Annotated in this window: 50 protein-coding genes (1 of these 50 only partly in view); 25 read left to right on the top strand and 25 right to left on the bottom strand. The window is 73.0% G+C overall.

Annotated elements, in window-relative coordinates; genetic code table 11:
- On the bottom strand, nt 1–1,310 hold the 5' portion of the coding sequence (locus tag ACIPW5_RS35760) for a protein kinase (protein ID WP_401254348.1). 355 nt of this gene lie to the left of the window's left edge; only the first 1,310 of its 1,665 coding nucleotides appear in the window; its start codon is at nt 1,308–1,310; its stop codon lies off the left edge, out of view.
- Between the two features lie 227 nt (nt 1,311–1,537).
- On the opposite strand from ACIPW5_RS35760, the gene ACIPW5_RS35755 reads away from it, so the two are divergent.
- Complete coding sequence (locus ACIPW5_RS35755; protein ID WP_401254345.1) at nt 1,538–3,127, top strand: protein kinase; 1,590 nt, start codon at nt 1,538–1,540, stop codon at nt 3,125–3,127.
- Nucleotides 3,128–3,217: 90 nt separating this feature from the next.
- Here the strand turns inward: ACIPW5_RS35755 and ACIPW5_RS35750 are convergent, their stop codons facing one another.
- Both ACIPW5_RS35750 and ACIPW5_RS35745 read right to left on the bottom strand, forming a co-directional pair.
- Nucleotides 3,218–3,661, bottom strand: coding sequence for a pyridoxamine 5'-phosphate oxidase family protein (locus tag ACIPW5_RS35750; protein ID WP_401254342.1), 444 nt, complete (start codon nt 3,659–3,661; stop codon nt 3,218–3,220).
- A gap of 196 nt (nt 3,662–3,857) precedes the next feature.
- On the bottom strand, nt 3,858–4,517 hold the full coding sequence (locus tag ACIPW5_RS35745; RefSeq protein WP_362460883.1) for a response regulator transcription factor: 660 nt from the start codon (nt 4,515–4,517) through the stop codon (nt 3,858–3,860).
- Nucleotides 4,518–4,842: 325 nt separating this feature from the next.
- On the opposite strand from ACIPW5_RS35745, the gene pdhA reads away from it, so the two are divergent.
- From pdhA to ACIPW5_RS35720, 5 genes are all read left to right on the top strand, one after another.
- Nucleotides 4,843–6,051: a pyruvate dehydrogenase (acetyl-transferring) E1 component subunit alpha gene (gene pdhA, locus ACIPW5_RS35740; RefSeq protein ID WP_401254338.1), complete on the top strand. Its 1,209-nt coding sequence runs from the start codon at nt 4,843–4,845 to the stop codon at nt 6,049–6,051.
- Nucleotides 6,051–7,031 (top strand): alpha-ketoacid dehydrogenase subunit beta, encoded by a 981-nt coding sequence (locus ACIPW5_RS35735; RefSeq protein ID WP_401254335.1) that lies wholly within the window; start codon nt 6,051–6,053, stop codon nt 7,029–7,031. Before pdhA ends, ACIPW5_RS35735 begins: the two co-directional genes overlap by 1 nt.
- Nucleotides 7,032–7,044: 13 nt before the next feature.
- Complete coding sequence (locus ACIPW5_RS35730) at nt 7,045–8,520, top strand: dihydrolipoamide acetyltransferase family protein (protein ID WP_401254332.1); 1,476 nt, start codon at nt 7,045–7,047, stop codon at nt 8,518–8,520.
- Nucleotides 8,521–8,652: 132 nt separating this feature from the next.
- Nucleotides 8,653–9,591, top strand: coding sequence for a GNAT family N-acetyltransferase (locus ACIPW5_RS35725; RefSeq protein WP_401254329.1), 939 nt, complete (start codon nt 8,653–8,655; stop codon nt 9,589–9,591).
- An 18-nt stretch (nt 9,592–9,609) separates the two neighbouring features.
- Nucleotides 9,610–10,374, top strand: a complete 765-nt coding sequence (locus ACIPW5_RS35720) for a hypothetical protein (protein ID WP_401254327.1) — start codon at nt 9,610–9,612, stop codon at nt 10,372–10,374.
- A 21-nt stretch (nt 10,375–10,395) separates the two neighbouring features.
- On the opposite strand, the gene ACIPW5_RS35715 is transcribed toward ACIPW5_RS35720, so the two are convergent.
- Nucleotides 10,396–11,097: a TetR/AcrR family transcriptional regulator gene (locus ACIPW5_RS35715; RefSeq protein ID WP_401254324.1), complete on the bottom strand. Its 702-nt coding sequence runs from the start codon at nt 11,095–11,097 to the stop codon at nt 10,396–10,398.
- Nucleotides 11,098–11,209: 112 nt separating this feature from the next.
- On the opposite strand from ACIPW5_RS35715, the gene ACIPW5_RS35710 reads away from it, so the two are divergent.
- Together ACIPW5_RS35710 and ACIPW5_RS35705 are read left to right on the top strand one after the other, a co-directional pair.
- Nucleotides 11,210–11,824, top strand: coding sequence for an NADPH-dependent FMN reductase (locus ACIPW5_RS35710; protein ID WP_401254322.1), 615 nt, complete (start codon nt 11,210–11,212; stop codon nt 11,822–11,824).
- A gap of 14 nt (nt 11,825–11,838) precedes the next feature.
- Complete coding sequence (locus ACIPW5_RS35705; RefSeq protein ID WP_401254319.1) at nt 11,839–13,254, top strand: DHA2 family efflux MFS transporter permease subunit; 1,416 nt, start codon at nt 11,839–11,841, stop codon at nt 13,252–13,254.
- Here ACIPW5_RS35705 and ACIPW5_RS35700 read toward each other — a convergent pair.
- The 3 genes from ACIPW5_RS35700 to ACIPW5_RS35690 all read right to left on the bottom strand — a co-directional run bounded on the left by ACIPW5_RS35700 (nt 13,251) and on the right by ACIPW5_RS35690 (nt 15,363).
- Nucleotides 13,251–13,658: a PPOX class F420-dependent oxidoreductase gene (locus ACIPW5_RS35700; RefSeq protein ID WP_401254316.1), complete on the bottom strand. Its 408-nt coding sequence runs from the start codon at nt 13,656–13,658 to the stop codon at nt 13,251–13,253. The two genes, ACIPW5_RS35705 and ACIPW5_RS35700, sit on opposite strands and share 4 nt — an antisense overlap.
- An 87-nt stretch (nt 13,659–13,745) precedes the next feature.
- Nucleotides 13,746–14,948 carry a DUF1266 domain-containing protein gene (locus ACIPW5_RS35695; RefSeq protein WP_401254313.1) on the bottom strand — a complete coding sequence of 401 codons (1,203 nt, stop codon included), beginning with the start codon at nt 14,946–14,948 and terminating at the stop codon, nt 13,746–13,748.
- A gap of 10 nt (nt 14,949–14,958) precedes the next feature.
- On the bottom strand, nt 14,959–15,363 hold the full coding sequence (locus tag ACIPW5_RS35690) for an ATP-binding protein (RefSeq protein WP_401254310.1): 405 nt from the start codon (nt 15,361–15,363) through the stop codon (nt 14,959–14,961).
- 216 nt (nt 15,364–15,579) lie between these two features.
- On the opposite strand from ACIPW5_RS35690, the gene ACIPW5_RS35685 reads away from it, so the two are divergent.
- From ACIPW5_RS35685 to ACIPW5_RS35675, 3 genes are read left to right on the top strand one after another with little or no spacing between them, the layout of a single operon-like run.
- The gene (locus ACIPW5_RS35685; protein ID WP_401254307.1) at nt 15,580–16,452 is read left to right on the top strand and encodes a helix-turn-helix domain-containing protein; all 873 of its coding nucleotides are present in this window, start codon (nt 15,580–15,582) and stop codon (nt 16,450–16,452) included.
- The gene (locus ACIPW5_RS35680) at nt 16,449–16,619 is read left to right on the top strand and encodes a DUF397 domain-containing protein (RefSeq protein WP_401254304.1); all 171 of its coding nucleotides are present in this window, start codon (nt 16,449–16,451) and stop codon (nt 16,617–16,619) included. The genes ACIPW5_RS35685 and ACIPW5_RS35680 overlap by 4 nt, the downstream gene beginning before the upstream one ends.
- Nucleotides 16,620–16,654: 35 nt before the next feature.
- Nucleotides 16,655–16,861 carry an NrdH-redoxin gene (locus ACIPW5_RS35675; protein ID WP_401254369.1) on the top strand — a complete coding sequence of 69 codons (207 nt, stop codon included), beginning with the start codon at nt 16,655–16,657 and terminating at the stop codon, nt 16,859–16,861.
- On the opposite strand, the gene ACIPW5_RS35670 is transcribed toward ACIPW5_RS35675, so the two are convergent.
- Together ACIPW5_RS35670 and ACIPW5_RS35665 are read right to left on the bottom strand one after the other, a co-directional pair.
- Nucleotides 16,858–17,169 (bottom strand): hypothetical protein, encoded by a 312-nt coding sequence (locus tag ACIPW5_RS35670; RefSeq protein ID WP_401254302.1) that lies wholly within the window; start codon nt 17,167–17,169, stop codon nt 16,858–16,860. The genes ACIPW5_RS35675 and ACIPW5_RS35670 overlap by 4 nt on opposite strands.
- Nucleotides 17,170–17,345: 176 nt before the next feature.
- On the bottom strand, nt 17,346–18,548 hold the full coding sequence (locus ACIPW5_RS35665; protein ID WP_401254299.1) for a serine hydrolase domain-containing protein: 1,203 nt from the start codon (nt 18,546–18,548) through the stop codon (nt 17,346–17,348).
- Nucleotides 18,549–18,840: 292 nt separating this feature from the next.
- On the opposite strand from ACIPW5_RS35665, the gene ACIPW5_RS35660 reads away from it, so the two are divergent.
- The 3 genes from ACIPW5_RS35660 (at nt 18,841) to ACIPW5_RS35650 (ending at nt 22,455) form a co-directional block, all read left to right on the top strand.
- Nucleotides 18,841–20,046, top strand: a complete 1,206-nt coding sequence (locus ACIPW5_RS35660; protein WP_401254296.1) for an FAD-dependent monooxygenase — start codon at nt 18,841–18,843, stop codon at nt 20,044–20,046.
- Between the two features lie 177 nt (nt 20,047–20,223).
- On the top strand, nt 20,224–22,107 hold the full coding sequence (locus ACIPW5_RS35655; RefSeq protein WP_401254293.1) for a C1 family peptidase: 1,884 nt from the start codon (nt 20,224–20,226) through the stop codon (nt 22,105–22,107).
- A gap of 18 nt (nt 22,108–22,125) precedes the next feature.
- Nucleotides 22,126–22,455, top strand: coding sequence for a protease inhibitor I42 family protein (locus ACIPW5_RS35650; RefSeq protein ID WP_401254290.1), 330 nt, complete (start codon nt 22,126–22,128; stop codon nt 22,453–22,455).
- On the opposite strand, the gene ACIPW5_RS35645 is transcribed toward ACIPW5_RS35650, so the two are convergent.
- On the bottom strand, nt 22,439–23,614 hold the full coding sequence (locus ACIPW5_RS35645) for a DUF418 domain-containing protein (protein WP_401254287.1): 1,176 nt from the start codon (nt 23,612–23,614) through the stop codon (nt 22,439–22,441). The genes ACIPW5_RS35650 and ACIPW5_RS35645 overlap by 17 nt on opposite strands.
- A 146-nt stretch (nt 23,615–23,760) precedes the next feature.
- On the opposite strand from ACIPW5_RS35645, the gene ACIPW5_RS35640 reads away from it, so the two are divergent.
- Nucleotides 23,761–24,417 carry a GntR family transcriptional regulator gene (locus ACIPW5_RS35640; protein ID WP_401254285.1) on the top strand — a complete coding sequence of 219 codons (657 nt, stop codon included), beginning with the start codon at nt 23,761–23,763 and terminating at the stop codon, nt 24,415–24,417.
- Nucleotides 24,414–25,715 carry a nitrate/nitrite transporter gene (locus ACIPW5_RS35635; RefSeq protein WP_401254282.1) on the top strand — a complete coding sequence of 434 codons (1,302 nt, stop codon included), beginning with the start codon at nt 24,414–24,416 and terminating at the stop codon, nt 25,713–25,715. The genes ACIPW5_RS35640 and ACIPW5_RS35635 overlap by 4 nt, the downstream gene beginning before the upstream one ends.
- On the opposite strand, the gene ACIPW5_RS35630 is transcribed toward ACIPW5_RS35635, so the two are convergent.
- Entirely contained in the window at nt 25,678–26,688 is a 1,011-nt protein-coding gene (locus ACIPW5_RS35630) for a helix-turn-helix domain-containing protein (RefSeq protein ID WP_401254280.1), read from the bottom strand. The two genes, ACIPW5_RS35635 and ACIPW5_RS35630, sit on opposite strands and share 38 nt — an antisense overlap.
- A gap of 105 nt (nt 26,689–26,793) precedes the next feature.
- Nucleotides 26,794–27,621: a maleylpyruvate isomerase family mycothiol-dependent enzyme gene (locus ACIPW5_RS35625; RefSeq protein ID WP_401254278.1), complete on the bottom strand. Its 828-nt coding sequence runs from the start codon at nt 27,619–27,621 to the stop codon at nt 26,794–26,796.
- Nucleotides 27,622–27,760: 139 nt separating this feature from the next.
- Here ACIPW5_RS35625 and ACIPW5_RS35620 point away from each other — a divergent pair, with 139 nt between their 5' ends.
- The gene (locus ACIPW5_RS35620) at nt 27,761–28,546 is read left to right on the top strand and encodes a carbon-nitrogen family hydrolase (RefSeq protein WP_401254275.1); all 786 of its coding nucleotides are present in this window, start codon (nt 27,761–27,763) and stop codon (nt 28,544–28,546) included.
- Nucleotides 28,547–28,590: 44 nt separating this feature from the next.
- Here the strand turns inward: ACIPW5_RS35620 and ACIPW5_RS35615 are convergent, their stop codons facing one another.
- Nucleotides 28,591–29,106, bottom strand: a complete 516-nt coding sequence (locus tag ACIPW5_RS35615) for an LURP-one-related/scramblase family protein (RefSeq protein WP_401254272.1) — start codon at nt 29,104–29,106, stop codon at nt 28,591–28,593.
- 32 nt (nt 29,107–29,138) lie between these two features.
- Between ACIPW5_RS35615 and ACIPW5_RS35610 the strand changes: the two genes are divergently transcribed.
- Together ACIPW5_RS35610 and ACIPW5_RS35605 are read left to right on the top strand one after the other, a co-directional pair.
- Complete coding sequence (locus ACIPW5_RS35610; protein WP_401254269.1) at nt 29,139–29,963, top strand: hypothetical protein; 825 nt, start codon at nt 29,139–29,141, stop codon at nt 29,961–29,963.
- A 48-nt stretch (nt 29,964–30,011) separates the two neighbouring features.
- Entirely contained in the window at nt 30,012–30,542 is a 531-nt protein-coding gene (locus tag ACIPW5_RS35605) for a DUF4240 domain-containing protein (protein ID WP_401254266.1), read from the top strand.
- An 82-nt stretch (nt 30,543–30,624) separates the two neighbouring features.
- On the opposite strand, the gene ACIPW5_RS35600 is transcribed toward ACIPW5_RS35605, so the two are convergent.
- Nucleotides 30,625–31,341 (bottom strand): hypothetical protein, encoded by a 717-nt coding sequence (locus ACIPW5_RS35600; protein WP_401254263.1) that lies wholly within the window; start codon nt 31,339–31,341, stop codon nt 30,625–30,627.
- Between the two features lie 74 nt (nt 31,342–31,415).
- On the opposite strand from ACIPW5_RS35600, the gene ACIPW5_RS35595 reads away from it, so the two are divergent.
- Nucleotides 31,416–33,269, top strand: coding sequence for an NHL domain-containing thioredoxin family protein (locus ACIPW5_RS35595; RefSeq protein WP_401254260.1), 1,854 nt, complete (start codon nt 31,416–31,418; stop codon nt 33,267–33,269).
- Here ACIPW5_RS35595 and ACIPW5_RS35590 read toward each other — a convergent pair.
- From ACIPW5_RS35590 to ACIPW5_RS35570, 5 genes are all read right to left on the bottom strand, one after another.
- Nucleotides 33,266–35,503, bottom strand: a complete 2,238-nt coding sequence (locus ACIPW5_RS35590) for a hypothetical protein (protein ID WP_401254258.1) — start codon at nt 35,501–35,503, stop codon at nt 33,266–33,268. The two genes, ACIPW5_RS35595 and ACIPW5_RS35590, sit on opposite strands and share 4 nt — an antisense overlap.
- A gap of 102 nt (nt 35,504–35,605) precedes the next feature.
- Nucleotides 35,606–35,947 (bottom strand): hypothetical protein, encoded by a 342-nt coding sequence (locus ACIPW5_RS35585; protein ID WP_401254255.1) that lies wholly within the window; start codon nt 35,945–35,947, stop codon nt 35,606–35,608.
- A gap of 99 nt (nt 35,948–36,046) precedes the next feature.
- Nucleotides 36,047–37,339 carry a M18 family aminopeptidase gene (locus tag ACIPW5_RS35580; RefSeq protein ID WP_401254253.1) on the bottom strand — a complete coding sequence of 431 codons (1,293 nt, stop codon included), beginning with the start codon at nt 37,337–37,339 and terminating at the stop codon, nt 36,047–36,049.
- A 100-nt stretch (nt 37,340–37,439) separates the two neighbouring features.
- A complete protein-coding gene (locus tag ACIPW5_RS35575) occupies nt 37,440–38,174 on the bottom strand; it encodes a hypothetical protein (RefSeq protein WP_401254250.1) in 735 nt (244 codons plus the stop codon).
- Nucleotides 38,175–38,309: 135 nt separating this feature from the next.
- Nucleotides 38,310–40,136 (bottom strand): acyl-CoA dehydrogenase, encoded by a 1,827-nt coding sequence (locus ACIPW5_RS35570; RefSeq protein ID WP_401254366.1) that lies wholly within the window; start codon nt 40,134–40,136, stop codon nt 38,310–38,312.
- Between the two features lie 176 nt (nt 40,137–40,312).
- Here ACIPW5_RS35570 and ACIPW5_RS35565 point away from each other — a divergent pair, with 176 nt between their 5' ends.
- Together ACIPW5_RS35565 and ACIPW5_RS35560 are read left to right on the top strand one after the other, a co-directional pair.
- Nucleotides 40,313–40,774: an SseB family protein gene (locus ACIPW5_RS35565; protein WP_401254247.1), complete on the top strand. Its 462-nt coding sequence runs from the start codon at nt 40,313–40,315 to the stop codon at nt 40,772–40,774.
- A 43-nt stretch (nt 40,775–40,817) separates the two neighbouring features.
- Nucleotides 40,818–41,792, top strand: coding sequence for an ArsR/SmtB family transcription factor (locus tag ACIPW5_RS35560; RefSeq protein ID WP_401254363.1), 975 nt, complete (start codon nt 40,818–40,820; stop codon nt 41,790–41,792).
- Between the two features lie 140 nt (nt 41,793–41,932).
- Here the strand turns inward: ACIPW5_RS35560 and ACIPW5_RS35555 are convergent, their stop codons facing one another.
- Nucleotides 41,933–42,403 carry a hypothetical protein gene (locus tag ACIPW5_RS35555; RefSeq protein ID WP_401254244.1) on the bottom strand — a complete coding sequence of 157 codons (471 nt, stop codon included), beginning with the start codon at nt 42,401–42,403 and terminating at the stop codon, nt 41,933–41,935.
- A gap of 198 nt (nt 42,404–42,601) precedes the next feature.
- Between ACIPW5_RS35555 and ACIPW5_RS35550 the strand changes: the two genes are divergently transcribed.
- Nucleotides 42,602–43,573: a pirin family protein gene (locus tag ACIPW5_RS35550; protein ID WP_401254241.1), complete on the top strand. Its 972-nt coding sequence runs from the start codon at nt 42,602–42,604 to the stop codon at nt 43,571–43,573.
- A 7-nt stretch (nt 43,574–43,580) separates the two neighbouring features.
- Here the strand turns inward: ACIPW5_RS35550 and ACIPW5_RS35545 are convergent, their stop codons facing one another.
- Together ACIPW5_RS35545 and ACIPW5_RS35540 are read right to left on the bottom strand one after the other, a co-directional pair.
- Nucleotides 43,581–44,633: an AI-2E family transporter gene (locus ACIPW5_RS35545; RefSeq protein WP_401254238.1), complete on the bottom strand. Its 1,053-nt coding sequence runs from the start codon at nt 44,631–44,633 to the stop codon at nt 43,581–43,583.
- 57 nt (nt 44,634–44,690) lie between these two features.
- Entirely contained in the window at nt 44,691–46,934 is a 2,244-nt protein-coding gene (locus ACIPW5_RS35540) for a SpoIIE family protein phosphatase (protein ID WP_401254235.1), read from the bottom strand.
- Nucleotides 46,935–47,070: 136 nt separating this feature from the next.
- On the opposite strand from ACIPW5_RS35540, the gene aspS reads away from it, so the two are divergent.
- Nucleotides 47,071–48,888 carry an aspartate--tRNA ligase gene (aspS, locus tag ACIPW5_RS35535; RefSeq protein WP_401254233.1) on the top strand — a complete coding sequence of 606 codons (1,818 nt, stop codon included), beginning with the start codon at nt 47,071–47,073 and terminating at the stop codon, nt 48,886–48,888.
- A 75-nt stretch (nt 48,889–48,963) separates the two neighbouring features.
- On the opposite strand, the gene ACIPW5_RS35530 is transcribed toward aspS, so the two are convergent.
- Entirely contained in the window at nt 48,964–50,844 is a 1,881-nt protein-coding gene (locus tag ACIPW5_RS35530) for a VWA domain-containing protein (RefSeq protein WP_401254230.1), read from the bottom strand.
- Nucleotides 50,845–51,140: 296 nt separating this feature from the next.
- Here ACIPW5_RS35530 and ACIPW5_RS35525 point away from each other — a divergent pair, with 296 nt between their 5' ends.
- Entirely contained in the window at nt 51,141–53,234 is a 2,094-nt protein-coding gene (locus ACIPW5_RS35525) for a PhoX family protein (protein WP_401254227.1), read from the top strand.
- Nucleotides 53,235–53,239: 5 nt separating this feature from the next.
- Here ACIPW5_RS35525 and ACIPW5_RS35520 read toward each other — a convergent pair whose 3' ends face one another.
- The gene (locus tag ACIPW5_RS35520; RefSeq protein WP_401254224.1) at nt 53,240–54,496 is read right to left on the bottom strand and encodes an ATP-binding protein; all 1,257 of its coding nucleotides are present in this window, start codon (nt 54,494–54,496) and stop codon (nt 53,240–53,242) included.
- Nucleotides 54,484–55,191 (bottom strand): hypothetical protein, encoded by a 708-nt coding sequence (locus ACIPW5_RS35515; RefSeq protein WP_401254222.1) that lies wholly within the window; start codon nt 55,189–55,191, stop codon nt 54,484–54,486. Before ACIPW5_RS35515 ends, ACIPW5_RS35520 begins: the two co-directional genes overlap by 13 nt.
- Nucleotides 55,192–55,464 lie beyond the last annotated feature (273 nt).

Here is a 55,464-nt window from a genome sequence, read left to right as displayed (position 1 = left end):
TCGCCGTCGTCCATGTTCAGCACCGCGATCAGACCGCCGATGGCCAGCAGGGCCACCACGACGGCGCCGACCACGACCGGGGTGTTCTTCTTCCCGCCGCCCGAGTGGCCCGCCGGGGCGGCCGTCGGGGCGGGCGAGATGGTGAACGGCGGCGGGGTCTGCGGGGCGTACTGCTGCTGCGCCGGCGGCGGGGTGTGCGGGTACGCGTAACCGCCCTGCTGGGCCTGCTGCGGCTGCTGGTGCGTCTGCGGCGCGTACGGGGACGGCGGCGTGTGGGCCTGGTACGGCTGCTGGACCGACTGCGGCGGCGCCTGGAACCCGGAGTCCACCGGCGGGAAGACGGCCGAGCCCACGCCCGCCCCGCTGCCGCCGACCGCCGCGCCCGGGACGATGACCGGGGCGCCGGTCTGGCCGGCCGACATCACGCGGATGATCTCGTCCCGCATGGCCGCGGCCGTGGGGAAGCGCTCGTTCGGGTTCTTCTTCAGCGCCCGCGCCACCAGCGCGTCCATCGCCGGGGTGATCGACCGGTTGACGGTCGACGGAGCCACCGGCTCCTCCTGGACGTGCGCGTACGCGATGGCCAGCGGGGAGTCCGCGTCGAAGGGGATCCGGCCCGTCAGCAGCTGGAACAGCATGATGCCGACCGAGTACAGGTCGGAGCGGGCGTCCACGCCGCGCCCCAGTGCCTGCTCGGGCGAGAGGTACTGGGGGGTGCCGACGACCATGCCGGTCTGCGTCATCGAGGTGACCCCCGACTGCATGGCGCGGGCGATGCCGAAGTCCATCACCTTGACCACGCCGCGCTTGGTCATCATCACGTTGCCGGGCTTGATGTCGCGGTGGACCAGGCCCATCTCGTGGCTGGTCTCCAGGGCGGCCAGCACGTCGGACGTCACCTTCAGCGCCTTGTCGGCCGGCATGGCGCCGTACTGGCGCACGTCCGCGTCGAGGACCGAGCCGAGCGGCTGACCCTCCACGTACTCCATGACGATGTACGGCATGACCGCTTCGTCCCCGCCGCCGGAACCGAAGGTGACGGTTCCCTCGCCGGTGTCGAAGACCGAGACGATGTTGGTGTGCGACAGTTTCGCAACAGCCTGCGCCTCGCGCCGGAAGCGCTCGCGGAAGGACGCCTCGCGCCCGAGTTCGCTGTGCAGGGTCTTGATCGCGACCTGGCGGTCGAGCGCGGAGTCGTACGCGAGGTAGACGGAGGCCATGCCCCCCTCGCCCAGCAAATCCCTTAGCTGGTAACGGCCACCGGCCAGGGAGCCGCCTGCGTACCGGCCCTGCGTGCCGTCCTGGCTCATGACTGTTGCTTCCCCTCGGGCTGTTTCCCTACGCGTCTGGCTGAGCGCATGTCGCGCCCAGTCTGCCGGAGGGCAAGCACACGTCAAGCCGGTGCCCGCTGCGTGACCGCAGGCCTACGGGGCGTCTGTAGCCGAACGGTGACGGGTTCAGAGGCTGTAGCGTTCAGTCGGAGCACCCGATGAGGACCCACCGCTAGAGCGGACGAGAGAGACGACGGCGAGGACTGATGGCACCCGAACCCGAGGGAAACGGCGCCGGGATGGCCGACGGTCCTGAGCACTGGGGCGCGGGCGGTCTCGTGGGGGACGGCCGCTACCGGCTGACCCACCGCCTGGGCCGCGGCGGCATGGCCGAGGTGTTCGCGGCCGAGGACGTGCGGCTGGGCCGCACCGTGGCCGTGAAGCTGCTCCGCGCCGACCTGGCCGAGGACCCGGTGTCCAAGGCCCGCTTCACCCGTGAGGCACAGTCGGTCGCCGGCCTCAACCACCACGCCGTCGTCGCCGTGTACGACTCCGGCGAGGACCGGGTCGGCCCGAACGTGGTCCCGTACATCGTGATGGAGCTGGTCGAGGGCCGCACCATCCGCGAGCTCCTCATCAGCGCCGAGGCCCCCGGGCCCGAGCAGGCCCTCATCATCGTGTCGGGCGTGCTCGAAGCGCTCGCCTACTCGCACCAGCACGGCATCGTGCACCGCGACATCAAGCCCGCCAACGTCATCATCACCAACACCGGCGCGGTCAAGGTGATGGACTTCGGCATCGCGCGCGCCCTGCACGGCGCGCAGTCGACGATGACCCAGACCGGCATGGTCATGGGCACCCCCCAGTACCTGTCGCCCGAGCAGGCCCTCGGCAAGGCCGTGGACCACCGCTCCGACCTGTACGCCACCGGCTGCCTGCTCTACGAACTCCTCGCGCTGCGGCCTCCCTTCACCGGCGAGACCCCGCTGTCGGTGGTCTACCAGCACGTCCAGGACGCGCCGGTGCCGCCCTCGCAGCTGCCCGAGGGCGCCTCGATCCCGCAGGAGCTCGACGGCCTGGTCATGCGCTCCCTCGCCAAGGACCCGGACGACCGGTTCCAGAGCGCCGAGGAGATGCGCGGGCTCGTCGGGTACGCGCTCCAGATGCTCCAGGACCAGGGTCCGAACACCGGCACCTGGAACACCGGCCCCGTCACCATGGCGCTCCCGCACGGCCAGCCCGGCGGCGCGCCCACCACGGCGATGGCCCCCGCCCACAACGGCGGCCCGCGCCCGCAGTACCCCTCGCACGCCACGACCTCGCAGTTCCAGCAGCCGATGGTGCCCCCGCTGAACCCGGACGACGGCACGGCCTTCCCGGGCGGCGGCAACCACGGCGGCGGCCAGGGCGGGCACGGCGGCTACGACCCCTACGACAACGGCCGGCGCGGCGGCGCCTGGAAGGCCTGGCTCTTCGCGGTGCTCGCGGTCCTCGCGATCGCCGGCGGTGTCGCGTACGCGGTCAAGAGCGGCGGCCTCGGCGTGGGCGGCGGCGGCAACAAGCCGAAGACCAGCACCAGCTCGCCCGCCCCCTCGCAGAGCAGCGGCAGCACGCCGGACACCCCGTCGACCTCGCCGAGCGAGGACGGCGGCTCGCACACCGGCGAGACCTGGAAGCCGACCCCGAGCCGGCCCAAGAACACGCCGAGCAACACCCCGTCGACCCCGTCCACGGTCCCCTCGACGCCGAAGACCAGCCCGTCGGCGGACCCGACGACGAAGCCGACGCTCCCGACGGACCAGCCGACCAAGCCGACCACGCCCACGGGCGGCGGAAGCCCGGCGACCGTCGAATAAGAGACCGAGGAAAGGCCCGGAGGAAGTAATTCCGCCGGGCCTTTTCCCTGTCCGGCGCCAACTGTCCGGCGCCGACTGTCCGGCGCCCGCTCAGAGGGCGTGCAGGTAAGGGCGGTCCGGGGCGCCTTCGCGGGTCTCGCCGGTCGGGTACCCGGGCAGCGTGTGCACGGTGACGAGCTGCGGTTCGATGCGCATGTAGACGGGGTCGAACACTTCTCCGTCCACGAAATGCGGCCCCGGACCGAATAGTTCCAGTTCTGCCGTGGTCGGTTCGACCAGTTCCGCCGTACCGGTGAACTGCACCGTCCACAACGCGGCCTCACCGGAATTGAAGTTGTCCGCCCCGTAGGCGACGACACTGCCGGCGCACGCCTGGTGGTACCCGAAACCGCTGTGCATTCTCAGCAGGACCCTGCCGTCCACCACGATGTGGCGGGCGACGGCGAGGAAGGGGAGCGCGCGCATGCTGGTGGCGACCCGGCCGTAGGGCACGCGGCGCAGCAGTTCGATGGCGTGGGAATCCTCTGGGGACATGCAGCCACTCTCGGGCACCGGCGGAGCGCCGGACAGAGGATCCCGCCCTGATGATCGGGGACGTTGGTCCCGAATTGAACAGTGCGCCCGGGGGAACCGGACGACCACGGGGCGTCACGGTCGAGAACCGCTCAAGAGTCGGTCGAACACCGGTCGAGGCGGCCCTTCGCACCGCCTCGACCTGCGCCGGAACGTGCTAGCGCTTCTCCGCCTGGAGCCGGGCCACGTAGGCGGCGGCCTGGGAGCGGCGCTCCATGCCCAGCTTGGACAGCAGGCTGGAGACGTAGTTCTTGATGGTCTTCTCGGCCAGGTGCAGCCGCTCGCCGATGACCCGGTTCGTCAGGCCCTCGCCGATCAGGTCGAGGATCTTGCGCTCCTGGTCGGTGAGGTTGGCGAGCCGGTCGTCACCCTTGCCGTTCTTGCCGTCGCGCAGCCGTTCGAGCACGCGCGCGGTGGCCACGGGGTCCAGCAGGGACTTGCCGGCCGCCACGTCGCGCACGGCGCTGAGCAGCTCGTTCCCGCGGATCGCCTTGAGGACGTAGCCGGACGCGCCCGCCATGATCGCGTCGAACAGCGCCTCGTCGTCGGCGAACGAGGTGAGCATCAGGCACTTGATGTCCTCGTCCTGCGAACGCACCTCGCGGCAGACCTCGACACCGCTGCCGTCCGGCAGGCGTACGTCGAGGACCGCGACGTCGGGGCGGGTGGCGGGAATGCGGACCAGGGCGTCGGCGGCGGTACCGGCCTCGCCGACGATCTCGATGTCCTCTTCGACCGACAAAAGCTCATGAACGCCCCGACGTACCACTTCGTGGTCGTCCAGGAGAAATACCTTGATTTTTCCGTCTTCGCGCACAAACTCATCTTCACACACTCACCTCTTCCCTGCCGCGGTTACCCGGGATAACGTGCCGTTGTTCCGGCCCCCTGCAAGGCTGTGACCAGTGGATGTTCCCCAGGCGGCCGATTTACTTGGATATCCAAGCAAAAACGCAGGTCAAACGGGGTTTCGCAGTTATGCGTCGCACTGGGTAACGTGCTGTGCGCAGGGCACTCGCCGGGGCACCTGTCACGCCTGAATCCGTTACGCGCCGTGCACCCACCCCGTGCACGGGTACGGACGCAGGTGAGCCGCACTGGTCCCCGGAGAACCCGGGTGCCGGACCGACGGAGGAGCACACGTGACCGTGGAGAGCACTGCCGCGCGCAAGCCGCGACGCAGCAGCGGCACCAAGCGGGCGGCCGGCGCGGCGAGCGCCCGCAAGACCGCCGCTGCCACCGCACAGCCGCACGACGCCGAGCCTCAGCTCGTACAACTGCTGACGCCCGAGGGTGAAAGGGTCGAGGTCGAGGGCAACCCCGACATCGCGGAATTCGCGCCCTTCGTCGCGGACATCACCACCGAGGACCTGCGGGCGCTGTACCGCGACATGGTCCTCACCCGCCGCTTCGACGGTGAGGCGACCGCGCTCCAGCGCCAGGGCGAGCTGGGCCTGTGGGCCTCGCTGCTGGGCCAGGAGGCCGCGCAGATCGGCTCCGGCCGGGCGCTCCGCGACGACGACTACGTCTTCCCGACCTACCGGGAGCACGGCGTGGCCTGGTGCCGCGGCGTCGACCCGACGAACCTGCTCGGCATGTTCCGCGGTGTGAACCACGGCGGATGGGACCCGAACACCAACAACTTCCACCTGTACACGATCGTCATCGGCTCGCAGACGCTGCACGCCACCGGCTACGCCATGGGCGTGGCCAAGGACGGCGCCGACTCGGCCGTGATCGCGTACTTCGGCGACGGCGCGTCCAGCCAGGGCGACGTCATGGAGGCCTTCAACTTCTCCGCCGTCTACAACTCCCCCGTGGTGTTCTTCTGCCAGAACAACCAGTGGGCGATCTCCGAGCCGACCGAGCGCCAGATGCGCGTGCCGCTCTACCAGCGCGCCCAGGGCTTCGGCTTCCCGGGCATCCGCGTCGACGGCAACGACGTCCTGGCCTGCCTCGCGGTCACCCGCTGGGCGCTGGACCGCGCCCGCCGCGGCGAGGGCCCGGCCCTGATCGAGGCGTTCACGTACCGCATGGGCGCCCACACCACCTCCGACGACCCGACCAAGTACCGGCTCGACGAGGAGACGGCGGCCTGGGAGGCGAAGGACCCGATCCTGCGCCTGAAGGCCCACCTGCTGGCCACCGGGGGCGCCGACGAGGCGTTCTTCGAGGAGCTGGAGGCCGAGAGCGAGACGATGGGCAAGCGGGTGCGCGAGGTCGTGCGCGCCATGCCCGACCCCGACACGATGGCGATCTTCGAGAACGTCTACGCGGACGGGCACGCGCTCGTCGACGAGGAGCGCGCCCAGTTCGCCGCCTACCTCGCGTCCTTCGAGGAGGGTCACTGATGGCTGTCGAGAAGATGTCGATCGCGAAGGCGCTCAACGAGTCGCTGCGCAAGGCCATGGAGAACGACCCCAAGGTCCTGATCATGGGAGAGGACGTCGGCAAGCTCGGCGGCGTCTTCCGCATCACCGACGGGCTCCAGAAGGACTTCGGCGAGGAGCGGGTCATCGACACCCCGCTCGCCGAGTCGGGCATCGTCGGCACCGCCATCGGCCTGGCCCTGCGCGGCTACCGGCCGGTCGTGGAGATCCAGTTCGACGGCTTCGTCTTCCCCGCGTACGACCAGATCGTCACGCAGCTCGCGAAGATGCACGCCCGCGCCCTCGGCAAGATCAAGCTGCCGGTCGTCGTGCGCATCCCGTACGGCGGCGCGATCGGCGCCGTCGAGCACCACAGCGAGTCCCCCGAGGCGCTCTTCGCGCACGTGCCGGGCCTGAAGGTGGTCTCCCCGTCGAACGCCGCCGACGCCTACTGGATGCTCCAGCAGGCGATCCTCAGCGACGACCCGGTGATCTTCTTCGAGCCGAAGCGCCGCTACTGGGACAAGGGCGAGGTCGACACCGAGGCCATCCCGGGCGAGCTGCACACGTCGCGCGTCGTCCGCTCCGGCACGGACCTGACCCTGGCCGCGTACGGCCCGATGGTGAAGGTCTGCCTGGAGGCCGCCGCCGCGGCCGCCGAGGAGGGCAAGTCGGTGGAGGTCCTGGACCTGCGCTCGATGTCGCCGATCGACTTCGACGGGATCCAGGCGTCGGTGGAGCGGACCCGCCGGCTGGTCGTGGTCCACGAGGCCCCGGTCTTCCTCGGTACCGGTTCGGAGATCGCCGCCCGCATCACGGAGCGGTGCTTCTACCACCTGGAGGCGCCGGTGCTGCGCGTCGGCGGCTTCCACGCCCCGTACCCGCCGGCCCGCCTGGAGGACGAGTACCTGCCCGGCCTGGACCGCGTGCTCGACGCCGTCGACCGCTCGCTGGCGTACTGAGGAGATCAGCGCGATGACGATCCGCGAATTCAAGATGCCCGACGTGGGCGAGGGCCTGACCGAGGCCGAGATCCTCAAGTGGTACGTCCAGCCGGGTGACACGGTCACCGACGGGCAGGTCGTCTGCGAGGTGGAGACCGCGAAGGCGGCCGTGGAGCTGCCGATCCCCTTCGACGGAGTGGTGCACGCGCTGCTCTTCGAGGAGGGCGTGACGGTCGACGTCGGCCAGGTCATCATCTCGGTGGAGACCGGTGCCGGTGCCTCCGGCGGTGACGCGGCCGAGGCCCCGGCCGTCGCGGCCGCCGCCCCGGCGGGCCCGGAGGCCGCCGAGGAGCCGGCGCCCGAGGGCCGCCAGCCCGTGCTGGTCGGCTACGGGGTCTCCCAGGCCTCCAGCAAGCGCCGGCCCCGCAAGGCCCCCGCGGCCGCCGTGGCCGCCCCGGTGGCGGCCGTCCCGGCCCCGGCCGCGCCGGTCGTACCGGCGGCTCCCGTCGTGCCCGCTCCGGCGGCGCAGAACGGCACCGCGTACGCCAACGGCAGCGCCAACGGCGTGGCCACCGGTGAGCGCCCGCTGGCGAAGCCGCCGGTGCGCAAGCTCGCCAAGGACCTCGGCATCGACCTGGCCTCGGTGGTCCCCACCGGTGACGGCGGGGTCGTGACCCGGGAGGACGTGCACGCCGCCGCGGCGGCCGCGCTCGCCCCGCAGGCCCCCGTCCAGGCCCCGGCGGAGGCCCCGGCCGTGGCGGCCTCCGTCCCGGCTCCGGCCGCGGCGCCGGTGTCCGAGACGGGCGCGCGGGAGACCCGCATCCCGGTCAAGGGCGTCCGCAAGGTCACCGCGCAGGCCATGGTGGGCTCGGCCTTCACCGCGCCGCACGTCACGGAGTTCATCACCCTCGACGTGACCCGCACGATGAAGCTGGTCCAGGAGCTCAAGGAGGACCCGGACCTCGCCGGTCTGCGGATCAACCCGCTGCTCCTGATCTCCAAGGCCGTCCTCATCGCCGTCCGCCGCAACCCGGAGGTCAACGCCTCCTGGGACGAGGCGGCCCAGGAGATCGTGCTCAAGCACTACGTCAACCTGGGGATCGCGGCGGCCACCCCGCGCGGCCTGATCGTCCCGAACATCAAGGACGCGCACGCCAAGAGCCTGGCGGAGCTGTCGACGGGCCTGTCCGAGCTGGTCGCCACGGCCCGCGAGGGCAAGACCTCCCCGGCCGACATGCAGAACGGCACCCTCACCATCACCAACGTCGGCGTCTTCGGCGTCGACACCGGTACGCCCATCCTGAACCCCGGCGAGTCCGCGATCCTCGCGGTCGGCGCGATCAAGCTCCAGCCGTGGGTCCACAAGGGCAAGGTGAAGCCGCGCCAGGTCACCACCCTGGCCCTGTCGTTCGACCACCGCCTCATCGACGGTGAGCTCGGCTCCAAGTTCCTCGCGGACATCGCGGCGGTACTGGAGCACCCGCGCCGGCTGATCACCTGGTCGTAGCGGAACCCGGGGCAAGAACCCCCGACGGCCGGTCCCTCCTCCGCGGGACCGGCCGTCGGGCGTTTCCCGGGCCCCTGTTCCCCGGGGGAAACCCCCTGGTCACGGGCGGGGGCCGGTGTGATCATGGGCGTGATGAGATTTCGCGCTGCCACCGCAGACCCCGCAGACCTCGACCGCGCCCAGGCCCACCCGGCCGACGGCCCCGTCGCCGCCCTGACCCCCGACCGGATCCGCGAGGAGTTCGCGGGGAACCGGATGCGTCCCGAGTGGACCTGGTTCGCCGAGGACGGCGACGGCCGGGTGCTGGCCCGTGCCCTGTGGTGGGGGCGCGCCGACAGCGAGCGGCCGGTCGCCCTCGACTGCCTCCAGGTCCGCGCGTCGGTCGCCGACCCGGCCGCGCTGGCCGCCGGCCTGCTGGAGGCCGGCCACGCCGCCTTCGGCAGTCGTCCGGGCTACAACATCTCCCTGCCCCGCGACTGGCGGACCCGCCCCGGCCTCGCCGAGGCGGTGGCGTGGCGGCGGGAGGCCGCGTACCGGGCCGGCCTCACGAGGGAGATCGAGCGGCTGCGCTACGAGTGGACCCCGGATGCGGGGACGGCGGAGCCGACCGGGAGGCTGGTCTTCCGCGAGGGCACCGACGAGGAGTTCCTCGATGCCTTCGCCCGGCTCTCGCGCGGCAGCCTGGACCTGGCGACGCAGCACGAACTCGCGGACCTGAGCGAGGAGGAACTCGCCCGCGAGGACTTCGCGTTCTACCGCGACTGCCCCGGCGAGCGCTCCTGGTGGCGCCTCGCCCACCTCCCCGACGGCACCCTCGCCGGGCTGGCCGTCCCCTCCGCGACGCCCTACCACCGCAACGTCGGCTACCTGGGCGTGGTCCCCGAGCAGCGCGGCAAGGGCCTGATCGACGAGGTGCTCGCCGAGATCACCCGATTCCACGCCGCCGCGGGCGCCGAGCGGATCACCGCGACCACCGACACCGTGAACCTCCCGATGGCCGCCGCCTTCGACCGGGCCGGCTACGGGGTCACCGAGATCCGCCTCGTCCTGGAGGCCCCGCCCGGCGGCTGAGGCGGTAGCCTCCCGGCCATGCCGTTCGCCGAGTTGCAGGTGTATTGCGTGGAGCAGGCCGACGTCACCGGCGGGGTGTGCCTCGTGCGGTGCGTCGGCGGGGTGGCACGGGCCGGACAGGTGTACGCGGCGGGGGAGTCGAGGCTCTGGCTGCGCGGGATAGAGCGCCACGGCCGCCGGGCCGAGTCCTTCGGCGCGGGCCACACGGCGCGGGTCCGCCTCGCGGGCGCGGTCGTCGCACTGCTGAGCCGGGGCCAGGTGCTGACCTGCGTACCCCCGGACGGACACGGCCTGGCGGAACTGGAGGCCTGGCTTGCCGACGGGCCGCCGCTGACGGACGAGCCGCACCCGCGCACCCTGCGCAGCCTCGCGGTGGGCGGGATGCAGGACGACCTGCTGCCGGACGCGACGCGGCTGCGCTGGGGCCGGCTGGCGGTGGCCGCGGCCCACCGCTGCGCGGCGGCCGAGGGGGCGTCCGACCTGGTCCGGGGGATCGAGCTGGCCTTCGTACGCGGCTACCTGCTGCGGGAGTTCGGGCCCGGTCCCGGCGGCGACCCGGCCGCCGTGGCCCGGGAGGCGCTCGCGCTGGTGGACCTCACCCCGGCGGAGGCGGCCGCGCGGGCGCGCGTCTGGCGCGAGCTGCCGCGCGCGGAGATCGTGCACCTGCGCCACCTCAAGAACCTGCTGCGCCGGGCGGGCGCCGCCCGGCCGCACCTGGTGGACGGGGACCCGCAGGCCGTGGCGCTGGACGCCTGGTCGCGGGTGCGTCCAGGGCTGCCCTAGGCGCGGTCCGGGCCGGGGGCGTCATCCGGCCCGGTAGGCGCGCACGAACGCGGCCACCCCGCCGGTGAGGAGGCGTTCGGTCTCCTCCTCGGGCAGGGGCAGCAGGCCGTAGTGGGACTGCTGCACGATCTGGTGCGCGGTCATGGCCGTGAAGTGCAGGCCGGCCAGGTCCGCGTCGCCGTGCACGTCGAGCAGCCCGGCGGCGGCGAGTCCCTCCATCGCCTCGGCGAGGGCGCGGGCGACGGGGCGCGGCCCGGCCTCCTTCCACGCCTCCAGCACGTCGGCCGGTACGTGGTTGACCTCGGCGTGGATGTGCCGGACCAGCGCGAAGTGGTCGGAGTGCTCGAACATCGCGCGGACCAGCGCGCGGGCGAGGGCCGTCAGATCGCGTTCCAGATTGTCAGGGTGGGGCGGGCGCGCGGGGTCGAACAGGGTCCGCACCTGGGCGATGTGGGTGTCGCGGACCTCCCCCGAGGTCCAGGTGACGACGGTCGCGAAGAGCTCCGCCTTGCCGCCCGGGAAGTGGTTGTAGAGCGTCCTGGTCGAGACGCCGGCGGCCTCCGCGAGCGCGTCGACGGAGGCGCGCGCGTACCCCTCGCGGCCGAATACCGCGCAGGCCGCTTTTGCGAGGGCGATCCGCTTCGCGAGCTTCCGCGGGGAGACCTCGGGCTGTACCTCTGCTGCCCGGGCGTCCGCCGCCCGGCCGTCGTTGCTGCCGTCCACTCCAGCCTCCTCAATTTTTTACAACGGGCGTTGCACTTTCTACAACGACCGTTGTAGTTTACCGGAGCGGAGGCCGCACCGGGCGGCCCGTCCGCTTCCAAGGGGGATCATCATGTCCGTACGCGAAACAGTCCCGGACGAGCCGCTGCGCGTGGCCGTCGTCATCGGCAGCGTCCGCGAGGGCCGCCGGGGCCCCGCCGTCACCGACTGGTTCCTGAGCTCCGCCGCCGCCCACCACACCGGCCTCGACTTCGACGTCATCGACCTCGCCGACGTCCCGCTCCCGCTGGCCATGCCCGACTGGGGCGGCTCCCCGGACCCGGCGACGGCCGCCGCGCTCGACGGGGTCAGCCCGCGCCTCGCCGCCGCCGACGCGTTCGTCCTCGTCACCCCCGAGTACAACCACAGCTTCCCGGCCGTACTGAAGAACCTCATCGACTGGCACCGGGCCCAGTGGCACGCCAAGCCCGTCGGCTTCGTCTCCTACGGCGGGGCGGGCGGCGGCCTGCGCGCCGTGGAGCAGCTCCGGCTGGTCTTCGCCGAGATGCACGCCGTGACCGTCCGGGACTCCGTGAGCCTGCACGGCCCGTGGTCCGGCCTCGGCCCGGACGGCGTCCCGCGCGACGCGGTCGTCACCGAGAGCGCCGCCAAGAACATGCTCGGCCAGCTGGACTGGTGGGGACGGGCACTGCGGACCGCGCGCGCGACCACGCCCTACGAGGGCTGAGGGAGCCGGACGCCGTGAACACCGCACCCTCCTCCACCTCCGCGGCCCCCCGCGAAGGGGCCGCCCCCGGCTCCGGTGCCTTAGGCAGGACGATCGCCGTCGTCATCACCGGCTCGGTGATGGCCGTCCTCGACATGACCATCGTCAACGTCGCCCTCGGCCGGCTCTCCGAGGCCTTCCGCGCACCGCTGGAGACCATCCAGTGGACCGCCACCGCCTACACCCTCGCGCTCGCCGCCGTCATCCCGACCGCGGCGTGGGCCATGGGCCGGCTCGGAGCCAAGCGCACCTACCTGACCGCCCTCGTCCTCTTCACCCTGGGCTCCCTGCTCGCCGCCTGCGCCTGGAACGCGGGCAGCCTGATCGCCTTCCGCGCCCTCCAGGGCCTGGGCGGCGGCCTGCTGATGCCGGTGGGCATGACCATGGTCATGCGGACCGCCGACCGGGCCCGGATGGGCCGGGCGATGGCCCTGCTCGGGCTGCCGATCCTGGTCGGCCCGGTGGCCGGCCCGATGCTCGGCGGATGGCTCGTCGACTCCGCCTCCTGGCAGTGGATCTTCCTGGTCAACCTGCCCGTCGGCGCGGCCGCCCTGGCGCTCGCCGCGAAACTCCTCGCACCCGACGCCCCCGCCGACCCCGCGTCGGCGCCCCGGCTGGACGTCCCCGGACTGCTGATGCTCTCCCCGGGCCTGGCCCTGCTGCTGTTCGGGCTCTCCCGGGGCGGCGAGGGCGGCGACTTCACCGCCCCCGGCGCGCTCCTGCCCACCCTGGCCGGCGCGGTCCTCGCCGCCGCCTTCGTACGGCGCGCCCTCAAGGTGCGCGCACCGCTGCTGGACCTGAGGCTGCTGGGCGACCGCACCTTCGCCGCCGGCATCACCACCCTCGCCTTCTTCACCTGCGGCTACTTCGGGTCGATGCTGCTGGGCCCGATGTACTTCCAGCAGGGGCGGGGGCTGAGCGCGAGCGCGGCCGGCCTCCTCGTCGCCCCCGTCGGGCTCGCCGTCGGCGTGACCATGCAGATCGCCTCGCGGCTCGTCGACACGGTCCCGCCGCGCCGGCTGATCCCGGCCGGGGCGCTGGTGGGCGCCCTCGGCATGGCGGCGACCGCCCTGCTGGCCGGCACCGAAGGGGTGCCGGTCTGGCAGGTGGTCGGCGCGGGGCTGGTCATGGGCGTCGGCGCCGGCATCGTCCTGATGCCGACGATGACCACCGCCAGCCGCGACCTGCCCGCCGAGCGGATGGCCGCGGCGAGCACCGCACTGAGCATCAATTCCCAGCTGTGGGCCTCGGTCGGGACGGCGCTGCTGTCCGTCCTCCTCGGCGGGACGGGCGTGGGCCCCGACGGCTTCCGCCTCGCCTACGGAGCCGCGGCCGTCCTGCTGGCCCTGGCCGTGGTCCCGGCCCTGCGGCTGCCGGGGCGGCGCCCCTAGGAGGCGTTGCCGAGCACCTTGGACGGGGTGATGCGCACGACCACGCGCACGGCCCCGTCGGAGGTGTCCCCGTACTCCTTGCCGGCGCCCGGCCCCAGGTACTCCTCGGCGATCCGGAGCGCCACGGCCCGGCCGGTGTCCTCGGTCAGGGTGGCGGTGCCGCGGATCTCCGCGTAGGAGTAGGGGTTGGCCAGGTCGAAGACGGTGAGGCCGACCCGCGCGTCGCGGGCGATGTTCCGCTCCTTGCGGCGGCCCCGCTCGGTGGAGACGAGCAGGTCGTCGCCGTCCCGGGACACCCAGACCACCGAACTCTGCGGACTGCCATCGGGGTTGAGGGTGGAGAGCACCGCCGGGTGCGGGGAGTCGAGCAGCTGTCGTACGGCATCGTTCAGCGCAATCGTCATACCCGTGACGGTAGTTCGCACGGGCGCGGACGCCACGCCTTTTCGCCGCGGACCGCGCCTACTACCCGAAGTCGGCCCCGGGCGCGGTCACTCCCAGGGGATGTTCCGGTACGGGCTGGCCGGATCGGTGGTGAGGGTCAGATGGGTGGCGAGCGAGGACCCGTACCAGCGCCCGAACTCCTCCTCGTCGAAGTGCAGGCAGCGCCCCAGCGCGTACCCGGCGGAGAACTCCTCCCACGAGCGGTACGCCTCCCGGGCCGCCGTACCCGCGCGGAGCACGGCCCGCTCGGCATCCTCCAGGCTCCCGTAGCGGGCGGCGACCCCCCAGCGGGCCATCTGGGAGGCCCGGCCCAGGTCCCAGGCGCGCACCGAGCGCACCCAGCCGTCCCCGGGCAGCAGCCCGTCGGCGCGGAAGCGCTGCTCGTAGCGGGCGATGCGGCCGATGAGCCGCCGCACCCCGGCGATCTCCCCCTCGACCTCCGCGACGGGACGGGGCGCGGCCACGGTCACCCCGTCGGGGGTGAGCTGCGGCTCGGCGGCCTTCTCGGCACCGTGGCGCAGGCTGGCCTCGGCGGCGTCGCGCCAGTGCTCGACGGCGACGGGCCCGGCGGAGTCGGCGGCCATGACGCGGCGCACGCGCAGTGCGTACTCCCAGACGGGACTGACGATCTCGGCGTTCAGCATCCGCTGGAGCACGCCGAACCAGCCGCCGGGGTCCGTGACGCCCCAGGACCTGCGCAGCCGGTCGCGTTCGTGGGTGTAACCGTTGCCGTGGTGGGCCAGGGCGTTCCAGAACTCCCCGCCGGACACCGAGAGGTGCGCCCCGAGGGCCAGTCCGTGCGCGACCGGCCCGTGCAGCGGCCCGCCGGTGTGCAGGGCGTGCAGCGCGCCGGGGGTCAGGCCCCAGGAGGGGGCGGCGTCCCAGTGCGCGCGCCAGCGGGCCCGGTCGGCGGGGCCGGTGGTCAGGTACGCCTCGGCGGGCGTGCCGGGGTTCACGGCGAGGTGCGCGGGGTCCCGGTGGTCCCAGGCGTCCGCGAACCAGGCGAGGCTCTGGCGCAGGAACACGGTGTCCGGGCCGGGGGCCGGGAGCATACCCCGGGTGTAGACGGCGAGCCCGGCGGGGCCGGGGTGGAAGCGGGCCGAGCGGGGATCGGCGTCGACGTCGGCGCGGGGCTGCGGCAGGAACAGCTCGGCGCGCGCGAGGCCATCCAGGTAGCCCGCCCAGTCGCCGCGCCGCTTGGCCTCGTACAACTCCCTCTCGATCGCACTCGGCGCCGTCCAGCCATCCATACGGGGGACCTTATACGGGCCCCGGGAGCGCGCACTCGGCCCACACGGTCTTCCCGACCACGCGCTGTGACGCCCCCCACCGGTGCGCGACGGCCTCCACGATCCGCAGCCCGCGCCCGTACTGCTCCTCGTCGGACGCCGCTCGCGGCTCGGGCCACCGCTCGCCCTTCGGGTCGGTGACCGCGATGCGGAGCACTGCTCCGTCGAGCTGCACCTCGACCCGGATGTACCGGTCCCGCACCGCCCCGTGCAGCAGCGCGTTGGTGACGAGCTCGCTGGTCAGCAGCGCCACGTCCGAAGCCACCCGTGGCTCCCCCCACGCCACGGCCAGCCACGCGGCCCACCGCCGGGCGGCGGGTACGGAGTCCTGGCGGGGCGGGTAGTTGCGGACGCCGTAGCGGGTGAGGGTGGTCATGGCACCTCCTGGTCGGGCGGTGGCCTGCCGGTGCCCGTGCGGGGGCGTGCCGGTGCGCTTCCGCCAACTCTGCCTGTGCGGTGAGCAGTTCGTCACCGACGGTAGGGGTACCGTTGGTGCGGCGGCAAGCTCTTCCGGAGATATCTATCCCCAGGGAGTAGTTGTGTCCCTCCTGCCAGGAGGTGAAGACTGCCCACTTGCAAGGAGGTGGACCAAGTGCCCACGGACAACCGGGTGTCGACGGTGCTGGCCCGTCGGCTGGGCGGCGAGCTGCTGCGCCTGCGTGATGCGGCCGGCCTGACGCAGCCGCAAGCGGCACAGGTGCTCAGCGCGACCGCCGCGAAGATCGCCAAGATGGAGCGCGGCTGGGTGCCGTTCCGGGACCCCGACATCGTCGCCCTGTGCAAGCTGTACGGAGTGACGGACGAGGCCGTGGTCGACAGTCTGCTGTCCCTGGCCAAGCTGGACCGTGAGCGGCGCAAGGCCAAGGGGTGGTGGCAGCACTCACCCAACGCGGGGTTCATGGCCGAGTACATCGCCATGGAGGATGTGGCGACGCACGTACGAACCTGGCAGCTCTCCCTGATCCCCGGCTTGCTGCAGACAGCCGACTATGCACGGGCTCTCGCGGTCAGCGACGAGTTCTGGCAGGACCCGGACGACATCGAGCGGGTCGTGACCGTCCGGGTGAAGCGCCAGCAGCGCCTCTGGAGCGAGAAGCCGCTCCACGTGCACGCTGTGATCTGGGAGGGCGCGCTGCGCCAGGAGGTCGGTGGCTCGACGGTCATCCGCGCCCAGCTGGCCCACCTGCTGGAGCTGGCCGAGCTCCCCAACGTGCACATTCAGGTGCTGCCGTTCCGTGCCGGTGGGCACCCGTGCATCGTCGGGCCGTTCAACGTCGTCTCCTTCGCCGAGGCGGGGGCTGTCGACGTGGTCCACGTGGATGTCATCGGCTCTACAGTGTGGGTGGAGAGCCGCGACGAAAGTACGGTCTACAGCAGGTACTTCGACCGCACGTCCAGGATGAGCCTGGCGCCGAGGGACTCCGCCGAACTGATCGAAGGCATTCGCAGAGGGCTCAAGGCATGAAACCGTACGAGTTCGTGAAGTCGACCTACAGCGCTTCCAGCGGCGAGTGCGTCGAAGTGGCCACGAACGTGCCCGGCACGGTCGCGGTCCGGGACAGCAAGTTCGCGGACGGCCCCGTCATCGAGGTCACCCCCACCGCCTGGGCGGCCTTTGCGGGGTCGCGTTGATCACCGTCTACTGGCGGCCCGGCTGCGTGTTCTGCATGAAGCTGTGGAGCCAACTCCGACTGACCGGCACCCCGTACCGCCCCGTCAACATCTGGCGGGACGCAGAGGCGGCGGCCTTCGTGCGCAGCGTCAACGACGGCAACGAGACCGTCCCCACGGTCAGGGTGGTCTCCCCGAGCGGGGCCGAGTCGGTCATGACCAACCCGAGCCTGGCCCAGGTCCGCGCGGCCATGGCCGACTAGCACGTGTAGCCGTGGGGGACGCCCAGGAAGGCGACGAAGGCCCACACCATCGCGGCGGAGCCCGCCGCGCCGCTCAGCAGGGCGGCGGGCAGGTTGCGCGGGGCTACGTAGCCGAGGACCGTTCCCCACCAGGCGAGGGCGAACGCGGTCAGGAGGGCGCCGTGGAAGAGCAGGGCGAGGCCGTTGGCCGAGGCGTTGACGCCCACGTCGCACGCCCGCCAGGCGGCTGCCAGGAGTCTGATGCCGGCCAGGCCGGTGGCCAGACCGGCCACCGGTATGAGTACGCAGCCCCACTGCCCCCGCGTCATCGCGATCCCCCGTTGTCAGTGGCCCCTGCTAGCTTGCGCGTTGGGATGGAGGCCGGTCAGAGAACCCTAGAGGTCCGCGGTCAAGGGGGGTGGGCATAAAAGTCCCCGGCTGCGGCTCGGGACTCTGGTTGCGGTCCGCGAACTCACCCCCCTCCCCCCATCCCGGAAGGGACGGCCTAGCCGTGCCTCGGCGGGACCGGCTTGTGGCCCGGGTAGACGTGGTCCGGGGTGACGATCTCGGTGACGGCCTCGCCGAAGAGGGTGCTGGGTTCCTGGCCGTCGTGCAGGACGTCGGTGTTCAGGAGGACCACCAGGGTCGCCTTCTCCTCGGGGAGGTAGATGCCGAGGCTCTCGTAGCCCGGGAGCGAGCCGTTGTGGCCGATCCAGCCCTGGACGTCGAAGAGGCCCAGGCCGTAGCCGGCGCCCGGGATGCCGACCGACGTGGTCTTGAGGCGCTGCGCCTGGGTGGCGGGCTTCAGGAGGGTGCCGGTGGCGAGGGTCTTGGCCCAGCTGCGCAGGTCCTCCAGGTCGGAGATCATCGCGCCCGCCGCCCACGCCCAGGAGGGGTTCCAGTCCGTGGCGTTCACGATGTCGCCCGACGCCGACTGGTCGGTGTAGCCCTGCGCGTGCGGGGAGGGGAAGGCCGCGTCGGTGGGGAACAGGGTGTGGTGCAGTCCGGCCGGGTCGACGACCTGCTGCTTGATGACCTGCTGGAGAGGTTGTCCGGTGACCTTTTCGATGACCAGGCCCAGCAGGATCAGGTTGGTGTTGGAGTACTCGTACTGGGTGCCCGGCGCGAAGTTCACCGGGTGCTTGAACGAGTAGGAGAGGAGCTCCTGCGGGGGGAAGGGGCGCCTCGGGTCGGCGTCGAGCGCCTTGTCGAAGGCGTCGTCCTCGCTGTAGTTGAACAGGCCGCTGCGCATGCCCGCCAGCTCGCGCAGGGTGATGCGGTCGCCGTTCGGGACGCCGGAGACGTACCGGCCGATGGGGTCGTCCAGGCCCACCCCGCCCTGGTCGACGAGGCGGAGCAGGGCGGTCACGGTGAAGGTCTTGGTCTGGCTGCCGATGCGGCTGTAGAAGTCCGTGCGCATCGGTGCGCCGGTCTCCTTGTCGGCCACGCCGAACGTCCGCACGTAGCTGCCCTTGCCCGGCGCCCACAGCCCCACGATCACGCCCGGCACCTTCGCCTCGCGCAGGGTCTCCCGGACGGCCTTGTCGAGCTTCGCGGCGACGGCCGGGGTGAGGACCGGGAACCCGGTGTCGGTGTCCGGCGAGGGCGCCCCGTACGCGGGACCGGCGGCGGCCGGGGCGATGAGCGCGCCGGCGGCGGCCAGGGCCACGCAGGCCCGGCGCAGCCGGATACGGGCGGTCGGCGTCATGGCGCGGCCTCCTGCCGTCCAGGGAACCCCAGGACCCCGAGGATCCCCAGGGTAGGCCCGGGGGCCCCGCTCCGCCCGGCGGGGAAGGGGGAGGGGAGGAGGGAAAGGAGGGAGAGCACCGGCGCGCGGGACGCGACAGGGGGATGCCGCGTCCCGCGCCGTTTGGGGTGTTACGGGATCCATGCTGGTCGGAGCCGCTGACGTTCGACTCACGCGCCGCTAACGCCGCCGGTCGCCGCTCCGGCAGTACGGTGTGCGTCCCAGGGCAACTCGGCTTCGGCAGGAGGCGGTTATGCGGGGCGGAACGGTGGCGGTGGTCGGCGGGAGCATCGCGGGGTGCGCGTTCGCCGCCGCCGCGGTACGGGCCGGGGCCGACGGGGTCGTCGTACTGGAGCGCACGCGCGGCCGGCTCGCGGACCGCGGGGTCGGGCTGTGCGTGCACGACGAGCGCGCCGCCGAACTGGCCGCCGCCGGGGCGCTGCCCCGCGGGATCCCCGCGCACCGGCTGCTGCACCGGCGGTGGGTGGTGCGGGACGCGGAGGCCGGGCCCGGCGGGCGGCTCATCTGGCAGCAGCCCTTCCCGTTCCACTCGTACCACTGGGGCCTGCTGTGGCGCGGGCTGCGCGGGGCGACGCCGGAGGAGGTCGTGTACCGGCAGGGCGTGGCCGTCGCCGCGGTCGCCGGGGACGGGGACGCCGCCGAGGTGCGGCTCGCGGACGGCTCCGTCGAGCGGTACGACCTGGCCGTCGGCGCGGACGGGTACCGGTCGGTGGTGCGGGAGGCGGTGGCCCCGGGGGCGCGGCCGCACTACGCCGGGTACGTGTGCTGGCGCGGGAACGTCGACGCGGGGCGGCTGGGGGGCGCCGGGGCGCACCCCGAGTCGGTGACCACCGTGTGCTTCCCCGGCGGGAGCTGCGTGATCTACCGGATCCCCGGCCCGGACGGGCCGCGCGTGAACTGGGTGCTGTACGCGCCGCCCCCGCCGGGCGGGCGGCTGCGCTTCGACGACCCGACCAGCTTCCCGCCGGGCGCGCTGACCCCGGAACTGCTGGACCACCTGCGGGCGTTGCTGGAGCGGGAGTTCCCGCCGTACTGGGGCCGGGCGCTGGGCCTCACCGACCCGGCGGACACCTTCGTGCAGCCCATCTACGACCTGGAGACCGCGAGCACCACCGCGGGCCGGCTGCTCCTCGCCGGGGACGCCGCCACCGTGGTGCGCCCCCACAACACCAGCGGCGCCGCGAAGGCGCTCCAGGACGCCACCGCCTTCGGGGCCGCGTGGGCCGCGGCGGGCTCCTGGGAGGAGCTGCTGCGGGACTACCAGGCGGCCAGGGGCGCGGCCGGGCGGGACCTCGTCGCGCTGGCCCGGCGGCTGGGGCGGGCGCAGGTGGAGCGCACGCCGGAGTGGGGGCGGATGAGCGGGGCCGAGGTCGAGGCGTGGTGGCAGGGCCAGCTGGGCGGCGCCGCGGGCATCGGCGGGCAGGCGATGACCCGCTAGAGCCGGGACCTGGCGGTCCCGTCCGTCACTCCGCCCCCGTGCGCCCGTCGCGGATGCCGGGCCGGATCCGTACGACCCCCGTGCCACCGCGCGACCGCGCGGCGCCCCTTGACGGGGCCATGCGGTGGGGAGACGCTCCCCGGGCTCAGACCGAGGGTTGCAGCTGGGGGGCCGGGGATGCCGGAGGAGTCTGTCCAGACGGTGGGGGAGCTGCGGGCGCAGCTCGTGGAGCAGGGGGCGAGCTGGACCGTCAGCGAGCACCTGGCGGACGGGGACCCCGTACCGAGGCCCGCCCTCGGCCTGGAGCCGGGGGTGAACCTGACGCCCGCCGCCGAGGCGGGCTCCGTGGACCTGCGGGCGCTCGTGGGCAGGGCGAGCGGCAACCCGCACCTGACCCGGCGGCGCGCCGCCAACGGGCTGCTGGCCGACACCGGGACCGGGCCCGGACGGCCCGCGGCCGTCGACTGGCGCAACCGCTGGGGCTGGCCCTGGCTGACGAAGGTCAAGGACCAGAACCCCTGCGGCTCCTGCTGGGCCTTCGGCGCGGCCGGGCTCGTCGAGTCGATGGCCCGCATCGAGCACGACGTCTGGGCGGAACGCTCCGAGGGCGACGTCCACGACGGGCTGAAGTTCACGTGCGGGCAGGGCAGCAACCCGGAGACCGCCCTCGACTGGATCAAGGACAACGGCGGTCTCGCCGACCCGGACTGCTGGCCGTACAGCACCCCGCCCGCAGGCCTGCCGGCCGAGCGGCGCGACGCCTGGCGCGCCGAGTACACGCCCAGCTGGGACCGCTCCGGCCGGACCGTCCGGATCGGGGACTACGTACGCCTCGGCGACGTCGAGCAGCAGAAGGTGTGGCTGGACACGGTCGGGCCGCTGACCGCCTGCTTCGACGTCTACGACGACTTCTTCGGCCTCGGTTCCGGCATCTACCGGCGCACCAGCGACCGGCTGGCCGGCGGGCACTGCGTGCTGGTCGTCGGCTACGACGACGCGGCCGGCTGCTGGCTGTTCAAGAACTCCTGGGGGCCCGGCTACCACGTGGGCGGCTACGGCCGGATCGCGTACGGCGAGGTCAACATCGACTACTGGGCCAAGTGCGGCCTGCGCGGCACCAACATCGACCCGTGGAGCAAGCGCCGCCTGCACGCGGGCAGCACCTACGAGAGCGGCAACGGCCGCGCCCACCGCAACTTCGAGATGGCGGCGACCGCGGGCGGCGGCCGGCTCCAGCACTGGTGGCGCGAGGGGGACGCCCCCTTCGCCTGGGCCCGGGGACGGACCTTCGCCTCCGACGCCTCGGGCCAGCCCGCCTTCACCGGCACCACCTACAACCGGAACATGGAGTCCCTGCACGTCACCACCGGCGGCCGGCTGCGCCACTGGTACTACGAGCAGGCCGTCGGCGTCTGGCGCGACGGCGGCGCCTTCGGCCCGGGCGACGCGGCCGTCGGCTCGACCCCGGCCTTCATCCAGAGCGACTACGGCAAACCCGGCAACTTCGAGGTGGTCGTCCGCACCGCCGACGGCCGCCTCAACCACTGGTGGCGGATCAACGGCGCCCCCTGGACCTGGAACGACGGCGGCCGCTTCGCCTCCGGCATCGCCCACTACGGCCCCGCCCTCGTCCAGACCCGCTCCCGCACCCTGGACCTGGTCGCCGCCCGCACCGACGGCCGGATGCAGCTGTGGTGGCGGGACGACCCCAACGGCTTCGTCTGGCGGGCCGGGGAGGTCTTCGGCGCCCGCGCCGCCTCCGCGCCCTGCCTGATCGAGGGCCAGTACGGGGCCGCCGACGAGGACACCGCCGGGAACTACGAGCTGTGCGTGGCGGTCGCCGACGGCCGGATCGAGCACTGGTGGCGGGGGAACGCGGCCGGTGCGCCCTGGGCCCGCAGCGCGGTCTTCGGGCACGACGCGCTCGCCGTCACCGGGATGCTCCAGGGCAGTTTCGGGTTCAACCTGGAAGTCCTCGTCCTGCGCACCGACCGCCTGCTCCAGCACTACTGGCGCGACGGCGCGGGCTGGCACGAGGGGGCGGTGATCGGCCCCGCCTAGGCCCGTGAGGAGGCGCCGGTGGAGGTACGCGGGATCACGCTGCGCGCCGGGGAGGCGTACGAGCTGCGGCTCACCGGGCGAGGGGCGCGCGGCTACGTGTGGACCTGGCAGGTCAGCGGGAACGCCGACGCCGTCTCGGTGGCGGAGGTGGCGCAGGTGGCGGAAGCGCCGGGCTCCGCTCCCCCGCGGGCGGAGCCCGGCGCCCCGCTGGCCCGGACGTACGTGGTGCGCGGCCGCCGCCCGGGCGGGCGGGCCCGGATCCGGTTCGCGCAGGTCCGGCCGCCCTACCCGGAGGAGGCCCCCTACGACGAGTTCGTCCTGGACGTCGAGGTCACCGGCGGGACCTGAGCGCCCAGTGCTGCACGGCCTCCAGCGGGCCCCGCGCGAAGTACCGCAGCCACAGCCGGGACGCGGCGACCAGGACCAGGCTCACCGCCGCCCACAGGCCCATCACCCACCAGGGCCCGCTGCCGCCGAACCGCTGCGCCAGCCCGAGGCCGAAGCCGTAGCAGAGCAGCATGCACAGCAGGTTCTGGCCGACGTAGCAGGACAGGGCGGTGCGCCCGACGGAGCCCAGGGCCGCCGCGCCGGGGACGGCGAACCGGTCGAGGGCCCACCCGATCAGGCCGATGTACCCGACGGCGACCAGCGGGGCGATGCCGTAGCGGCCCAGGACGAAGAAGTCGGGTCCGGCCAGCTCGGCGGCGATGCCCAGCGGCAGCCCGAGGCCGAGCCCCCAGGCGGCCATCCGGCCGCGGATCCGGCGCCCGGCATCGGTCGGGCCGAAGGCGCCGGCGCGGTGCAGGCGGACGCCGAGGAGGAAGAGGAACACCAGCAGCCCGAAGGTGAAGACGGGCTCGATGCGCAGGGCGAGGGCGTGGTCGAGCCGGAAGCCGATCTGCTCGGCCCAGCTGCCCTGCGCGTACAGCCGCACGGCCGCCGGGTCCAGGGTCTTGGGGGAGTCGGGGGTGACCGCGTCCCCGAGGGTCACCAGGGCGACCAGCGTCAGGTGCACGCCGGCCGCGACCCACATCGCGACCCGCCGCACCTTCTCGGAGCGGGCCAGCAGCCAGGCCACCAGCAGCGCGGTGACGGCGTAGCCCATCAGCACGTCCCAGGCGAAGACCAGGACGAAGTGGACGGTGCCCTCCAGGAAGAGGAACGCGGCCCGCCGCGGGTAGCGCCCGGGCCACGGCTCGCCCCGGCGGGCGGCGGAGTCGAACTGGATGGCCAGGCCCACGCCGAACAGGATCGTCAGCAGCGAGAGGAACTTGCCGTCGGCCAGGAAGCGGAAGGCGGTCTCGGCGACGGTCGCGGCGGAGGGGTCGGCGAGCGGGTCGGGCAGGCTCAGGCCGCCCTGGAGGACGGCCCACTCGGAGCCGGGCGAGGCGAAGATCCACACGTTGGTCATGAGCGTGCCGAGGATCGCGGCGCCGCGCAGGACGTCGAGCAGGGGCAGCCGGGCCGCGGTCGTGTCCGCCCGGGGTGTGACGAGGGTGTCGGCCATGAGTCCAGAGTCCCGGCGCGGACGGCCCGCTTCGTCCTGCGGGTGGAGGACCGCGGACTACATCCTTCGATGGAGCCGGGGGCGGCCGGTGTCCACATCACGGACGGAGGAGATCCGTGCACACCTCATGTATCTATCCTGTGCGCATGCCATCAGCCACCCGCGCCACCACCGCAGCCGACCGCGTCTACCGGCACGTCAAGCAGGGCGTACTGGACCGCCGCTACGAGGGCGGCACCCTGCTGACCGAGGGCGAGCTCGCCGACGCCGTCGGGGTCTCCCGCACCCCGGTCCGCGAGGCCCTGCTGCGGCTGGAGACCGAGGGACTGCTGCGGCTCTACCCGAAGAAGGGCGCGCTGGTGCTGCCGGTCTCCGCGCAGGAGATCGCCGACGTGGTCGAAACCCGGCTGCTGGTCGAGGAGTTCACCGTACGCAGGGCCGTGCCGGCCCCGCCCGCACTGCTGGACCGGCTCACGGAACTGCTGGCGGAACTGCGCCGCTGCGCCGACCGCGGCGACCTCGCCGCGATGACCACCGCCGACCGCTGCTTCCACGCCGAGATCGTCCGCCACGCCGGGAACGAGATCCTCAGCCGCCTCTACGACCAGCTCCGCGACCGGCAGCTGCGGATGGGCGTCGCCCTGCTGCACGCCCACCCCGAACGGGTGGAGCGCACCCTCGACGAGCACGCGGAGATCCTGGACGCCCTGCGCGCCGGGGACGCGGAGGCGGCCGCCGCGGCCGTACGCGGCCACGTCGGCCGGGTCGGCGCCCTGGTGCGGGGCGGCGGTGGCGTGCGATGAACACCGAACCGCCCGGCGGGCGCAAGGCCGTCGCCGTCTGGTGCATCGGCGTCTCCGTCTACTTCGTCGCCGTCATCTTCCGCACCAGCCTCGGCGTCGCCGGCCTGGAGGCGGCGGACCGCTTCCACGTCAACGCCTCCGCCCTGTCCGCCTTCTCCCTCCTCCAGCTGCTGGTCTACGCCGGCATGCAGGTCCCCGTCGGCCTGATGGTGGACCGGCTCGGCACCAAGAAGGTGCTGACGCTCGGCGCCGTCCTCTTCACCGCCGGACAGATCGGCTTCGCGCTCTCCCCCTCGTACGGCATGGCCCTGGCCGCCCGCGCCCTGCTCGGCTGCGGTGACGCGATGACCTTCATATCCGTGCTCCGGCTCGGCACCCGCTGGTTCCCCGCCCGGCGCGGACCGCTGATGGCGCAGCTGGCCGGGCTCGTCGGCATGGCGGGCAACCTCGTCTCCACCCTGCTGCTGGCGCCCGTCCTGCACGGCCTCGGCTGGGTGCCCGCCTTCGCGGGCAGCGCCGTGGCGGGGCTGGTCGTCCTCGTCCCGCTCGTGCTGTTCCTGCGCGACCACCCCGAGGGCCACGGGCCGGCGCCCGTCACCCCGGGCGCGGGGGGCTTCGTACGCCGTCAGATCCGGGACTCCTGGCGCGAGCCCGGCACCCGGCTCGGCCTGTGGGTGCACTTCACCACGCAGTTCCCCGCGATGGTCTTCCTGCTGCTGTGGGGCATGCCCTTCCTCGTCGAGGCGCAGGGGCTGCCGCGGACCACCGCGGGCGGGCTGCTGACCCTGGTGGTCGCCGCGAACATGGCCTTCGGCCTGGTCTACGGACAGCTCATCGGCCGCCGGCCCGGCGCCCGGCTCCCGCTCGCGCTCGGCACCGTCGGCGTCACGGCCCTGCTGTGGGCCTCCGTGCTGGCCTACCCCGGCGACCGGGCCCCGATGTGGCTGCTGGTCACCCTGTGCGTGGTGCTCGGCACCTGCGGGCCCGCCTCGATGATCGGCTTCGACTTCGCCCGGCCCGCGAACCCGGCCGAACGGCAGGGCACCGCGTCCGGCATCACCAACATGGGCGGCTTCCTCGCCTCCATGACCACCCTGCTGGCCGTCGGCGTCCTGCTCGACGCCACCGGGGACGACTACCGGATCGCCTTCTCCTCGGTGTTCGTGGTGGAGCTGCTGGGCCTCAGCCAGGTCCTGCGGCTCGGCCGCCGCGCCCTGGCCCGGGAACGCGAGGCCTGTGCCGCCCCCGCGGCCGCCGGGGCTACTCCCCGGGAGGCCGTCCGCCCCGCGCCCCGCTGATCCGGCGCACCGCCGCCTCCCGCACCGCCTCCCGCCGGTACTCCGTGGGGCTCGTCCCGTACGCGTCGCGGAACGCCCGGCTGAACACCGACGGGTCGGTGAACCCCCACCGCCCCGCCACCGCCCGCACCGGCCGGCCGAGCAGCCCCGGGTCGGCCAGGTCGGCCCGGCACCGCTCCAGCCGGAGCTGCCGGATCCGCGCCGCCGGGCTCTCGCCCCGGTCGCGCAGCAGCAGCTGGAGCCGGCGCAGCGAGATCCCGTGCCGGGCGGCCACGGCGGCCGGGGTCAGCCGCGGATCGCCGAGGTTGTGGTCGACGAACGCGTCGATCCGGGCCAGCAGCGCCGTCTCCCGGGCCGGGGCGGCCGCCGCCCCCTCGTCGCCGAGCCGCCCCGCCAGGCAGGTGCCGACCAGGTCCAGGGCGACCGCCCCGATCCGCTCCAGCTCGGCCGGCCCGCAGTCCGGGGCGTGCGCGGTCAGCGAGCGCAGGTACTGGGCCAGGATCGCGCCCATGCCGTACCCGCCCGGGATGCGCTGCGCGAGCAGCCGCTCGACCCGGGCGCCGCGCAGCGGCATCGCGTCCTTCGGGAACGACAGCGTCACCCCCCGGATCAGGCCGTCGGCACCCGGAACGGTGTCCGAGTCCATCGGCCGCGAGGTGTCCCAGAGCACCATGTCACCGCTGAACGGGCCGCTGTCGGAGCGGTTCTGGACCAGCGACATGGAGCCGTGGGTGACCAGCCCCAGCTGGTACTGCTCCGGATCGCCGCGCCGGACGTGGGCGGCCGTGCGCGTGGAACGCAGCGGGGAGAAGTCGAACGTCGACACCTGGACGCGCCCGAGGTCCAGTGCGGTGGCCTCCGCCCAGAAGCTGTCCCGGCTCTCGCTGCTGATCGCCGTCGGCACCAGCTGGTCGGCGATGAGATCGGCGAACCAATCCATCCGCTCGGCCGCCGGTACCGCTGCGGCCGACAATCTGGACCACACCTGCGGAACCTCCCCTCGGACACGGCGCGTTCACGCCGTGAACAGGGGACGCCGAAGGGCACGCCCCGGTTCTGCGCGGCTCGCGCCGGTGCGTCAGGGGGTGACGGCGAACGCCCCGAGGATGGCGGCGGCCAGCTCGGTGTCGCCCTCCACCTTCACCCGGTCGGCGACCGTGCGCGCCCGGACCCGGCCCGCGGCCAGGCGTACGTACGTCTCCCAGTCCATGGACAGCGACACGTCCGGCCCCAGCGAGGGGGTCTTGTCCACGGTGGCCCGGCCCGCCGAGTCCACCCGTACCGTCCGCAGGAACTCCACCGGCCCGTGCACGTCCACGACCACCACCGAGTGCGGCGGCGCGCCCGCGCCCTTCGCGACCGCCTTGGGCAGCCCGGCCAGGAAGACGTCCCGCGCGACGGACGCGCCCGGCGAGTCCCAGTTCCCCGGGACGCCCAGCGCCGCCCTCAGGTCCTGCTCGTGGACCCAGGTGTCGAAGGCCCGCAGCCGCAGCGCGAACTCCAGCGTGATCTGGCCGCCCTGCGGCCCGCGCACCATCGTGGTGGCCGGATCCCGCTTCTCGTTGCGCAGCTGGCGCTGGCGGCGGATGACCGTGTACTCCAGCTCCGAGGTCATCTCCGGGGCGGTGTGGTGGCGGCGCACGTCAACCGGCACCTCCATGTACCGGGTGAACTCGTCCACCACGTGCCGCAGGTCGCGCGGGAGGGTGTGGATCGGCCGCGGGTCGCCCAGCTGTTCCAGCTCCATGCCGATGATGTGGGAGACGACGTCGCGCACGGACCAGCCGGGGCAGGGCGTGGGCAGGTTCCACTGGCCCTCCGGAAGGGGGAGGACCAGCTCGGATATCGCCTCTATGGAGTGGGTCCACGCGTCGGCGTAGGGCTCAAGGCTGGGATGGACGGTCAACGGGACCCCTCGCTGGCTGTTCAGTGGCGCGTTGTGGACTATTCCCAAAACTACGCTGCCGATGAGCACCCCGACAGCGCTTTCGTGTGACGATCGTAGGCCTTGAGTTGACCGGCTGACATGCCAGGACGGTGGTAGTGTGCGCGCCTCTCTGATCCAAATCGCGGTGAACGAAGGGGAGTCGGTGGCTTCCCGGCGGCAGCGGGCCGCCGAACTCGTCAGGGAGCAGAGCGGCTCCGATCTCGTCGTGCTGCCCGAACTGTGGACGGTGGGCGCCTTCGCCTACGAGCAGTTCGAGACGGAGGCCGAACCGCTGGACGGCCCGACCTTCGAGGCCATGTCCAAGGCGGCGTCCGACGCCGGGGTCTGGCTGCACGCGGGCTCGGTCGTGGAGCGCGCCGGCGACGGCTCGCTCTACAACACCGCCCTCGTGCTGTCCCCGTCCGGCGAGCTCGCCGCGACCTACCGCAAGATCCACCGCTTCGGCTTCGACCAGGGCGAGGCGGTGCTCATGTCCGCCGGCGACTCCCTGACCACGGTGGTCCTGCCGGAGCAGACCCTCGGCCTCGCCACCTGCTACGACCTGCGCTTCCCCGAGCTGTTCCGCGGTCTCGTCGACGCCGGCGCCACCACGCTGGTCGTCTCCGCGGGCTGGCCGGCCCGGCGCCGCGAGCACTGGACGCTGCTGAACCGGGCGCGGGCGGTGGAGGACCAGGCGTACGTGCTGGCCTGCGCGACCGCCGGCACCCACGCGGGCGTCGAACAGGCCGGGCACAGCCTGGTGGTGGACCCCTGGGGCGAGGTCCTCGCGGAGGCGGGACCGGGCGAGGCCGTCCTGACGGTGGACCTGGACCCGGCGAAGGTAGCCGAGACCCGGGAGCAGTTCCCGGCCCTCAAGGACCGCACCCTGGGCCGCCACCCGTAGCCGGCAGGGGACTCCGGCACCACGCCGGAGTCCCCTTCCTCCCCCTACTCCCCTTCGTCCCTTTCGCCCCCTTCCTCCCGCTCCTTTTCGGCCATTCTGATCACGCAGACGGCGAGCGCCACCAGCAGCGCCGCGTCCGCGTCCTCCCGGACCACGTCGACGGCGTACGTCTCGCGGATCCGGTACCACTGCCGGGAGACGAGCGCGAGCAGCTCGCCCTCGTACTCGACCTTGAACTCGCGGTCCAGGATCCGCCCGCTGACGTCGAGTTCCGTGCCCTCGGACATGGTCACGCGGAAGTGGTTGCGCAGCAGCGACAGCCGCTTGCGCCGCACCACCGCGAGCCGCTGCCCGTCCCGCTCCAGGGTCATCGCGTCCCGCAGCGTGAACAGCTTCTCCCGCAGCGTCAGCAGCACCCGCTCCTGCGGGTCCTCCAGCTCCAGGGTGTCGCGGAAGCGCAGCGCCTTCCCGTCGACGAGGAAGGCGTGCCGGCCGTCCTCGTCCTCGATCCAGTAGTCGTCCCCGATGGCCAGCAATTTGTCCCGAACGAGGTATTTCATGCGCTGATCGTTGCCCGGGATAGCGTGGCCCCATGCCCACGAAGCCCGGCCCCCGCCTCCTCTACGTGACCGACCTCGCCTACCCCGCGCGCGGCCGCCGCTACTGCGACGAGGACATATTCCTCACCGCCCGGCTGCGCGAACACTTCGACCTGGCCCTGTGCCACCCGCTGGACGCACAGGCGCTCATGCCCGCCTTCGACGCCGTCGTCGTCCGCAACAGCGGCCCGGTCCTGGGCTACCAGCAGGCCTACGACGCCTTCCGCGCCGCCGCCCTCGCCGCCGGGACCCCCGTCTACAACCCGCTCACCGGCCGCGCCGACATGGCCGGCAAGCAGTACCTCCTCGACCTCACGGCCGCAGGCCACCCGGTGATCCCGACCGTGGACGACCCGGCCGACCTGCACCTGCTGCCGCCCTGCGCCACGTACGCGGTCAAGCCCAAGCAGGGCGCCGACTCCATCGGCCTCACCTTCACCGCCGAACCGTCCGGCCCGGCCGGGGAGATCCTCATCCAGCCGCGCATCGACTTCGCGTACGAGGTCTCCTTCTACTTCGTCGACGACGCCTTCCAGTACGCCCTGCACGCCCCGGACCCCGCCCGCCGCTGGGAGCTCACCCCGTACGAGCCGACCGCCGCGGACCTGGACTTCGCCCGCCGCTTCATCGACTGGAACACCCTCGACCACGGGATCCAGCGCGTGGACGCCTGCCGGGCCCCGTCCGGGGAACTGCTGCTGGTCGAGCTGGAGGACCTGAACCCGTACCTGTCCCTGGACCTCCTCCCGGAACGGACCCGGGAGGCCTTCGTCGACGCCCTGACCGCCTCCCTCCGCGCCTTCACCACCGCGCACTGAGCCCCTGGCACCGGGGGCGTTGTCAGACCCCGCTGTCAGGCTCGTGCCATGGACAAGCAGACGTTCTGGAAGCTGATCGAAACGGCCCGCGCGGAAGCCGGCGAGGACCCGGACGCGGTGGCGGAGCACGCCTCGGCCCTGCTGGCCGCACTCCCGGCGGCGGAGATACGCGCGGCCCAGCAGGTGCTGTGGGACCTGCTGGCGGAGTCCTACCGCAGCCCGCTGTGGGCCGCGGCGTACGTCATCAACGGCGGCTGCTCCGACGACGGCTTCGACTACTTCCGCGGCTGGCTCCTCATGCGCGGCGAGGCCGCCTACGCGGCGGCCCTGGCGGACCCGGACTCCCTGGCCGCGCACCCGGCGGTCCGGGAGGCGGCGGAGGAGGGCCTGGAGCTGTGGGACGAGGAGGCCCTCTCGATCGCCTGGACCGCCCACGAAACCGCCACCGGCCACCCGCTCCCGGCGGACTCCTTCACCCTCTCCTACCCGCCGCTCGACCCCGCCTGGGACTTCGACTTCGACGACACCGCCGAAACCACCGCCCGCCTCCCCCGCCTGAGCGCTCTCTTCGCGGAGTAGCGACGGCCTGGAGCCCGCCCGTGTCGAGCCCGATCCCGAACGGCTCCGACGTGGAGCTTCGGAACCACCCGCACCCTGGGTGTCAGTCGCCGACCTGGTGTTCCACGCGGTGGCGGATGTACTCGTCCGGATGGGACCGGGCTATCGCCACGGCCGCGTCCACCAGGTCGTGCAGCTCCGGCGGATAGGCCGACTTCCCGAGCGGCAGGCCCGGCAGGATGCAGCGCCGGACGTCCAGGTGCTCGTTGACCACGAACTCGCGTAGCGCGGTTTCGTACCACTCGGCCACCACGGTCGGGGCGTCGTCGGGCTCCGCCGGACCGGTGCCCGTGGGGTGCTCCGCCCGTACGGTGGGCATGCGCAGGGGTAGAGCCGACCAGTACCAGGCATTCGCCGCGCCCGCCCGCTCGACGTCCGTGCCCGCCCGCAGGTATCCGAGCAACGAGGCTTGGACCCGCCCGCGCCCGAACGCGTTCAGCGCCGGTTCGAGGAAATGGCGGTTGAAGCTCGGGTCGGGGTCGTAGACGGCTGCCTTGATCAGCGTCTCGAAGGACTCCTCGGAAAGGATCAGGTCCCGGCGGCAGGCCTTGTACAGCGCCGTCCGAGCTTGGCTCACCCAAGTTCGTGGATCGCCGGGCTGCGGCTTGTGAACGACATCGAGCCCGAGGACCCGTACGACCTCCGCCACGCACCCGGCGAACGCCTCCCTGCGGCCCTCCACCGGCCCCGGCAGCGCCATGAACCCCTGCACCGTCCGCGCCGTCTCGCCGGCAGTCGTCTCGCCCTCGTCCGTAGCCAACCTTCGCTCCCCTGTCGTAGGTCCTGCCGTACGCGTGTGATCCGACGTTCATACCAGGATGGCAAGCTTGACGGATGAACGATGCTGCCCCGGCGCCCACCCCCGCGCCCGAGCCCCGCCGCCGTGCCCGTGTCCGTGCCCCCGAGCTGATCGGCAAGGGGGGCTGGCTGAACACCGGAGGCAAGGAGCTGACCCTCGCCGACCTGCGAGGACGCATTGCGATTCTCGATTTTTGGACCTTCTGCTGCATCAACTGCCTGCACGTCCTGGACGAGCTGCGGGAGCTGGAGGAGAAGCACCGGGACACCGTGGTGATCATCGGGGTGCACTCGCCGAAGTTCGTCCACGAGGCCGAGCACGCCGCCGTCGTCGACGCCGTCGAGCGGTACGAGGTGCACCACCCCGTGCTCGACGACCCCGAGCTCGCGACGTGGAAGCAGTACGCCGTGCGGGCCTGGCCCACGCTCGTGGTGATCGACCCCGAGGGGTACGTCGTCGCGCAGCACGCCGGAGAGGGGCACGCGCACGCCATCGCGCGGCTCGTCGAGGAGCTGGAGGCCGAGCACGAGGCCAAGGGGACGCTGCGGCGCGGGGACGGGCCCTACGTGGCGCCCGAGCCCGTCGCCACCGACCTGCGGTTCCCCGGCAAGGCGCTCGTGCTGCCCTCCGGGAACCTCCTCGTCTCCGACTCGACGCGGCACCAGCTCGTGGAGCTCGACGCCGACGGGGAGACCGTCGTGCGGCGGATCGGCAGCGGGGAGCGCGGTTTCGGGCCGGACGCCTTCAGCGAGCCGCAGGGGCTCGCGCAGCTCCCCGACGGGCGGGTCGTGGTCGCCGACACCGTCAACCACGCGCTGCGCGTGTTCGACCCGGAGACGGGCGCCGTGGAGACCGTCGCCGGGACCGGGCGCCAGTGGTGGCAGGGGTCCCCGACCTCCGGGCCGGCGCTGGAGGTGGACCTGTCCTCGCCGTGGGACGTCGCCTGGTGGCAGGGCCGGGTGTGGATCGCCATGGCCGGCGTGCACCAGCTGTGGACCTGGGACCCGGAGGCGGGCACCGTCGGGGTCGCCGCCGGGACGACCAACGAGGGGCTCGTCGACGGGCCCGCCGCCGAGGCCTGGTTCGCGCAGCCGTCCGGGCTCGCCGCCGCCGGGGACCGGCTGTGGATCGCCGACTCCGAGACCAGCGCCCTGCGGTACGTGGAGCGCGACGGCGAGGAGGGCGGGTACGTCGTGCGGTCCGCCGTCGGGACCGGGCTGTTCGACTTCGGACACCGGGACGGCGACGCCGCCCAGGCGCTGCTCCAGCACCCGCTCGGGGTGACCGCGCTGCCGGACGGCTCGGTCGCGGTGTGCGACACGTACAACCACGCCCTGCGCCGCTACGACCCCGCCACCGGGCAGGTCTCCACCCTCGCCACCGACCTGCGCGAGCCCAGCGCCGCCGTGCTCGTCGGCGAGGACATCGTCGTGGTGGAGTCGGCCCGGCACCGGCTGACCCGGCTGCGCCTGCCGGAGGAGGCCGTACGCGTGGACTCGGTCGCCCACCGCACCCGGCGGGCGGCCACCGAGGTGGCCCCCGGCACGCTCCGCCTGGACGTGGTCTTCCAGGCCCCGGCCGGGCAGAAGCTCGACACCCGCTACGGGCCGTCCACCCGGCTGCTGGTCTCCTCGACCCCGCCGGAGCTGCTGGCCGCGGGCGAGGGGGCCGGCACGGACCTGTTCCGGGACCTGGTGCTGGACCCCGCCGTCACCGAAGGGGTCCTGCACGTCTCGGCGATGGCCGCGTCCTGCGACGACGACCCGGCCAACGAGTACCCGGCCTGCCACGTCCACCAGCAGGACTGGGGCGTCCCGGTGAAGGTGACCGCCGCCGGGACCGCCCGCCTGCCGCTGGTCCTCGCGGGGATGGACCCCGCGCAGGACTAGACCGTCTCCTCCTCCGTCTCCGCGTCCTCCGCCGGCGTGATCCGCCGGCGGAGGTTCTCGATGTCCGTCTGCAGGCCGATCAGCTGCACGTGGAGCTCGTCGAGGACGCTCCGGGAGACGATCGGGGTGTGCCCGGCGACCTCCGGTTCGAGCTGGTGCAGCCGGTCCATGGCGTCCCGGGCCGCGGTGACGCTGTCGCGCAGCACCGCGCGGTGGTCGGCGGCGCGCCGGCTCGCCGGGCGGGTGTCCACGGCAGGGAAGGCCGGGGCCGCAGCGGCCGCCCCGGGCAGGTCCTCGGGCTGCCCCGTGCGCGGCTCCGGCAGCGGGAGGGCGGGTGCGGGGCCGGCCGGCGGCGCGGTGTTCTTCCGGGCCCGCTCGGGGTCGGCGGCGTAGACGACGTCCCACTGGTACAGGAGCTCGGGCACGCCGTCGGCGTCCCGGGCGATCCGGTGCTCGCCGTCCAGGTCCACGTTGAAGTGGATGTACGGGCTGCCGCCCTCGCCCTCGGGCTTCTCCTTGCGGGTCAGGGTGCGCATGGTGACCGCGTTCTCCGGCAGGGCGTCGCCGCGGAAGCCGTTCGCCACCAGGGCGAGGATCCACAGGCCCAGCTCGTTGTCCTGCCGGGAGAGCCCTTCGACGATCAGGCTGACGTCGGCCCGGAAGGGCACACCGCCCTTCTCCTTGGCGGCGTTGAGCGCGGAGCCGACGTTGCGGGTCAGCAGCTTGTCGGCGATGAGCGCGACACCGCCGGCCACGGCCAGGGTGCAGCGCGCGTTGGTGTCGCCGGCCAGCGCGGGCGCCACGAGGGTGGTGAAGTCGCCGGTGGGCACGGGGTCCCATTCGCCGATGACGTCCGAGGTGAGGACACCGCCGTTGTTCCAGGCGTTCCGGGCCTGCTTGGTCACGAGCTTCTTGTGGCTGCGCCACGGCAGGTCGACGATCGGGCCGAGGAGCTCGCCGAAGCCCTTGAGCCCCATGCGCTTGCCGCCCTTGATGGCCTTGGCCTGGTCCTTGAGGCGTTCGAGCAGCTCGGGCCGGGTGAGGGCGTGGACGACGTACACGGCGCGCCACAGCGCGGTGCCGGGCGGGGGCGTCGGGCCGGGGAAGAGCCGGGGCAGGTCCGCGGAGGGGGTGCGGCCGACGGCGAGGCCGTAGACGGCCTGGAGGTCGTCGTGCGGGATCAGCGAGTCGCCGAGCTGGATGACCCGCTTGAGGGCCCGGGTGATGACCTCCACGTTCTGGGCGGCGTCGTCCCACGCCTTGAACTCGACGTGGACGCTGGCCAGGACGCTCCGGATGGCGTCGTCGAAGATGTCCTGGGGGGCGAGCAGGTGCCCCGGGTGGCCCTCGATGCCGACGGCGATCTGCGTGGGCGCGACGAAGGTCTGCCCGATCTGGGCGGCGCGGAGGCCCGGTTCGAGGACGGCGACGGCCTCCGCGTACTCCTCGCGCAGGGTGCCGCGCCACTTCTCCCGGACCGACGCCAGGTGGCGGCCGGTGGGGACGCCGGGCGGGACGGGGGTCTCCGCCTTGCCGAACAGCGCGTCCACCACGAGGTCGGCGACCTCGGTGCTCTCGGCGCCGTGCCCGGCGAGGACGGCCCAGGCGCTGGCGAGCCGGGTGATGCCGTCGCGTACGGCCAGGGCGTGGAAGGACTCCGTGCCGTCCTCGAAGGAGATCTCGACGGGGTGGGCGATCAGGTTGCGGGTGATCGTCCGGGTGAGGACCGAGCTGGCGTAGTCGTTCAGCGACAGGGTGCCGTTGATCGTCTGCCACACGTGTTCGCGCAGGTGGGAGAGGTTCTTGTAGTGGTACCGGACGGTCGCGCAGGGGCGTCCGTCCTCGGTGATCCCCTGGACCTGGGGGTCCGGGACCTCGCTGGCCTCCATCCCGGTGCGCGGCTGGATGCCGGGCAGCAGCTCGCTCAGGTAGACCCGGGTGACGAGCGAACGCAGGGTCGCGCCCTCGACGTTCTCCACCATCAGGAGCCCGCCGGGATCCTGCCGCGTGGGGCGCAGCTGTACGGCGACCCCTTCCGCGTCGATCGCGGCGCGTCCCACGGCCGACCAGGCGTCCTCGGTCAGGAGGGTCGAGGGGTTGGCGCGGCCCGCTTCGACGACCTTCCGCTCGACGTCGTCGGCGGGCGGTATCGGCAGGTCCTGCCCGGTGTTGGACACCAGGATCTGTTCCGACCCCCAGGTGACCGTGAGTGACCGGGGAGTGTGCTGGGACATCAGTGGTTGCCTCCGTGACGCGTGGGCGTGGGGGTGTGGCACGGGCAGCCTAGGGGTCAAGTCACCCTATTGTCACGGAAGTTATTAGATTACGGGTGCGGGCTATAGACCCAATTGGGCCTTGGCCTGCGGATAGTTCTCGAAAATCTGGGGCAACGGGTTGGCCCCGACGTGGTCGAGGGCGGCGATGGAGGCGGCGACGGCGACGACGTGGCCGAGCGGGCCGTCCTTCTCGATGACGAGGACGAACTCGTTCTCGGACGTGGGGAGCCGCTTCGGGAGGGTGATGAGTCCGAGTTTGTCCAGCTCTTTGCCGATGTCCCCGCAGAGTTCGGGGCTCAGCCGGGTGCGCGTGGGCGCGGCGTGCTTCTTGACGAAGGCCATCGACAGCCGCTTGATGCCGCCGTCCGCTTCCACCGCGTGCTTGATAATCATCAAGTCCATAACTCAGCACATTACTGAGTTGGTTGTGGAGTTGTGAAGGCCCCGCCCGCTGTGTGCGGACGGGGCCTCCGGGCTCAACTCGCCCTGCTACTGCGGGGATCAGCCTTCGAGGAACGCCAGCAGGGCGTTCGCGAGGAGGAACGGGTCGTCGGAGCCGCAGAGTTCGCGGGCCGAGTGCATCGACAGGATCGCCACGCCGATGTCCACCGTCTGGATCCCGTGGCGGGCGGCCGTGATCGGGCCGATCGTCGTGCCGCACGCCATGGAGTTGTTGGAGACGAACGTCTGCCACGGCACCCCGGCCCGCTCGCAGGCCGCGGCGAACACCGCGCGGCCGCTGCCGTCGGTGGCGTAGCGCTGGTTGACGTTGACCTTGAGGATGGGGCCGCCGTTGGCGCGCGGGTGGTGCGAGGGGTCGTGCCGCTCGGCGTAGTTGGGGTGGACCGCGTGGCCGGTGTCCGAGGAGAGGCAGATGGTGCCGGCGAAGGCACGGGCCTTGTCCTCGTACGTGCCGCCGCGCGAGAAGACTGAACGTTCCAGCACGTTGCCCAGCAGGGGGCCGTCGGCGCCGGTGTCCGACTGGGAGCCGTTCTCCTCGTGGTCGAAGGCCGCCAGCACGGGGATGTGGTCCAGGCCCTCGGAGGCGGAGACCGCGGCGAGGGCCGCGACCCCGGCGTGCACCGACAGCAGGTTGTCCATGCGCGGACCGGCGAGCAGTTCGAGGTCGCGGCCCAGGTAGGCGGGCGGCTCGATGGAGTGGACCATCAGGTCCCAGCCGGCCACCGAGCCCTGCGGCAGGCCCTCTTCCTCCTCCAGGAAGGCGATCAGGTCGCCCTCGCGGGCCTCGCCGAGGCCCCAGATCGGCTGCATGTGCCGCTGCTTGTCGAGCTTGAGGCCCTCCGTGTTGACCGACCGGTCGAGGTGCACGGCGAGCTGGGGCACGCGCAGCAGGGCGCGGTCCACGTTCACCAGGCGCTCGGTGCCGTCGCGCAGGGTGAGCCGCCCCGCGAGGCCCAGGTCGCGGTCCAGCCAGGTGTTGAGCAGGGTCCCGCCGTAGATTTCCACCGCGACCTGGCGCCAGCCCTGCGAGCCCGTGTCCGGTACGGGCTTGACCCGCAGGTTGGGGGAGTCGGTGTGGGCGCCGATGATCCGGAAGGGGGTGTGCGCGGCCGCGCCCTCGGGCACGTACCAGGCGATGAGCGCGCCCCCGCGCAGGACGAACCTGCCACCCGTCCCCGAGTCCCAGGCGTCCGATTCCGACAACTGCCTGAAGCCCGCCTTCTCCAGCCGCTCCGCCGCGTTCGCCACGGCGTGGTACGGCGACGGACTGGCCGTCAGGTAGGTCATCAGATCGTCGGTGTGGCCGCGGTCGAAGCGGGCGGGAGAGCTCATGTGGTTCACCTTAACGACGGTCGTGTTCGTCTTGGCCGGACAGCGGCGGATGGCCGGAGGGTCGGGGACGCGGGAGGTCTGCCCCGCGGTCCCTTCGTGCTCAGCCCGGCGGACGCTCGAATCTGCGCTGCAGTTGTCTGCGCTCGCCCCGGCGGATGCGGGGGAGCATCTCGGGGGTCTGCGGCGGGCGCTGCGCGCGTCTCTTGCGTCCGGCGCAGAAGATACAGGCCTCGCCCGGCGGGGCATCGGGGTCGATCGGCGCGCCGGGGTGCTCGGAGCATCCCGACGCGTTGCGCGGACGCGACAGCTCCCGGGCCACGATGAAGGCCCGGTGGAGGTCGTCCGCGATGCGCACGAAGTCCTGGTCGGCGGAGCCGAGCGTGAGGTGGAAGCGCTGCTCGTCGATCACGCGCAGGTAGTGGCGCAGGACGTCGAGGGTGTACGGGGGCTCGGGGACGGGGTACCCGAGGCGTCGCTGCTCGCCCGCGGGGGCGGGTCCGGCGGCCCGGCCGCCCTGGAGGCGCCGGCCGAGGCGGCGGCGGTCGTTGCAGATGAGGCAGCGGCCCCAGCCCTCCGGTGCCTCGGGGTCGAGGGCGCCGTTGGGGTGCTCGGGGCAGCCGGTGTAGCTCTTGGCGGGGGCCAGGCCCGCCGCCGTCTGGAAGGCGACGTACAGGGCGTCGGCCACGGGCTCGTACTCGGCGGGGTGGGCGCCGTCGTAGAGGTCCTTGATCCGGTCGCCGAGCGCGCCCACGTTGGCCTGGAGCTCCTTCAGGGCGTACGGGCGCCCCGTGGGGACCGAGTACCCCCTGCTGCCGTGCTGCTCCTGTGGACTCATGTCTACGAGCGTGCCACGAACCACCGACAACGGCCGAAACGGCCCGACGGCAGTGGCCGGACCCCCGACAGGGAGGGTCCGGCCACTGTGCGTACGTACGCCGCTGGGGACGTCCGGCGAGGCGGGCGCGCTTCCTTAGAAGGCGGCCTCGTCGAGGTCCATCAGGGAGTTGTCGACGGCCTCGGCCAGCGCGCGCTGGACGGAGACGCCGGGCAGGACCTGGCCGGCGAAGAACTTCGCGGCGGCGATCTTGCCGGTGTAGAAGGCGGCGTCCTTGGCGGAGGCGCCCTCCAGCTTCCCGGCGGCCACGGCCGCGCCCTTGAGCAGCAGGTAGCCGACGACGACGTCGCCGGAGGCCATCAGCAGGCGGGTGGTGTTCTGGCCGACCTTGTAGATGTTCTTGACGTCCTCGCCGGTGGCGGTGAGGTCGACGATCATCTGGCCGACGATGGCCTCCAGGTCCACGGCGGCCTTGGCGAGGGCGTCGCGGGCGGGGGCGAGGTCCTCGCCGCCGGGGCCCTCGGCGAGGAACTTCTTGATCGTCTCGGAGAGGATGTTCAGCGAGGCGCCCTGGTCGCGGACGATCTTCCGGAAGAAGAAGTCCTGGCCCTGGATGGCCGTGGTGCCCTCGTAGAGGGTGTCGATCTTGGCGTCGCGGATGTACTGCTCGATCGGGTACTCCTGCAGGTAGCCGGAGCCGCCGAAGGTCTGCAGGGACTGGGCGAGCTGCTCGTAGGACTTCTCCGAGCCGTAGCCCTTGACGATCGGCAGGAGCAGGTCGTTGAGGCCGATCTCGGCGGAGGCGTCCTCACCGGCGGCCTGCTTGAGGGCGATCTCGTCCTGGACGGAGGCCGTGTAGAGCACGAGGGCGCGCATGCCCTCGGCGTAGGCCTTCTGCGTCATGAGCGAGCGGCGCACGTCGGGGTGGTGCGTGATGGTGACCTTGGGCGCGGACTTGTCCATGAAGTTCGCGAGGTCCGGGCCCTGCACGCGCTCCTTGGCGTACTCCAGGGCGTTCAGGTAGCCCGTCGAGAGCGTCGCGATGGCCTTCGTGCCGACCATCATGCGGGCGAACTCGATGATCATGAACATCTGGCGGATGCCGTCGTGCTTGTCGCCGATCAGCCAGCCCTTGGCGGGGTGCTGGTCGCCGAAGGTCATCTCGCACGTGTTGGAGGCCTTGAGGCCCATCTTGTGCTCGACGTTGGTGGCGTAGACGCCGTTGCGCTCGCCCAGCTCGCCGGTCTCCCAGTCGAAGTGGAACTTCGGGACGAGGAACAGCGACAGGCCCTTGGTGCCCGGGCCGTGGCCCTCGGGGCGGGCGAGGACGTAGTGGAGGATGTTCTCCTCCATGTCGTGCTCACCGGAGGTGATGAAGCGCTTCACGCCCTCGATGTGCCAGGAGCCGTCCTCCTGCTGGACCGCCTTGGTGCGGCCGGCGCCCACGTCCGAGCCGGCGTCCGGCTCGGTGAGGACCATGGTGGAGCCCCAGCGCTTCTCGACGGCGATCTGCGCGATGCGCTTCTGGGCCTCGTTGCCCTCCTCGTGGAGGACGCCGGCGAAGGCCGGGCCGGAGGAGTACATCCAGATGGCCGGGTTCGAGCCGAGGAGGAGCTCCGCGTACGCCCAGATCAGGGAGCGGGGCGAGGTGGTGCCGCCGATCTCCTCGGGCAGGCCCAGGCGCCAGTACTCCGAGTCCATGAAGGCCTCGTAGGACTTCTTGAAGGAGGCCGGGACCGGAGCGGTGTTGGTGGCCGGGTCGAAGACCGGCGGGTTGCGGTCGGCGTCCGCGAAGGACTCCGCGAGCTCGTTCTCCGCGAGGCGGGCGATCTCGGACAGGATGCTCTTGGCGGTCTCGGTGTCCATCTCGCCGAACGGGCCGGTGCCGTACAGCTTGTCGCGGCCGAGCACCTCGAAGAGGTTGAACTCGATGTCGCGGAGATTCGACTTGTAGTGCCCCATGGCGACGGCTCCGTTAAGGCTCGGGGAGACAGGTTCCTCGTACATACCAATCGGTAACGTCATGATGCTACCCACCAGTAATAAGACGCAACCCTTCACCGACCACTGTGACCAGCGTCAAGTGGGAATCCCTGGAGGGTGCCTGGGGGCGGGGCCCGCTCGGTAGGCTTCGGTCCATGTACGGCTACGACCAGAACGTGAGCGCGGGGCAGCAGCAGTACGCCGCCCCGCAGCAGATGGCAGGCGGGTACGGCGAGCAGCCGCTCTACCCCGAACCCTCGCCGCCGTCGCTCGCCGACGCGGTGCGGGCCTTCACCACCGGGTCGCTCTCCGCCGAGGACTTCCAGCAGATCTTCGCGACGTCGAAGGTCTACTGCCCGCGCGGCGACACCCCGGGGTTCCTGGCCCTGCACAACACGCAGCAGCCGGTCATCCCGATGTTCAGCACGCTCAAGGAGCTCCGCCGGTACGCCGGCAAGGAGTCCAAGTACTTCGTGATCACCGGCGCCGAGGTGATCGACCTGCTGCCGACCGGGTACGGCTTCGTCCTCGACATGGAGGGCGACCACCGGATGGTGTTCGACGCGAAGGCCGTCGAGCAGATGGTCGACTTCGCGATGCGCCGCATGTATGGCTGACCTGTCGTAGTGGTGCCGGCGCCGGGGGTGGGTGTTGCTGAGGGTGCACTTCACGGCCGAGGACCTGTTCAACGTCACCTTCGCCGCCGAACCGCTGCCGCTGCTGGAGCTCGCCATGGCCATGGTGGCCTGGCAGCGCACCGACGAGCCGGCCGTCTTCGGGCCGTGGCGCCGCCGCGTCTGCCGTGAGCTGCCCGGCCGGGCCCGCCCGCTGGTCGACCTGCTGCGCCCGGACGGGCAGAACCCGCAGTTCGTCGAGCCGTACGCGGCCACCCTGGAGGAGGGGCTGGCCGCCGTCCGCGAGGCCGGCGCGCGGCTCACCGGTGACCAGCTGGCCGGCGCCGCCGCCCGCGCCCCCGCCGGTGGGACCTCCTGGCTGCGCGCGCTGTGGGAGCAGGACCGCGAGGCCTGGGATCGGCTGGGCGGGGCGATCGGCTCCGCGTACGAGGTGGTCGTGGCCCCGTACTGGCCGCACATCCGGCAGTCCTTCCGGGCCGACGTGGCCTGGCGCACCCGGCTCCTGGCCGCCCACGGCATCAAGGCCTGCCTGGCCGGGATCCACCCGGCGGCCCGCTGGTCGGGCACGGTCCTGGAGATCGACGGCCCGCCCGGCTACGAGGTGCACCTCGGGGGCCGCGGACTGCTGCTGATGCCGTCGCCGTTCTGGACGGGCCGCCCGCTGCTCGCGGACGGCCCCGACGGGCCCGCCGGCCGGCCCCTGCTCATGTACCCGGCGATGACGCCGCTGCCGCTGGTGGAGGCGGGCCCGCCGGGAGGTCCGTCGGGGGCGGCGCTGGAAGCGCTGCTGGGGCGGACCCGGGCGGCGGTGCTCCGGCTGCTGGTCCAGCAGCGGACCACGAGCGAGCTGGCCCGGGACCTGGACGTCAGTCTCCCGTCGGTCTCGGAGCACACCCGCACCCTGCGCGCGGCCGGGCTGATCACCACCGAGCGGGACGGGAAGGCGGTGCTCCACTCGGCGACCGGCCTGGGGGTGGAACTGCTGCGGAGCGGCGGCTGAGAGCCGGTGGAGGCCCGGTCGGGGCCCGCTCAAGTCTTCGGCCACCGCCGAAAGGATCGCCGGAGCGGCCGGCCCTCGCGCACCATCGGGAGCGGCGGGGGACCCACGGGGGAGTCCCCCGCCCCGTCCACCGCCGGCGACTACCGCGGTCGGGCGGCCGTCCGGCGCAGGCGCCACAGGGCGATGCCCGCGGCCGCGACCGCCAGGGCCGTCAGACCGTACGCGTACAGCAGGGTGGGGTCGGGGCGGTAGGCCAGGGAGAGCCGGATCCCGGCGAAGGCCGGGACGCCGATCAGGGCCCAGCGGCCGTCGTAGTCGACCCCGTGCGTCGCCCACTGGAGCAGCAGGCCGGCGAGGAACGTCAGCGCCGCCCACGCGCCGAGGTAGGGCCAGGGCGAACCGGGCAGGGGCTCCATCGGCAGGCCGGAGGCCGCCCAGCGGTACACGGCGTACCCGAGGCCGCCCATCAGCGCCGCCATGGCCAGTGCCATCGCCGGCACGCGCAGCCACACGGGCGGGCTCCACTGCCGGGCGGTGTCGGTGCCGGTGCCGGTGTCGCCGTCGTTCTCCGGCTCGCGGTCGCGGCCGGTTCGGGGTGAGCTGGTCTCCATGACCCGGTAGACCGCGCCGGGCGGCCCGTGGTTGTCAGGTACGGGGAAAAACTGCGACCCGGGGTGGAAAACGGCCGAAACCGCCCCCTCGGTCGCCGTCGCGGCGACCGGGAATGCCCCGTGCGGGTGAGCTGTTCCGTGGGGTGTGGCAGAAAGTTCGAGTTTCAACTAAACTCGACGCAGAAGGAGGTCCTGACCATGCCCGCAGTGACTGTTGAGAACCCGTTGACGCTTCCGCGCGTGGCCGCACCGGCCGGCGCCGCTGCCCGCCCCGTGCTGGCCGTGACCGACGCCCCGAGCGGCTTCGAAGGCGAAGGCTTCCCCGTGCGCAGGGCATTCGCGGGGATCAACTACCAGTACCTCGACCCGTTCATCATGATGGACCAGATGGGCGAGGTGGAGTACGCGCCGGGCGAGCCGAAGGGCACCCCCTGGCACCCCCACCGCGGCTTCGAGACCGTCACCTACATCATCGACGGGACCTTCGACCACCAGGACTCCAACGGCGGCGGCGGCACCATCACCAACGGCGACACCCAGTGGATGACCGCCGGTTCCGGCCTCCTGCACATCGAGGCCCCGCCGGAGCACCTCGTCGTCAGCGGCGGGCTCTTCCACGGCCTCCAGCTGTGGGTGAACCTCCCCGCCAAGGACAAGATGATGGCGCCGCGCTACCAGGACATCCGCGGCGGCTCCGTCCAGCTGCTGACGTCGCCCGACGGCGGCGCCCTGATCCGCGTCATCGCCGGCGAGCTGGACGGCCACCAGGGGCCCGGCATCACGCACACCCCGATCACGATGATCCACGCGACGGTCGCGGCGGGCGCCGAGGTCACGCTGCCGTGGCGGGAGGACTTCAACGGCCTCGCGTACGTGCTCGCCGGCCGCGGCTCGGTGGGTGCCGAGCGGCGCCCGATCCACCTCGGCCAGACGGCCGTGTTCGGCTCCGGTTCCTCGCTCACCGTCCGCGCGGACGAGAAGCAGGACGCGCACACCCCGGACCTGGAGGTCGTCCTGCTCGGCGGCCGGCCGATCCGCGAGCCGATGGCCCACTACGGCCCGTTCGTGATGAACACCCGCGAGGAGCTCCAGCAGGCCTTCGAGGACTTCCAGAAGGGCCGCCTGGGCACGGTCCCGGCCGTGCACGGGATGTCCGAGGGCGGCCTGTAGGCCGGTGCTACCGGGGGTCGGCGCGCGGTCCCGCGTACCGGCCCCGGAGCTCCGAGACGATGCCGAAGGCCGCCGCCGTCAGGGGGACGGCGAGGAGCATGCCGAGGACGCCGGCGACGCTCGCGCCGGCCGTGATCGCCAGCATCACCACCGCCGGGTGCATCTGCACCGTGCGGCTCTGCACCAGCGGCTGCAGCACGTACCCCTCGATCATCTGGACCGCCAGGACCACGCCCAGCGCCCACAGGCCGATCACCCAGCCGCGGTCGGCGAGGGCCACCAGGACCGCCACGGCGCCCGAGATGAAGGCGCCGAGGTAGGGGATGTAGGCGGTCACGAACACCAGGGCCGCCAGCCCCAGCGCACCCGGCACCTTCAGCACCAGCAGGCCGGCTCCGATCAGGACGGCGTCCACCAGGGCCACGAAGGTGGTCCCGCGCATGAACCCCTCCACGGCCTCGAAGGCCCGCCGGGCCATCGCCTCCGTCAGGTCGGCGGAGCCGGCCGGGACGAGGGACCGCAGGGTGCCCACGGCCCGGTGGGAGTCGCGGAGGAAGAAGAAGATCAGGACCAGTGCCAGCAGGGCCGTCGCGATCATCGTGCCGACCACGCTGAGCCCGGCCACCACGCCCGACGCCGCCGTGCCGCCGAACTTCGCGAGCAGCTCCTTGGAGTTCGCGGCGAGGTCCTCCAGGGAGGTGCCGGCCGCCCCGAAGTGCTCCGCCAGGGTCTTGCCGGCCCGGACGAGCGAGTCGACGATCTGGTCGCCCGTCTCCACCAGCGCCAGGGCCACGACGTACGTGGCCCCGCCGACGACGGCGACCACCGCCAGGCAGGTCAGCGCCGCGGCCAGGGAGTGGCTGACCCCCGTCCGCACCAGGCGCCGGTGCAGCGGACCGAGCAGGGCCGTGCCGAGGACCGCGAGCAGGACCGGCGTGACGGCGGTCTGGAAGACCACGCACAGCCAGATCCCGACGGCGGCGACCCCCGTGACCAGCAGGGCGACCGCGCACCAGGCGCCCAGCCGCCGCACGGGTTCGGGCAGCAGGGGGGTCTGCATCGCCGTGACCACCTTCCTTCGCCATCCGGAGGGCTTCCGGGGAGTGCTCCCGGGGTCCTACGCGCCCGGCGGTACCTCGTACGGGGGCTCGTACCCGGTCCCGGTCTCGTCGCCGGGCTTGGAGCGCTCGTACAGCTCGAACCAGATCGACTTGCCCGCGCCCCTGGGGTCCACGCCCCAGGTGTCGGCGAGCATCTCCATCAGCAGGACCCCGCGGCCGCTGGAGGCCATCTCGCCGGGGTGCCGCTTGTGCGGCAGCTCGTCGCTGCCGTCGGCGACCTCCACGCGCAGCCGCCGGGTGCCGAGCTCGCCGGCCGCCTCCGCCACCAGCAGCGCGTCCCCGTCGGTGTGCACCAGCACGTTGGTCACCATCTCGGAGACCATCAGCTCAGCCGAGTCCACCTGCTCCGGGTCCGCCCAGTCGTGCAGCAGCTCCCGGATCTGCCGGCGGGCCCCCGCGATCCGCTCCGGCTCGGCCTGCGCCACGGTCAGCACCGTGCGCCGGGCCGGCCGGGCCGGGTGCTGCGGGCCGGTCCCGCACCCGCAGCCGGCGCCCTCGCGGCAGAGCAGCACCACGGCTATGTCGTCCTCGCGGCGGTCGGCGAGCGGGCCGGTGGTGTGGTGCGAGGAGGGCCCGTGCACGGCCTGGACCAGCAGGTCGGCGAGGCGCTCCAGGTGGCCCGCGGTGAGGTCCGCGCCGGGCCCGTAGGTCTCGGCGTCGGCCTCCAGGATGGCCCGCAGTCGGGCCCAGCCGGTGTCGAGGTCGTGCCCGCCGGTCTCGATCAGTCCGTCGGTGCACAGCATCATCGTCTCGCCGGGCTCCAGGGTGAACCGGGTCGTCGGGTAGTCGGTGTCGGGGACGATCCCGAGCGGCAGGCCGCCCGCCGTCGGCCGCATCATGACGGTGCCGTCCGTCATCCGGACCACCGGGTCGGGGTGCCCCGCGCGGGCCACCTCCAGGGTGCCGGTCGCCGGGTCGCACTCCGCGTACAGGCAGGTCGCGAAGCGGGGGCTGAGGTAGTCGGACTCGCCGCCGGGGCCGCGTTCGCCCGCCTCCGCCCCGGCCTCCTCCTCCTGGGAGGAGCAGAGCCCGGCCAGGAAGCGGGAGGCCCGGGAGAGCACGGCGTCGGGCCGGTGGCCCTCGGAGGCGTACGCCCGTACGGCGATCCGCAGCTGGCCCATCAGGCCGGCGGCCCGTACGTCGTGTCCCTGGACGTCGCCGATGACCAGCGCGAACCGTCCCGAGGGCAGCGGGATCATGTCGTACCAGTCGCCGCCGACCTGGAGGCCGCCGCCGGTGGGGACGTAGCGCGCGGCGATGGTCATGCCGGGGATCTCGGGGCCGAGCTGCGGCATCATCGACCGCTGGAGCCCGGTGGTCAGCTCGCGCTCGGACTCGGCGACGCCGGCCCGCTGGAGGGCCTGGGCCAGCATCCGGGCCACGGTCGTCAGCACGGAGCGCTCGTCGGGGGAGAAGGTCACCGGCTGCTTGAAGGCGGCCATCCAGGCCCCCATGGTCCGCCCGGCGACGATCAGCGGCAGGAAGGCCCAGGAGACCCGGCCGAAGGGCTCCGCCAGCGGCCAGGTGACGGGGAAGCGCCGCTCGTAGTCCTCCGGGGTCGGCAGGTAGATGGCCCGGCCGGTGCGGACCACCTCCGCGGCCGGGTAGGCGGTGTCCAGCACCATGTCCGTGAAGGGGGCCTCGTCGCCGGGGGCGTGCCCGTGGTGGCCGATGACCGACAGCTGGTCGCCCGCCACGCCGAAGACCGCCAGCCCGTCGGGGCTGAAGCCCGGCATGGACAGCGAGGCCGCCACCCGCAGCACCTCGGCCGTGGACCGGGCCTCCGCGAGCGCCCGGCCCGCGTCGAGCAGGAAGGCCTCGCGGGAGCGGCGCCAGTCGCCGGTGATCGGGGTGTGGACGGCCGTGGTGCCGGGCTGCGGCTCGGCGATCTCCTGGATGGTGCCGATCAGCTCGTAGTCGACGCGGCCGTCGGCCGTCCGGTTCTCCACGGGTTTGGAGCGGCTGCGCACGGTGCGCAGCACGCGCCCGTCCTCGTCCATGATCCGCAGCCGGGCCTCGGCGAGGGTGCCCTCGGCGACGGCGAGGGTGACGATGCCGTTGATCTCGTTCCAGTCGACCGGGTGGAAGCGCGAGCGCACCGCCACCTCGGGCAGGACGACGGGCTCGGCGGGCAGGCCGAGCAGCCGGGCGGCCTCGCCGTCGAGGGCGACCGTCCCGGAGGCGTTGTCCCATCGCCACAGGCCGGTCGCGATGGCGGCCAGGACGTCCTCGGTGCGCACCCGGTCATCTTTACAGGTCGGACGGGCGGGCTGCCTGTTCAGGCGGCTGCCCGGGCGCGCCCGCGCGGTGCCCCGCCCGGACGGTAACCTTGGGACGGTTGAATCCACCCTGGTATCGCGTAGAACTGGATGACTGATGCATCGGTACAGGTCCCACACGTGCGGCGAGCTCCGTGCCTCTGACGTCGGCACCGACGTCCGGCTGAGCGGCTGGCTGCACAATCGTCGAGACCTGGGCGGCATCCTCTTCATCGATCTGCGCGACCACTACGGCATCACGCAGCTCGTCGCCCGCCCCGGCACCGCCGCGGCCGCCGTCCTGGACAAGCTGTCCAAGGAGACGGTCGTCCGCGTCGACGGCAAGGTCGTCTCCCGCGGCGCCGAGAACGTGAACCCCGACCTGCCGACCGGTGAGGTCGAGATCGAGGCCGCCGAGGTCGAGGTGCTCGGCGCGGCCGCCCCGCTGCCCTTCACGATCAACACCGACGACGGTGTGAACGAGGAGCGCCGCCTGGAGTACCGCTTCCTCGACCTGCGCCGCGAGCGCATGCACCGCAACATCATGCTGCGCTCGGCGGTCATCGCCTCCATCCGCTCGAAGATGGTGGCCCTCGGCTTCAACGAGATGGCGACCCCGATCCTCACCGCGACCTCCCCCGAGGGCGCCCGTGACTTCGTCGTCCCGTCCCGCCTGAACCCGGGCAAGTTCTACGCCCTGCCGCAGGCCCCGCAGCAGTTCAAGCAGCTGCTGATGATCTCCGGCTTCGACCGGTACTTCCAGATCGCGCCCTGCTTCCGTGACGAGGACGCCCGCGCGGACCGCTCGCCGGGCGAGTTCTACCAGCTCGACGTGGAGATGTCGTTCGTCGAGCAGGAGGACGTCTTCCAGCCGATCGAGCGCCTGATGACCGAGCTCTTCACCGAGTTCGGCAACGGCCGCGAGGTCACCTCGCCGTTCCCGCGGATCCCGTTCCGCGAGTCGATGCTGAAGTACGGCAACGACAAGCCCGACCTGCGCGCCAAGCTGGAGCTCGTCGACATCACCGACGTGTTCGAGGGCTCGGAGTTCAAGGCGTTCGCCGGCAAGCACGTGCGCGCGCTGGCCGTCCCGGACACCGCCGCGCAGCCGCGCAAGTTCTTCGACGGCCTCGGCGAGTACGCGATCTCGCTGGGCGCCAAGGGCCTGGCGTGGGTCCGCGTCGGCGAGGACGGTGCGCTGACCGGCCCGATCGCCAAGTTCCTCACCGAGGAGAACGTCAAGGTCCTCACCGAGCGCCTGGGCCTGGCGGCCGGGCACGCGGTGTTCTTCGGCGCGGGCGAGTTCGACGAGGTCTCCAAGATCATGGGCCCGGTCCGGGTCGAGGCCGCCAAGCGCGCGGGCCAGTTCGAGGAGAACGTCTTCCGCTTCTGCTGGATCGTCGACTTCCCGATGTACGAGAAGGACGAGGAGACCGGCAAGATCGACTTCTCCCACAACCCCTTCTCGATGCCGCAGGGCGGCATGAAGGACCTGGAGGAGAAGGACCCGCTCGACATCCTGGCCTGGCAGTACGACATCGTCTGCAACGGCATCGAGCTGTCCTCCGGCGCCATCCGCAACCACGAGCCCGAGGTCATGCTGAAGGCCTTCGAGATCGCCGGTTACGAGGCCGAGACCGTCGAGCGCGAGTTCGCGGGCATGCTGCGCGCGTTCCGCCTCGGCGCCCCGCCGCACGGTGGCATCGCCCCGGGCGTGGACCGCATCGTGATGCTGCTGGCCGACGAGCCGAACATCCGCGAGACCATCGCCTTCCCGCTCAACGGCAACGCCCAGGACCTGATGATGGGCGCGCCGACGGTGCTGGAGGAGTCCCGCCTGCGCGAGCTGAACATCGCCCTGCGCAAGCCGGTCGAGACGAAGGCCGCCGACGCCAAGCCGGTCGCGGAGGCCGTCCACCCGGACGCCGCGCGGTAACACTGCCGCTCCCGTAGCGGGAAGGGCCCGGGATCCTCACGGATCCCGGGCCCTTCGTGTGTCCGCCGCCGGCCGTCAGAACCGGTCGAGGACGCCCTTGAGGAGGGCGGCGGAGGTCAGCTCCGCGGGGGCCGGGCCGGCGTGGAAGAAGCCGGAGTTCTCGGCGTCCAGCTTGCGCAGGAAGTCGAAGGCCTTGGCGTCGTGGTCGCCGAACGCGACGAACTGCCAGTGGACGCCGGGGGCGGTGGCGGCGGCGTCCGCGAGGGCCTGGCGGGCGGGGCGGACGTTGTCGGGGGCGCCGTCCGTCTGGAAGACGACCAGGGCCGGGCCCTCGCCTCCGTCCTTCTGGTAGCGCTCGACGACCGCCTCGACGGCGACGTGGTAGCTGGTGCGGCCCATCCGGCCGAGCTCGGCGTGGCGGGCCTCGACCCAGGTCGCGTCGTGCGCGTCGAGGGTCAGCTCGGCGGTGCCGTCGAGTTCGGTGGAGAAGAACACCGTGTGGACGGTGGCCTCCTCGTCCAGGTGCGCGGCCAGGGCGAGGGCGTGGTCGGCGAGGTGCTGGGCGCTGCCGTCCTTGTAGAAGCCGCGCATGGAGCCGGACCGGTCCAGTACGAGGTACACCTTCGCGCGGGCCCCGGCCTTGCCCTTGGACCGCAGCACCTGCCCGGCGGCCTTGTACGCCCCGGCGACCCCGGCGGCCCGCCGGCGTACGGCCGCGGCGGCGACGGCGGGCCCGTCCGCCTGCGGCGACGCCTCGGGGGTCCCGGGGGCCGCACCCTCGGGCTCCGCGTCGGCCGCGGCGGCGACCGGCTCGACCTCGGGCTCCGCGTCGGCCGCGGCGGCGACCGGCTCGACCTCGGGCTCCGCGTCGACCGCGGCGGCGACCGGCTCGGGCTCCGCCTGCGCGGCGGGCTCGGGGTCGGCCTGGGGCTCCGCCTGGGCGGCGGGTTCGGCGTCGGCCTCGGGCTCCGCCTCCGGTTCGGCCTGGGCCTGCGGTGCGGTGTCTTCGGCGGCTGCGGGAGCCGCCTCGGCCTCCGGCTGCGGCTCGGCCTGCGCGGCGGCGGGCTCGTCGGTGGCCGCAGGGGCCGCCTCGGCCTCGGGCTCGGCCTCTGCGGCGGCCTCGGGCTCGGCGTGCGCCTGCGGCGCGGCCTGCTCGGCGGGGGTCTCGGGCTCCGGCTCGGCCTGGGCCTCCGGGGCGGCCTCCGGCTCGGCCTGGGGCTCCGCCTCGGCGGCGGGCTCCGCCTGCGGTGCGGCATCGGCGGAAGCTGCGGGAGCCTCCCCGGCCTCCGGCTGCGGCGCGGCCTGCTCGGCGGGGGCCTCGGGCTCCGGCTCGGCCTGGGCCTCCGGGGCGGCCTCCGGCTCGGCGGCGGCGGTGGCGGGCTCTGCCTGGGCGGTGGGCTCGGCCTGCGCCTGTGCCTGCGGCTCGGCCTCGGCGGCTGCGGGAGCCGCCTCGGCGGGGGCCTCCGCTTCCGGCTCGGCAGCGGCCTGCTCGGCCTGGGGCTCCGCCTCGGCCGTGGCGGGTTCCGCCTGCGGTGCGGCCTCTTCGGAGGGGGCGGCAGCGGCGGGCACGGCCGCCCGGGGCTCGGCCTCGTCCGACGGCCCGGGGGTCCCGGCCCCGGTCTCGCTGGTCGGCTGGGCCGGCACCGCGGCGGGGGCCGCGGGGTCACCCGGGCCCTCCGGAACCGTCGGGGACAACGGGCGGCGGGCTTCCGGCACCGTGGGGTCCGCCGTCGGCGCCGGGGCGGCGGTGAGCACCGCGGCCGGCTCGCGGTCGCGCGGCGCGGACTGCGGCGGGACCGTCGGGTTGTCGAAGGACGCCGCCACCAGTTCGGCGGCCGCGTCCAGGGGGGTCCGTTCGGCCTGGCTCGGGAGGGCCGCCGAAGGGGCGTCCGACGTCTCGGGGACCGGCTCCGCAGTCCGTCCGAACACCTTGCGCAACAAGCTCCGAATACCCATGGGCCAGGCCTTTCGCATGAGTGCGTGCGTCATTTGTCCGTGCTGCGCGGTTGATCCCTGCCCAGAGTGGACACGTAAGGTTATCGGCCCCTTGGCTGGAACTTCGGCAGGGGCGCCTTTCGTGGCGCCCGGCCTTCCACACAACCGGACCCCTTGCGCGAACTGCCCCTCCGCCGTGCCGGGTTCATCCACCGTTCATCCCCCCGCCGCCGCATCGGCGCAACCCGCGCCTACCGTCACGGCTGAATTCGTACCGACACGTCGTCGGCGCCGTGCACTCACCGGAGGACACCCTCGTGCGCAAGCTCCTGCCGTTCATCGGCAACCCGCATGGCAGCGGCCGTTCCGCTCTCACCTGCCGCTACCGCTGTGGTAACGCGTGCTTCCACGAGGTGCCCAACACCAGCGACAACGAGTACGTCGGCGACGTCATAGCCGGCGTCTACTCCCGCCGCTCGATGCTCCGCTCCGCCGCCGTCGTCACGGTCGCCACCGCCGCCGGCACCGCCGTCACCCTCGGTGCGGGCGGCGGCCAGACCGCCAGCGCCGCCCCCGTGTCCGACGCCGAGGCCAAGCGCGCGGGCGAGGCCGCCCGCGGCCTGCGCTTCAAGCCCGTCGCCCCGAACACCGACGACAAGGTCACCATCCCCGAGGGCCACGAGCAGAACGTGGTCATCCGCTGGGGCGACCCGATCCTCAAGGGCGCCCCGGGCTTCAACGCGGACAAGCAGACCGCCGCCGCCCAGGCCGGCCAGTTCGGCTACAACAACGACTTCCTCAGCCTGCTCCCGCTCGGCGGCAACTACGAGCGCCAGCAGCTGCTCGTGGCCAACCACGAGTACACGGACGAGAACCTCATGTTCAAGGGCTACGACCCGGCGAACCCGACCCGCGAGCAGGTCGAGATCGCCTGGGCCGCCCACGGCCTGTCCGTGGTCGTCGTCCAGGAGGACCACCGCAGCGGCAAGCTGACGGCAGTCAACCGCCACCAGCTCAACCGCCGCCTGACCGCGACCAGCGAGTTCCGCCTGACCGGTCCGGCCGCGGGCAGCGCCCTGCTGAAGACCTCCGTCGACGCCACCGGCACCAAGGTGCTCGGCACCCTCAACAACTGCGCGGGCGGCACCACCCCGTGGGGCACCACCCTCCACGGCGAGGAGAACTTCAACCAGTACTTCGCCAACGCCGGCCAGGTCACCGAGCCCACCCAGGCCGCCCGCCTGAAGCGCTACGGCGTGACCACTGGTGCCTCCGAGCGCAAGTGGGAGCGGTTCGACAAGCGCTTCGACGTCGCGCAGGAGCCCAACGAGTCCCACCGCTTCGGCTGGGTCGTCGAGCTCGACCCGTACGACCCGAACTCCGTCCCGCGCAAGCGCACCGCCCTCGGCCGCTTCAAGCACGAGGCCGCGCAGCCCCGCGTCACCGAGGACGGCCGTCCGGTCGTCTACATGGGCGACGACGAGCGCTTCGACTACTTCTACAAGTTCGTCTCCTCGAAGCGGATGATGAAGGGCAATTCGCGCGCGGCGAAGGAGCACAACCTGACGCTGCTCGACGAGGGCACCCTCTACGTCGCCAAGCTCACCGGCGACTCCCCGGCCGCCTCGATCGACGGCTCCGGCAAGCTCCCCTCCGACGGCGAGTTCGACGGCTCCGGCGTCTGGATCAAGCTGGCCACGGCCTCCCCCTCCGGCAACGTCTCGCACGTCGAGGGCATGACCGCCGAGGAGGTGTTCGTCTTCACCCGCCAGGCCGGTGACAGGGTCGGCGCCACCAAGATGGACCGCCCCGAGGACGTCGAGCCGTCGCCGCGCACCGGCCGCGTCTACATCGCGCTGACGAACAACACCGACCGCGGCAAGCCCGGCAAGGCCGGCGCGGACGAGGCCAACCCGCGCAACCTGAACAAGCACGGCCAGATCCTGGAGCTCGCCGAGAACTTCGACGACCCGGCGGGCGACGGCTTCGCCTGGCGGCTCTTCCTGGTCGCCGGTGACCCGAACGACCCGGCCACCTACTTCGCGGGCTTCCCGAAGGACAAGGTCAGCCCGATCTCCTGCCCGGACAACGTGGCCTTCGACCCGCACGGCAACCTGTGGATCTCCACCGACGGCAACCAGCTCGGCTCGCACGACGGCCTGTTCGGCGTCGCGACGTTCGGCGAGCGCCGCGGTGAGCTGAAGCAGTTCCTCACCGTTCCGCGCGGCGCCGAGACCTGCGGTCCGCTGGTCCAGGACAAGCGCGTCCTCGTCTCGGTGCAGCACCCGGGCGAGATCGACGGCGCTTCGGTGGAGAAGCCGCAGTCGGTGTGGCCCGACGGTCCGGGCAAGATCGTCCGCCCGGCGGTGGTGTCCGTGTGGCGCAAGGACGGCAAGAACATCGGCGTCTGATCCGGTCAGTCCTGCTCCGGCAGCCGGCCCACCGGCAGCCGGAGCGTGGTCAGCGCACCCCCGTCCGGGGCGTTGGCGAAGCCCAGCCCGATCTCCAGCACCGCCGCCTGGCCGGCCGCGATCGTCAGGCCCAGCCCGTGGCCGCGGCCCCGGCCGGGGTCCCCGGTGCGGAACCGCTTCGGGCCCTGCTCGACGAGCTCGGCCGGATAGCCGGGGCCGTGGTCGCGGATCACCACCACCGGGCCCTCCACCGTCACCTCGACCGGGGGACGCCCGTGCTTGTGGGCGTTGACCAGCAGGTTGGCCAGGATCCGGTCCAGCCGGCGGTGGTCGGTGAGCACCACCGCGTCGCGCACAATCCGCACCTCGGCGGACAGCCCGGTCCCGGCGACGGCCCGCTGGACGGCCCGGCCCAGTTCCACCTGGGCCAGGTCGGCCCGCTCCACCCCGGAGTCCAGCCGGGAGATCTCCAGCAGGTCCTCGGTGAGCAGGTGCAGGGCCTTCAGCCGGTCGTTGATCATCTCTTTGGGCCGGCCCTCGGGCAGAAGCGAGGCGGCCGCCAGCGAACCGGTCAGCGGGGTGCGCAGCTCGTGCGCGACGTCGGCCGTGAACCGCTTCTCCGCCTCCAGCCGCTCCTGGAGCGAGGCGGCCATCGAGTCCAGGGCCTGCGCGACGTCCCGTACCTCGTCGTGGTAGCGGTGCGCACCCGGCCCGGTGTCGGCGGGGAACGCCACCCGGGCGTCGAGGTCCCCGGCGCTGATCCGGCGGGCGACGGCGGCGGTGGTCGTGAGCCGCCGGCTGATCCGGTTGGCCAGGAACACGCCGGCCAGGGCCACCACGCCGGCCGCGATCACCGAGGAGACCAGGATCGCGGTGTCGATGTCGCGGAGCCGGTGGCGGGTGTGCGCGTACGGGACCCACACCGCCAGCGCCCTGCGGTCGGCGGGTCCGGCGGCCCACATGACGGGCTCGCCGTCGTGGGTGCCGACCATGCTGCCGGTCCGCCCGCGGGCGACGAGCTCGCGCAGCGGGCGGGGCAGGCCGGGCGGGTCCAGGGCGACGTTCACGTCCCCGTGCGAGGTGCCGTACTCGTAGTGGCCGAGGGCGTGGTCGAGGTCCCGTGCGACCTCCTTGCGGACCTCGCCGACGACCTGCCGCGAGACCACGTTGTGCACCAGGACCCCCAGGGCGGCGGCCACCGTGCAGCACACCAGGGTGGTGGTGAGGGCGATCTTCCAGCGCAGGCTGCTCAGCGGGCGCATCGGGCCCGTCCCTCGCTCAGGGGGACGTCCGTGATGGCCGGGCAGTCGTCGAGGGTGAGCTGGTTCAGGCTCATGCTGCGGGTCGCGGGGTCCCACACGTAGTCGGACACCGAGATGGAGGCGGGGTTCGAGGTCGGCTCGCGGACCGCCAGGTGCTCGGCGGCCACCTCCACCCCCTCCAGCACCCCGCGCCGGGCCAGGATCCGGGCGATCCGGCCGTCGTCCCGGACGGTGTACACGCGCAGCTCGCTGACCCGGCCGTCCAGGTCGAGGGCGGTGATCAGCTCGTCCTTGCCGTCCCCGGTCAGGTCGTGCAGGACGCCGGGCCGGACGGGGCAGTACGGGCCGCCGTCCACGGCCTGGGTGCAGAGCGCGATCCGCCGGGCGGCCCGGGGGTCGATCAGCCGGCCGCTGCCCTTGTCCTCGGCGAGGGCGGCGGCGACGTCGGCCCGTACGACGGCCAGTGCGTCCGCCCCGCGCATGCCGGGGCCCTCCGGTGCGGGCAGCCCGGGCACCACGGCGGCCGTCCCGGGCTGCTGCCCGGGGCCCGGGGGGTCGGGGCGGTACTCCTTCCACAGGGTCTTGGGGGCGTGGACGGTGCCGAGGTCGCCGGAGCTGCGCAGCCCCTCCACGTCGGCGCAGCCCGCCGTGGCCGCCAGGAGGGCGGCGAGGGCCAGCGCGTGGGGGCTCCGCATGTACCGATGCTCCCCCGCCCCCGGCCTCCCGTCCCGACCACTGCTCCGTCCGGGGGCGCTGCCCGTGCCGGAGCGCGGGTGCGGGGTGGGCTCCCGCTGCGCGGGGCGGGATCCCCTACCCACCCTTCGCCCGTTCCCCGGGCTGCGCCCGGACCCCTTGCGGGGGCTCCGCCCCCGCACCCCCGCGCCTCAAACGCCGGCGGGGCTGGAATTCGCTGCGCGAATCCAGCCCGCGCGGCGTTTGAGCGCACCGGGCGCGGAGCGTCCGGTACC

Origin of the sequence: Streptomyces sp. NPDC090077 (assembly GCF_044747545.1) — a bacterium.
Taxonomy (GTDB): domain Bacteria; phylum Actinomycetota; class Actinomycetes; order Streptomycetales; family Streptomycetaceae; genus Streptomyces.
Note: the sequence above shows the minus strand (reverse complement) of the source record. Positions and strands in the feature narration are given on the sequence as shown.

Excerpts from the sequence above, each read along its gene's own strand:
- ACIPW5_RS35755 (WP_401254345.1), top strand. The coding sequence starts at position 1,538 with ATGGCACCCGAACCCGAGGGAAACGGCGCCGGGATGGCCGACGGTCCT.
- ACIPW5_RS35750 (WP_401254342.1), bottom strand. The coding sequence starts at position 3,661 with ATGTCCCCAGAGGATTCCCACGCCATCGAACTGCTGCGCCGCGTGCCC.
- ACIPW5_RS35735 (WP_401254335.1), top strand. The coding sequence starts at position 6,051 with ATGGCTGTCGAGAAGATGTCGATCGCGAAGGCGCTCAACGAGTCGCTG.
- ACIPW5_RS35730 (WP_401254332.1), top strand. The coding sequence starts at position 7,045 with ATGACGATCCGCGAATTCAAGATGCCCGACGTGGGCGAGGGCCTGACC.
- ACIPW5_RS35725 (WP_401254329.1), top strand. The coding sequence starts at position 8,653 with ATGAGATTTCGCGCTGCCACCGCAGACCCCGCAGACCTCGACCGCGCC.
- ACIPW5_RS35720 (WP_401254327.1), top strand. The coding sequence starts at position 9,610 with ATGCCGTTCGCCGAGTTGCAGGTGTATTGCGTGGAGCAGGCCGACGTC.
- ACIPW5_RS35710 (WP_401254322.1), top strand. The coding sequence starts at position 11,210 with ATGTCCGTACGCGAAACAGTCCCGGACGAGCCGCTGCGCGTGGCCGTC.
- ACIPW5_RS35700 (WP_401254316.1), bottom strand. The coding sequence starts at position 13,658 with ATGACGATTGCGCTGAACGATGCCGTACGACAGCTGCTCGACTCCCCG.
- ACIPW5_RS35695 (WP_401254313.1), bottom strand. The coding sequence starts at position 14,948 with ATGGATGGCTGGACGGCGCCGAGTGCGATCGAGAGGGAGTTGTACGAG.
- ACIPW5_RS35690 (WP_401254310.1), bottom strand. The coding sequence starts at position 15,363 with ATGACCACCCTCACCCGCTACGGCGTCCGCAACTACCCGCCCCGCCAG.
- ACIPW5_RS35680 (WP_401254304.1), top strand. The coding sequence starts at position 16,449 with ATGAAACCGTACGAGTTCGTGAAGTCGACCTACAGCGCTTCCAGCGGC.
- ACIPW5_RS35675 (WP_401254369.1), top strand. The coding sequence starts at position 16,655 with ATGAAGCTGTGGAGCCAACTCCGACTGACCGGCACCCCGTACCGCCCC.
- ACIPW5_RS35670 (WP_401254302.1), bottom strand. The coding sequence starts at position 17,169 with ATGACGCGGGGGCAGTGGGGCTGCGTACTCATACCGGTGGCCGGTCTG.
- ACIPW5_RS35665 (WP_401254299.1), bottom strand. The coding sequence starts at position 18,548 with ATGACGCCGACCGCCCGTATCCGGCTGCGCCGGGCCTGCGTGGCCCTG.
- ACIPW5_RS35660 (WP_401254296.1), top strand. The coding sequence starts at position 18,841 with ATGCGGGGCGGAACGGTGGCGGTGGTCGGCGGGAGCATCGCGGGGTGC.
- ACIPW5_RS35655 (WP_401254293.1), top strand. The coding sequence starts at position 20,224 with ATGCCGGAGGAGTCTGTCCAGACGGTGGGGGAGCTGCGGGCGCAGCTC.
- ACIPW5_RS35645 (WP_401254287.1), bottom strand. The coding sequence starts at position 23,614 with ATGGCCGACACCCTCGTCACACCCCGGGCGGACACGACCGCGGCCCGG.
- ACIPW5_RS35640 (WP_401254285.1), top strand. The coding sequence starts at position 23,761 with ATGCCATCAGCCACCCGCGCCACCACCGCAGCCGACCGCGTCTACCGG.
- ACIPW5_RS35635 (WP_401254282.1), top strand. The coding sequence starts at position 24,414 with ATGAACACCGAACCGCCCGGCGGGCGCAAGGCCGTCGCCGTCTGGTGC.
- ACIPW5_RS35615 (WP_401254272.1), bottom strand. The coding sequence starts at position 29,106 with ATGAAATACCTCGTTCGGGACAAATTGCTGGCCATCGGGGACGACTAC.
- ACIPW5_RS35610 (WP_401254269.1), top strand. The coding sequence starts at position 29,139 with ATGCCCACGAAGCCCGGCCCCCGCCTCCTCTACGTGACCGACCTCGCC.
- ACIPW5_RS35605 (WP_401254266.1), top strand. The coding sequence starts at position 30,012 with ATGGACAAGCAGACGTTCTGGAAGCTGATCGAAACGGCCCGCGCGGAA.
- ACIPW5_RS35595 (WP_401254260.1), top strand. The coding sequence starts at position 31,416 with ATGAACGATGCTGCCCCGGCGCCCACCCCCGCGCCCGAGCCCCGCCGC.
- ACIPW5_RS35590 (WP_401254258.1), bottom strand. The coding sequence starts at position 35,503 with ATGTCCCAGCACACTCCCCGGTCACTCACGGTCACCTGGGGGTCGGAA.
- ACIPW5_RS35585 (WP_401254255.1), bottom strand. The coding sequence starts at position 35,947 with ATGGACTTGATGATTATCAAGCACGCGGTGGAAGCGGACGGCGGCATC.
- ACIPW5_RS35580 (WP_401254253.1), bottom strand. The coding sequence starts at position 37,339 with ATGAGCTCTCCCGCCCGCTTCGACCGCGGCCACACCGACGATCTGATG.
- ACIPW5_RS35575 (WP_401254250.1), bottom strand. The coding sequence starts at position 38,174 with ATGAGTCCACAGGAGCAGCACGGCAGCAGGGGGTACTCGGTCCCCACG.
- ACIPW5_RS35570 (WP_401254366.1), bottom strand. The coding sequence starts at position 40,136 with ATGGGGCACTACAAGTCGAATCTCCGCGACATCGAGTTCAACCTCTTC.
- ACIPW5_RS35565 (WP_401254247.1), top strand. The coding sequence starts at position 40,313 with ATGTACGGCTACGACCAGAACGTGAGCGCGGGGCAGCAGCAGTACGCC.
- ACIPW5_RS35555 (WP_401254244.1), bottom strand. The coding sequence starts at position 42,403 with ATGGAGACCAGCTCACCCCGAACCGGCCGCGACCGCGAGCCGGAGAAC.
- ACIPW5_RS35550 (WP_401254241.1), top strand. The coding sequence starts at position 42,602 with ATGCCCGCAGTGACTGTTGAGAACCCGTTGACGCTTCCGCGCGTGGCC.
- ACIPW5_RS35545 (WP_401254238.1), bottom strand. The coding sequence starts at position 44,633 with ATGCAGACCCCCCTGCTGCCCGAACCCGTGCGGCGGCTGGGCGCCTGG.
- aspS (WP_401254233.1), top strand. The coding sequence starts at position 47,071 with ATGCATCGGTACAGGTCCCACACGTGCGGCGAGCTCCGTGCCTCTGAC.
- ACIPW5_RS35530 (WP_401254230.1), bottom strand. The coding sequence starts at position 50,844 with ATGGGTATTCGGAGCTTGTTGCGCAAGGTGTTCGGACGGACTGCGGAG.
- ACIPW5_RS35520 (WP_401254224.1), bottom strand. The coding sequence starts at position 54,496 with ATGCGCCCGCTGAGCAGCCTGCGCTGGAAGATCGCCCTCACCACCACC.
- ACIPW5_RS35515 (WP_401254222.1), bottom strand. The coding sequence starts at position 55,191 with ATGCGGAGCCCCCACGCGCTGGCCCTCGCCGCCCTCCTGGCGGCCACG.